This is a genomic window from Citrobacter sp. H12-3-2 (assembly GCF_009649895.1).
Classification (GTDB): Bacteria; Pseudomonadota; Gammaproteobacteria; order Enterobacterales; family Enterobacteriaceae; genus Citrobacter; species Citrobacter portucalensis.
The window spans coordinates 3,684,678-3,742,348 of record NZ_CP045837.1 but is presented as its reverse complement, the minus strand read 5'-3'; the positions used below and the strand labels follow the sequence as shown (position 1 = coordinate 3,742,348).

The 57,671-nt window shown below is 52.7% G+C and carries 53 protein-coding genes (2 of these 53 cut by a window edge); 31 read left to right on the top strand and 22 right to left on the bottom strand.

The genetic code is table 11. From position 1 onward, the window contains the following. On the top strand, nt 1-222 hold the 3' portion of the coding sequence (locus GHC22_RS17935) for a fimbrial protein (protein WP_153753664.1). It extends 777 nt beyond the left edge of the window; the window shows 222 of its 999 coding nt (coding positions 778-999); its start codon lies beyond the left edge, outside the window; the stop codon is at nt 220-222. An 85-nt stretch (nt 223-307) separates the two neighbouring features. On the opposite strand, the gene sbcC is transcribed toward GHC22_RS17935, so the two are convergent. Together sbcC and sbcD are read right to left on the bottom strand one after the other, a co-directional pair. Continuing rightward, a complete protein-coding gene (gene sbcC, locus GHC22_RS17930; protein WP_153753663.1) occupies nt 308-3,451 on the bottom strand; it encodes an exonuclease subunit SbcC in 3,144 nt (1,047 codons plus the stop codon). After that, on the bottom strand, nt 3,448-4,650 hold the full coding sequence (gene sbcD, locus GHC22_RS17925; RefSeq protein ID WP_153753662.1) for an exonuclease subunit SbcD: 1,203 nt from the start codon (nt 4,648-4,650) through the stop codon (nt 3,448-3,450). Before sbcD ends, sbcC begins: the two co-directional genes overlap by 4 nt. Nucleotides 4,651-4,840: 190 nt before the next feature. Here sbcD and phoB point away from each other — a divergent pair, with 190 nt between their 5' ends. The 5 genes from phoB (at nt 4,841) to malZ (ending at nt 12,012) form a co-directional block, all read left to right on the top strand. Then, nucleotides 4,841-5,530, top strand: coding sequence for a phosphate response regulator transcription factor PhoB (gene phoB, locus GHC22_RS17920; protein ID WP_003830970.1), 690 nt, complete (start codon nt 4,841-4,843; stop codon nt 5,528-5,530). 50 nt (nt 5,531-5,580) lie between these two features. Further along, on the top strand, nt 5,581-6,876 hold the full coding sequence (gene phoR, locus GHC22_RS17915) for a phosphate regulon sensor histidine kinase PhoR (RefSeq protein ID WP_153753661.1): 1,296 nt from the start codon (nt 5,581-5,583) through the stop codon (nt 6,874-6,876). A 405-nt stretch (nt 6,877-7,281) separates the two neighbouring features. Next, on the top strand, nt 7,282-8,601 hold the full coding sequence (gene brnQ / locus GHC22_RS17910; protein WP_003021501.1) for a branched-chain amino acid transporter carrier protein BrnQ: 1,320 nt from the start codon (nt 7,282-7,284) through the stop codon (nt 8,599-8,601). Nucleotides 8,602-8,682: 81 nt separating this feature from the next. Then, nucleotides 8,683-10,056, top strand: a complete 1,374-nt coding sequence (gene proY / locus GHC22_RS17905; RefSeq protein WP_008783922.1) for a proline-specific permease ProY — start codon at nt 8,683-8,685, stop codon at nt 10,054-10,056. 138 nt (nt 10,057-10,194) lie between these two features. Continuing rightward, entirely contained in the window at nt 10,195-12,012 is a 1,818-nt protein-coding gene (malZ, locus tag GHC22_RS17900; protein WP_153753660.1) for a maltodextrin glucosidase, read from the top strand. Here malZ and GHC22_RS17895 read toward each other — a convergent pair. Continuing rightward, on the bottom strand, nt 12,006-12,908 hold the full coding sequence (locus GHC22_RS17895) for a LysR family transcriptional regulator (RefSeq protein WP_048235979.1): 903 nt from the start codon (nt 12,906-12,908) through the stop codon (nt 12,006-12,008). The two genes, malZ and GHC22_RS17895, sit on opposite strands and share 7 nt — an antisense overlap. Before the next feature lie 273 nt (nt 12,909-13,181). On the opposite strand from GHC22_RS17895, the gene GHC22_RS17890 reads away from it, so the two are divergent. The 3 genes from GHC22_RS17890 (at nt 13,182) to GHC22_RS17880 (ending at nt 16,432) form a co-directional block, all read left to right on the top strand. Continuing rightward, nucleotides 13,182-13,823 carry a hydrolase gene (locus tag GHC22_RS17890; protein WP_003021513.1) on the top strand — a complete coding sequence of 214 codons (642 nt, stop codon included), beginning with the start codon at nt 13,182-13,184 and terminating at the stop codon, nt 13,821-13,823. Nucleotides 13,824-13,996: 173 nt separating this feature from the next. Beyond that, a complete protein-coding gene (locus tag GHC22_RS17885; RefSeq protein WP_153753659.1) occupies nt 13,997-14,542 on the top strand; it encodes an antibiotic biosynthesis monooxygenase in 546 nt (181 codons plus the stop codon). Nucleotides 14,543-14,563: 21 nt separating this feature from the next. Further along, the gene (locus GHC22_RS17880) at nt 14,564-16,432 is read left to right on the top strand and encodes an amidohydrolase (RefSeq protein ID WP_100272841.1); all 1,869 of its coding nucleotides are present in this window, start codon (nt 14,564-14,566) and stop codon (nt 16,430-16,432) included. Between the two features lie 67 nt (nt 16,433-16,499). Here GHC22_RS17880 and GHC22_RS17875 read toward each other — a convergent pair whose 3' ends face one another. Further along, nucleotides 16,500-17,102 carry a peroxiredoxin gene (locus GHC22_RS17875; protein ID WP_003021524.1) on the bottom strand — a complete coding sequence of 201 codons (603 nt, stop codon included), beginning with the start codon at nt 17,100-17,102 and terminating at the stop codon, nt 16,500-16,502. A 168-nt stretch (nt 17,103-17,270) separates the two neighbouring features. Beyond that, complete coding sequence (gene acpH, locus GHC22_RS17870; protein ID WP_003830978.1) at nt 17,271-17,852, bottom strand: ACP phosphodiesterase; 582 nt, start codon at nt 17,850-17,852, stop codon at nt 17,271-17,273. A 90-nt stretch (nt 17,853-17,942) separates the two neighbouring features. Here acpH and queA point away from each other — a divergent pair, with 90 nt between their 5' ends. The 7 genes from queA (at nt 17,943) to GHC22_RS17835 (ending at nt 24,808) form a co-directional block, all read left to right on the top strand. Then, nucleotides 17,943-19,007 carry a tRNA preQ1(34) S-adenosylmethionine ribosyltransferase-isomerase QueA gene (gene queA / locus GHC22_RS17865; RefSeq protein ID WP_032942525.1) on the top strand — a complete coding sequence of 355 codons (1,065 nt, stop codon included), beginning with the start codon at nt 17,943-17,945 and terminating at the stop codon, nt 19,005-19,007. A 209-nt stretch (nt 19,008-19,216) separates the two neighbouring features. Then, nucleotides 19,217-20,344, top strand: coding sequence for a tRNA guanosine(34) transglycosylase Tgt (tgt, locus tag GHC22_RS17860; RefSeq protein WP_003021535.1), 1,128 nt, complete (start codon nt 19,217-19,219; stop codon nt 20,342-20,344). A 22-nt stretch (nt 20,345-20,366) separates the two neighbouring features. Continuing rightward, entirely contained in the window at nt 20,367-20,699 is a 333-nt protein-coding gene (yajC, locus tag GHC22_RS17855) for a preprotein translocase subunit YajC (RefSeq protein WP_003021544.1), read from the top strand. 27 nt (nt 20,700-20,726) lie between these two features. After that, nucleotides 20,727-22,574 carry a protein translocase subunit SecD gene (gene secD, locus GHC22_RS17850; protein ID WP_003021547.1) on the top strand — a complete coding sequence of 616 codons (1,848 nt, stop codon included), beginning with the start codon at nt 20,727-20,729 and terminating at the stop codon, nt 22,572-22,574. A gap of 10 nt (nt 22,575-22,584) precedes the next feature. Continuing rightward, entirely contained in the window at nt 22,585-23,556 is a 972-nt protein-coding gene (gene secF / locus GHC22_RS17845) for a protein translocase subunit SecF (protein WP_003021550.1), read from the top strand. Nucleotides 23,557-23,726: 170 nt separating this feature from the next. Then, a complete protein-coding gene (locus tag GHC22_RS17840; protein WP_153753658.1) occupies nt 23,727-24,092 on the top strand; it encodes a VOC family protein in 366 nt (121 codons plus the stop codon). A gap of 23 nt (nt 24,093-24,115) precedes the next feature. Next, nucleotides 24,116-24,808 carry a YafY family protein gene (locus GHC22_RS17835; RefSeq protein ID WP_057067578.1) on the top strand — a complete coding sequence of 231 codons (693 nt, stop codon included), beginning with the start codon at nt 24,116-24,118 and terminating at the stop codon, nt 24,806-24,808. 45 nt (nt 24,809-24,853) lie between these two features. Here GHC22_RS17835 and GHC22_RS17830 read toward each other — a convergent pair whose 3' ends face one another. Next, the gene (locus GHC22_RS17830) at nt 24,854-25,717 is read right to left on the bottom strand and encodes a nucleoside-specific channel-forming protein Tsx (RefSeq protein WP_153753657.1); all 864 of its coding nucleotides are present in this window, start codon (nt 25,715-25,717) and stop codon (nt 24,854-24,856) included. 298 nt (nt 25,718-26,015) lie between these two features. Beyond that, a complete protein-coding gene (locus GHC22_RS17825; RefSeq protein WP_020996578.1) occupies nt 26,016-26,555 on the bottom strand; it encodes a DUF3251 domain-containing protein in 540 nt (179 codons plus the stop codon). Nucleotides 26,556-26,708: 153 nt separating this feature from the next. On the opposite strand from GHC22_RS17825, the gene nrdR reads away from it, so the two are divergent. From nrdR to pgpA, 6 genes are all read left to right on the top strand, one after another. Beyond that, nucleotides 26,709-27,158, top strand: coding sequence for a transcriptional regulator NrdR (nrdR, locus tag GHC22_RS17820; protein ID WP_003021571.1), 450 nt, complete (start codon nt 26,709-26,711; stop codon nt 27,156-27,158). A gap of 3 nt (nt 27,159-27,161) precedes the next feature. Beyond that, nucleotides 27,162-28,265 (top strand): bifunctional diaminohydroxyphosphoribosylaminopyrimidine deaminase/5-amino-6-(5-phosphoribosylamino)uracil reductase RibD, encoded by a 1,104-nt coding sequence (ribD, locus tag GHC22_RS17815; RefSeq protein WP_153753656.1) that lies wholly within the window; start codon nt 27,162-27,164, stop codon nt 28,263-28,265. A gap of 90 nt (nt 28,266-28,355) precedes the next feature. Beyond that, nucleotides 28,356-28,826, top strand: coding sequence for a 6,7-dimethyl-8-ribityllumazine synthase (gene ribE, locus GHC22_RS17810; protein WP_003021575.1), 471 nt, complete (start codon nt 28,356-28,358; stop codon nt 28,824-28,826). Nucleotides 28,827-28,845: 19 nt separating this feature from the next. Further along, a complete protein-coding gene (gene nusB / locus GHC22_RS17805) occupies nt 28,846-29,265 on the top strand; it encodes a transcription antitermination factor NusB (protein ID WP_000801129.1) in 420 nt (139 codons plus the stop codon). Between the two features lie 77 nt (nt 29,266-29,342). Next, a complete protein-coding gene (thiL, locus tag GHC22_RS17800; RefSeq protein ID WP_153753655.1) occupies nt 29,343-30,320 on the top strand; it encodes a thiamine-phosphate kinase in 978 nt (325 codons plus the stop codon). Then, nucleotides 30,298-30,816 carry a phosphatidylglycerophosphatase A gene (gene pgpA / locus GHC22_RS17795; protein WP_003021578.1) on the top strand — a complete coding sequence of 173 codons (519 nt, stop codon included), beginning with the start codon at nt 30,298-30,300 and terminating at the stop codon, nt 30,814-30,816. The genes thiL and pgpA overlap by 23 nt, the downstream gene beginning before the upstream one ends. Before the next feature lie 99 nt (nt 30,817-30,915). Here the strand turns inward: pgpA and yajO are convergent, their stop codons facing one another. Genes yajO through xseB form a run of 4 tightly spaced genes read right to left on the bottom strand, consistent with a single transcriptional unit; the run spans nt 30,916 to nt 34,976 of the window. Continuing rightward, nucleotides 30,916-31,890, bottom strand: a complete 975-nt coding sequence (gene yajO / locus GHC22_RS17790; RefSeq protein WP_008783931.1) for a 1-deoxyxylulose-5-phosphate synthase YajO — start codon at nt 31,888-31,890, stop codon at nt 30,916-30,918. A gap of 56 nt (nt 31,891-31,946) precedes the next feature. Beyond that, on the bottom strand, nt 31,947-33,809 hold the full coding sequence (gene dxs, locus GHC22_RS17785) for a 1-deoxy-D-xylulose-5-phosphate synthase (RefSeq protein ID WP_003830996.1): 1,863 nt from the start codon (nt 33,807-33,809) through the stop codon (nt 31,947-31,949). Between the two features lie 24 nt (nt 33,810-33,833). Continuing rightward, nucleotides 33,834-34,733, bottom strand: a complete 900-nt coding sequence (gene ispA, locus GHC22_RS17780) for a (2E,6E)-farnesyl diphosphate synthase (RefSeq protein ID WP_008783932.1) — start codon at nt 34,731-34,733, stop codon at nt 33,834-33,836. Then, nucleotides 34,734-34,976 (bottom strand): exodeoxyribonuclease VII small subunit, encoded by a 243-nt coding sequence (gene xseB / locus GHC22_RS17775; RefSeq protein WP_003021586.1) that lies wholly within the window; start codon nt 34,974-34,976, stop codon nt 34,734-34,736. A 196-nt stretch (nt 34,977-35,172) separates the two neighbouring features. Between xseB and thiI the strand changes: the two genes are divergently transcribed. Beyond that, entirely contained in the window at nt 35,173-36,621 is a 1,449-nt protein-coding gene (gene thiI / locus GHC22_RS17770) for a tRNA uracil 4-sulfurtransferase ThiI (RefSeq protein WP_003830998.1), read from the top strand. Between the two features lie 65 nt (nt 36,622-36,686). On the opposite strand, the gene GHC22_RS17765 is transcribed toward thiI, so the two are convergent. Genes GHC22_RS17765 through panE form a run of 3 tightly spaced genes read right to left on the bottom strand, consistent with a single transcriptional unit; the run spans nt 36,687 to nt 39,266 of the window. Beyond that, a complete protein-coding gene (locus GHC22_RS17765; RefSeq protein ID WP_153753654.1) occupies nt 36,687-37,769 on the bottom strand; it encodes a hypothetical protein in 1,083 nt (360 codons plus the stop codon). 32 nt (nt 37,770-37,801) lie between these two features. Further along, nucleotides 37,802-38,392 carry a protein deglycase YajL gene (yajL, locus tag GHC22_RS17760; RefSeq protein ID WP_008783935.1) on the bottom strand — a complete coding sequence of 197 codons (591 nt, stop codon included), beginning with the start codon at nt 38,390-38,392 and terminating at the stop codon, nt 37,802-37,804. Next, nucleotides 38,355-39,266 carry a 2-dehydropantoate 2-reductase gene (gene panE / locus GHC22_RS17755; RefSeq protein WP_032942532.1) on the bottom strand — a complete coding sequence of 304 codons (912 nt, stop codon included), beginning with the start codon at nt 39,264-39,266 and terminating at the stop codon, nt 38,355-38,357. Before panE ends, yajL begins: the two co-directional genes overlap by 38 nt. A gap of 174 nt (nt 39,267-39,440) precedes the next feature. Here panE and GHC22_RS17750 point away from each other — a divergent pair, with 174 nt between their 5' ends. Continuing rightward, a complete protein-coding gene (locus tag GHC22_RS17750; RefSeq protein WP_003831002.1) occupies nt 39,441-39,932 on the top strand; it encodes a YajQ family cyclic di-GMP-binding protein in 492 nt (163 codons plus the stop codon). A gap of 46 nt (nt 39,933-39,978) precedes the next feature. Here GHC22_RS17750 and GHC22_RS17745 read toward each other — a convergent pair whose 3' ends face one another. The 8 genes from GHC22_RS17745 to GHC22_RS17710 form a co-directional block, all read right to left on the bottom strand. Beyond that, nucleotides 39,979-41,343 carry an MFS transporter gene (locus GHC22_RS17745; RefSeq protein WP_137377087.1) on the bottom strand — a complete coding sequence of 455 codons (1,365 nt, stop codon included), beginning with the start codon at nt 41,341-41,343 and terminating at the stop codon, nt 39,979-39,981. A 221-nt stretch (nt 41,344-41,564) separates the two neighbouring features. Next, complete coding sequence (cyoE, locus tag GHC22_RS17740; RefSeq protein WP_003831005.1) at nt 41,565-42,455, bottom strand: heme o synthase; 891 nt, start codon at nt 42,453-42,455, stop codon at nt 41,565-41,567. A gap of 11 nt (nt 42,456-42,466) precedes the next feature. Further along, on the bottom strand, nt 42,467-42,796 hold the full coding sequence (locus GHC22_RS17735; RefSeq protein ID WP_003831006.1) for a cytochrome o ubiquinol oxidase subunit IV: 330 nt from the start codon (nt 42,794-42,796) through the stop codon (nt 42,467-42,469). Further along, nucleotides 42,796-43,410: a cytochrome o ubiquinol oxidase subunit III gene (locus GHC22_RS17730; RefSeq protein ID WP_003831007.1), complete on the bottom strand. Its 615-nt coding sequence runs from the start codon at nt 43,408-43,410 to the stop codon at nt 42,796-42,798. Before GHC22_RS17730 ends, GHC22_RS17735 begins: the two co-directional genes overlap by 1 nt. Continuing rightward, on the bottom strand, nt 43,400-45,391 hold the full coding sequence (gene cyoB / locus GHC22_RS17725) for a cytochrome o ubiquinol oxidase subunit I (protein ID WP_003831008.1): 1,992 nt from the start codon (nt 45,389-45,391) through the stop codon (nt 43,400-43,402). Before cyoB ends, GHC22_RS17730 begins: the two co-directional genes overlap by 11 nt. A gap of 19 nt (nt 45,392-45,410) precedes the next feature. Next, nucleotides 45,411-46,358, bottom strand: coding sequence for a cytochrome o ubiquinol oxidase subunit II (gene cyoA, locus GHC22_RS17720; protein WP_032942534.1), 948 nt, complete (start codon nt 46,356-46,358; stop codon nt 45,411-45,413). A 652-nt stretch (nt 46,359-47,010) separates the two neighbouring features. Next, entirely contained in the window at nt 47,011-48,486 is a 1,476-nt protein-coding gene (gene ampG / locus GHC22_RS17715) for a muropeptide MFS transporter AmpG (protein ID WP_048214791.1), read from the bottom strand. Nucleotides 48,487-48,530: 44 nt separating this feature from the next. Next, on the bottom strand, nt 48,531-49,109 hold the full coding sequence (locus GHC22_RS17710; protein WP_016152050.1) for a lipoprotein: 579 nt from the start codon (nt 49,107-49,109) through the stop codon (nt 48,531-48,533). A gap of 305 nt (nt 49,110-49,414) precedes the next feature. On the opposite strand from GHC22_RS17710, the gene bolA reads away from it, so the two are divergent. The 7 genes from bolA to ppiD all read left to right on the top strand — a co-directional run. Next, entirely contained in the window at nt 49,415-49,732 is a 318-nt protein-coding gene (bolA, locus tag GHC22_RS17705; protein WP_003021619.1) for a transcriptional regulator BolA, read from the top strand. 344 nt (nt 49,733-50,076) lie between these two features. Next, nucleotides 50,077-51,375, top strand: a complete 1,299-nt coding sequence (gene tig, locus GHC22_RS17700) for a trigger factor (protein WP_003021622.1) — start codon at nt 50,077-50,079, stop codon at nt 51,373-51,375. Between the two features lie 247 nt (nt 51,376-51,622). Next, nucleotides 51,623-52,246, top strand: a complete 624-nt coding sequence (clpP, locus tag GHC22_RS17695; protein WP_003021624.1) for an ATP-dependent Clp endopeptidase proteolytic subunit ClpP — start codon at nt 51,623-51,625, stop codon at nt 52,244-52,246. 126 nt (nt 52,247-52,372) lie between these two features. Beyond that, nucleotides 52,373-53,647, top strand: coding sequence for an ATP-dependent protease ATP-binding subunit ClpX (gene clpX, locus GHC22_RS17690; RefSeq protein ID WP_003831013.1), 1,275 nt, complete (start codon nt 52,373-52,375; stop codon nt 53,645-53,647). 184 nt (nt 53,648-53,831) lie between these two features. Further along, complete coding sequence (lon, locus tag GHC22_RS17685) at nt 53,832-56,186, top strand: endopeptidase La (RefSeq protein ID WP_003831014.1); 2,355 nt, start codon at nt 53,832-53,834, stop codon at nt 56,184-56,186. 208 nt (nt 56,187-56,394) lie between these two features. Beyond that, on the top strand, nt 56,395-56,667 hold the full coding sequence (hupB, locus tag GHC22_RS17680; protein ID WP_003021629.1) for a nucleoid-associated protein HU-beta: 273 nt from the start codon (nt 56,395-56,397) through the stop codon (nt 56,665-56,667). Nucleotides 56,668-56,935: 268 nt separating this feature from the next. Then, nucleotides 56,936-57,671, top strand: the 5' portion of a protein-coding gene (gene ppiD / locus GHC22_RS17675; protein WP_003831016.1) for a peptidylprolyl isomerase. Its footprint extends 1,139 nt past the window's final position; the window shows 736 of its 1,875 coding nt (coding positions 1-736); it begins with the start codon at nt 56,936-56,938; its stop codon lies beyond the right edge, outside the window.

Below are 57,671 nucleotides of genomic sequence, written 5' to 3'. Positions count from 1 at the left end.
ACATTAAATGATCTTGATTCTCCGGCGTCTGCGCAAGGTGTCGGTGTGCAAATTTTATATAACGATCGGTTAGTGACTTTTGGTGAACTCCTGCCCACGGTGAAAAATGTTGCAGAAGGGAGCGTCAACCTGCCGTTTAAAGCACACGTCATACGTTTAAATGAGAACTTGCGGGCCGGCGAAATCAACGCCACGGCGACCTTTGATATGATTTACCGCTAGCGGTTATTTTTTAAGCGTAAGAATAATATGCAGGGAATGATATTGCCGATCTTGTCGGCAATATCAATACGTCGAAAAATCAGCGTCATTCCACTCTGAAAGTGTTGTCGAGTTTGCTGTAGCCCAGCCCGTTGATTTTTTTCACTTTGATTTGCACCGGAATGCGTTCTTTCATTGCTTCGACGTGGCTGATCACGCCAATGGTTTTACCGGTAGCGTTGAGTGCATCCAGTGCGTCCAGCGCGGTATCCAGCGTTTCGCTGTCCAGCGTGCCGAAGCCTTCGTCGAGGAACAGGGAGTCAATTCGTGTTTTGTGGCTGACCAGATCGGACAATGCCAGCGCCAGCGCCAGACTCACCAGGAAGCTCTCGCCGCCGGAGAGCGTACGCGTGTCACGCACCGCATCGGCTTGCCAGGTATCGACCACTTCCAGTTCCAGCGCTTCGCTGGCCTTGCGCTGCAACAGATAGCGACCGTGCAGACGGGTTAACTGGTTGTTGGCAAGCCAGACCAGGTTATCCAGCGTCAGTCCCTGGGCAAATTTGCGGAACTTATCTCCCTCTTTCGAGCCGATCAGCGCATTCAGATAGCCCCAGTCTTCGACCTGTTGCGCGACGTTATCAATCTCCTGCATCAGCGCCTGCTGTTGCTGGCGGTTTTCAGCATCCTGCCTGAGTTGCTGGCGAATCTCTCCCTGACGAGTGGTGTTATCCCGCAGCAGTTGGGTGAGCTGCGCCAGCGTGTCGCGAAGATGTTGTACCGTGAGCGTGAGATCCACCCCGGTTGGTTGCTGCTGTTGATGAGTCACCAGCGCCTGCTGGGCCTGATTAAGCAGCGTTTGTGCCTGTTGTTGCTGGACTTCCAGCGATTGTTTCAACTGCTCAAGACGGTTGAAGGTCTCTTCATCCAGCAGGGCGGCGATAAAGGCGTCACGATTGTCAAAGATGCTGGCCTGCAATGCGGCATCAAACTGCGCCTGAATGTCTGCGGTGCGCTGAACGTCCTGTGCTTCCTGCTGCTGCAAGGTTTGCCACTGTCCCTGTAAAGAGAGGCAATCGTCGTGCACCTGCCGCCAGTTTTCCAGCGGCAGATCCTCAATGATTTCAGAAAGCGCCTCAGATTCTGGCAGCGTTTGCAGCAGCGGCGCAAGCTGGGCAATCCGGGCCTGTAACTCAGTCAGTTCATTCTGGCGCTGTTGCCACATTTGCGCTTCGTTCGCCCGTTCTCTTAGCCATGAGGAGACTTCATCCTCGGGCGGAAGGGCCAGACCATGACGGTCCAGCTCTGAGGTTAACGTTGCCTGGCGCTGGTCAATATGCTGTTGGAGTTGAGTAATCTGTTCGGTATGCGCGGCGATTTGCGCCTGCAGGGTATGACGCAAGCTTAACTGGTGAAGCTGTTGTTCGTACTCTTCCTGAGCGGCCAGCCACGGGGCAATGTCATCCTGCGGTTGTAGCGATACGTTGAGGCTGGCGGTAACGGTCAACCACTCCTGAGTAAGTGCTTGCTCCTCCTGAGAAAGCCTCTGTGCTTCATGTTCATCGCGCTGAAGTTGCTGCGTTATCGCCTCAAGCTGCCCGCGCAGGGTTGAACCCTCATCGGCCAGCGTTTTGACCTCTTTTTCCAGCGCTTCACGTCGTGCCTGATTTACGCTCAGCTCAAGCGTCTGGTAACGCGCGATAGCCGGATGTGTAATAGAGCCACAAAGCGGACAAGGTTTGCCGGATTCCAGTAATGCCCGATGGCTTTCCAGATCTTTGATGCGGGCTTCCTGCTCGCAAATGAGTCTCACATCGGCAAGTTGCTGATTTTTATCTTTATAGCGCTGACGTTTCTCGGCAAGTACCGCGTTGCGCTGGGTCAGCTCTTGCTGGCGCTGCACCAGTGAAGCGCGTAGCTGTGCCAGCTGCTTTTGCTTCGGGGCGATTTGCCCGTGCAGATTACTGAGGCGCTGGCGTAGTGGACGAAGCTGCACATGTTGCGCCAGCGCTTCTGTCACTTCCTGCGGCGAAAGGGTCAACGTGGGAAGCTGCAGGGCATCGAGCTTACGTGTGTCGTTCTCCCGCAGCTGTTGCCACTGGCGTAGCTGGGCGCTGGCGTCGGACTGTTGCGCCAGCAGCGCTTTCCATCCTGCCAGTTCGCTACTCCATAAGCGGAAGCGGTCATGTTCGTTCAGCCAGTCGGTTAACGTCTGTTGTTCGGCGAGTATCGCGGTAGATTGCGTGTGCGCCTGCTGACGGATACGCCCGCGCAGCGCTAAGCTGCTTTGTAAGCGAGTATTCACTTCCTGAATCTTCTGGCGCGTACGCTCGATAGTAGCCGTTTGTTCCTGGATTCGCTCCCAGTGAGGGCGCAATGCTCTGGCCGGCTGCGCCAGGCTCAGCGCTGCCAGCTGCGGCTGCGCGTCTTCTTGCGCCTGAAGTGCTGCCTGTAATGCCTGCTGGTGGCGGTTTATGTCCGTCTGAAGCTCATTTTGCCGAATAAGCCAGTTGAGGTGCTGTTGCTGGGTTTGTTGGCTGGTAAGGTATTGTTTTTCTTCGTCAGTAAGTACCTGCAAACTTTCCGTCAGGGACTGCACCTGCTCTGGTGCTAACAGCGCCACGCCGCTGGCCTGGGCCTGCAGTTTTTCCAGCTCCGTACGCGCCGACTTGTGCTTTTCAAACACCATGGCGGAGATTTGGCCGTAGATCTCAGTACCAGTTAACTCCTCCAGAAGCTCGGCGCGCTCTTTCGGTTTGGCATTAAGAAAGGCGGCAAACTGGCCCTGAGACAGTAGCATCGAACGGGTAAAACGCCCGTAATCCAGCCCGGTAAGCTCGGCTGTCATCTCCAGCTTGTCTTTGACTTTATCGGCGAGGATTTTACCGTCAGCGCAGCGGGCTAGCTCTACGCGCGGGACCTGCAGGTTGCCCTCGGGCTGATTGCGCGCCCGGTTCTGGCTCCAGAATGCGCGGTAGGCTTCGCCGCGCACCTCAAACTCAACTTCGGCCAGACACTCCGCGGTATCGCGAGTCATCAGGTCGTTTTGCGACTGTGACACGGTATTCAGGCGCGGTGTTTCGTGGTACAGGGCGAGGCAAATCGCGTCCAGCAGGGTGGTTTTCCCCGCGCCCGTTGGCCCGGTAATGGCGAACAACCCGTTGCTGGCAAAAGGTTCTGCAGTGAAATCGACTTTCCATTCTCCCTTCAGGGAGTTGAGGTTCTTCAGGCGCAGGCTGAGAATTTTCATGCTTCACTCTCCCCGGCAAGCGTGTGTAAGGTTGCGCTAAACAGCTGATTCAACCGCTCACGCTGAGGCTCCTCGAGCTCTTCCAGCGCCAGGCGGCGGTCAAAAACTTCCGTTACGCTTAGCTCGCTTAACGTTTCGCGTCGTTCATTGGCCATAATACGTTCACGTTGTTCCCGACTGCGGCGCACCAATAACACCTCGACCGGTAAATCTTCGGTTAAGGCCTGGATCTTACGTTGCATGTCATGCAGATAGTCGTCGGTGGTGATTTCAATATCCAGCCATATCGGCGGCTCTTGTGGCACGTTACGCCACTGTTCAAGCTGGGTGGTAATGGCGGCTAAATCGCCTTTCAGTACCGCAAGCGGCTGGGTGACCGGTACGGTGAGATTTTCAACGGCCCTGAGTTTCCCCGCTTCGAAACTCACCAGATGTACACATTTGCTTTTGCCGCACTCGTCAAAACTGAGGGCAATCGGTGAACCGCAGTAGCGAATATGGTCCGTCCCGCCGATAACCTGCGCCCGATGAATATGCCCCAGTGCGATGTAGTCCGCGGGTGGAAAGTTTTGCGCCGGAAAGGCGTCCAGCGTACCGATATAAATGTCACGTACGGCGTCACTTTTACTGGCGCCAACGGTGGTCAAATGCCCGGTCGCAATGATGGGCAGGTTTCGATCGCCACGCAGCGTGCAGGCGTCCTGATACTGCTGCTGGTAATAGTCGGTGATCGCCCCCAGCAGATGCTGCTGTTTTTCTTGTCCGGTTAGCCCGGCCTGGCTGGTAATGATGTCACGTGGTCGTAAGAAAGGAACCGGACACAGGATCGCTCCCGGCGTGCCATCACGTTGCGGCAGCACCTGCGGCGCATGGCCGGCGCTGGCAACGACCGTGGTGTTGAGAAACGCCAGAATATCGCGGGATTCATTGAGCGTGGCGACGGAATCGTGGTTGCCTGCCAGCACGACCAGATGACAGCCAGTTTGCTGCAGATTGACGACAAAACGGTTATACAGCTCACGGGCGTAGCTTGGCGGTGAGCCGGTATCGAAAATATCGCCCGCCACAATAATGGCATCCACCTGCTGGGATTGTGCCGTTTCCAGCAGCCAGTCGAGAAAGGCCTGATGTTCAGCGGCGCGGCTCTTGCTGTAGAAATTTTGGCCCAGATGCCAGTCAGACGTGTGAAGGATGCGCATAAGAGTTCCATGACGATAAAACAGTGGCGGGGATTATAACCTTTCAAGGACGGTAATATCTTGTCTCCGGGCTGTCATAATTCGTCTGGCTGCGTTAAACCTGGACTATCTTTTCATAAATCTGTCATAAAACTGACGCATAATGGCACCGTATTGATGGCAAACGATTTAATTATAAACAGGGCAAATCATGGCGAGACGTATTCTGGTCGTAGAAGATGAAGCTCCAATTCGTGAAATGGTCTGCTTCGTGCTCGAGCAAAACGGTTTTCAACCCGTAGAAGCCGAAGACTATGACAGTGCTGTGAACCAACTCAATGAACCCTGGCCGGATCTCGTCCTGCTTGACTGGATGCTTCCCGGCGGCTCGGGTCTACAGTTTATTAAGCATCTCAAGCGCGAAGCCATGACGCGGGACATCCCCGTAATGATGCTGACGGCGAGGGGAGAAGAGGAAGATCGCGTCCGGGGTCTGGAAACCGGTGCGGATGATTATATTACCAAGCCGTTTTCTCCCAAGGAGCTGGTGGCGCGTATTAAAGCAGTGCTGCGTCGTATTTCCCCCATGGCGGTGGAAGAGGTTATTGAGATGCAGGGGCTGAGTCTTGATCCCACTTCGCATCGCGTAATGACTGGCGAAGAACCGCTGGATATGGGGCCGACCGAATTCAAACTGTTGCACTTCTTTATGACTCACCCCGAACGCGTCTACAGCCGTGAACAACTCCTCAATCATGTCTGGGGAACCAATGTCTACGTAGAAGACCGGACAGTGGATGTGCATATCCGCCGCTTACGTAAAGCGCTGGAGCACAGCGGACACGATCGTATGGTGCAGACAGTTCGCGGGACGGGATATCGTTTTTCGACCCGCTTCTGACTGACAAGAATCAGGGCCTGATGGATTAGGCCGTTTATGGAGTAAGACGTTTGCTAGAACGATTGTCATGGAAAAGGTTGGTACTGGAGCTGATCCTGTGCTGCATACCGGCATTTATCCTTAGCGCTTTTTTCGGTTACCTGCCCTGGTTTTTACTGGCGTCGGTAACGGGCCTGCTTATCTGGCATTTCTGGAATTTATTACGTTTATCCTGGTGGTTATGGGTCGACAGAAGTATGACGCCGCCGCCGGGGCGAGGCAGTTGGGAGCCGTTGTTATATGGGCTGCATCAAATGCAGCTTCGCAACAAAAAGCGCCGTCGAGAACTGGGTAACCTGATTAAACGTTTTCGCAGCGGGGCGGAATCACTACCCGACGCGGTGGTGTTGACCACCGAAGAAGGCGGTATCTTCTGGTGTAACGGACTGGCTCAGCAGGTTATGGGACTGCGTTGGCCGGACGATAGCGGGCAAAATATTCTTAACCTGCTGCGCTACCCGGAATTCACACAATATCTGAAAACGCGCGATTTTAGCCGGCCAATCAATCTGGTGCTCAATACCGGACGGCATCTGGAAATTCGCGTGATGCCCTATACCGATAAGCAATTGTTGATGGTGGCGCGCGACGTTACCCAGATGCACCAACTGGAAGGTTCACGGCGTAACTTTTTCGCCAACGCCAGCCATGAGTTGCGCACACCGCTGACGGTGCTGCAAGGCTACCTGGAAATGATGCAGGAGCATCCGCTGGAAGGGACAACGCGCGAAAAAGCACTGCATACCATGCGTGAACAAACGTATCGTATGGAAGGCCTGGTGAAACAGCTGCTGACGCTGTCAAAAATTGAAGCTGCGCCGACGTTGCAGCTGAATGAGAAAGTCGATGTACCCATGATGCTGCGCGTGATCGAGCACGAAGCGCAAACCCTGAGCCAGCATAAACATACGTTTACCTTTGATGTCGATAACAGCCTGAATGTGCGAGGCAACGAGGAGCAGTTGCGTAGTGCTATCTCGAATCTCGTGTACAACGCGGTGAACCATACACCAGCGGGAACGCACATTACCGTACGCTGGCAGCATGTGCCGTCAGGGGCGGAGTTTTGCGTGGAAGACAACGGTCCGGGCATTGCCCCCGAGCATATACCACGTTTGACCGAGCGTTTTTATCGTGTGGATAAGGCGAGATCGCGACAAACGGGCGGTAGCGGGCTGGGTCTGGCTATCGTGAAACATGCGCTGCATCATCACGACAGCCGTTTGAACATCGAAAGCGAACCAGGCAAAGGGACGCGATTTAGTTTCATGATCCCGGAACGTTTCATTGCCAAAAGTAACGGCTAAGACGTATTCGTAAGATAATCTTTCCAAAAGCCAGCGCAAGCTGGTTTTTTTTATGTGGTCAATAGATGCCTCCTGAATTTTACGACGTTTGATTGTTTTTTGTTCGAATGATTACCCATACCTTTTTCCATGAAATGGTGTTTTGTGCTAACCCTATTTTTCATATCGCTATATTGTTCTGGTTTTTGGATCCCACCTTGCTTTAAAACGTTATAAGCGTTTAAATTGCGCTCCAGGTGCTGTCATACCGACTGCATTTACGCGGTAAATCGAAAAACTATTCTTCGCCGCGCCAGGTCGGGAGTGTTTCCCGCTGGAATTGAGCAAAAATGCCGCTGTATTGTCCCCCAGGGAAAGGCAAAAATTTACTATTTTCAACACCACATCCACAGGCAGTAAGACTTTATGACCCATCAGTTAAAATCGCGCGATATTATCGCTTTGGGATTTATGACATTTGCACTGTTCGTTGGTGCAGGTAACATCATCTTCCCCCCAATGGTTGGTTTGCAGGCAGGTGAACACGTCTGGACTGCGGCTTTTGGCTTTTTGATTACGGCCGTTGGCCTGCCGGTACTTACCGTTGTCGCGCTGGCGAAAGTCGGCGGTGGTGTGGACCGACTGAGCACGCCTATCGGTAAAGTTGCCGGTCTGCTGCTGGCGACCGTTTGCTATCTGGCCGTTGGGCCGTTATTTGCTACCCCGCGTACCGCGACGGTCTCTTTCGAAGTCGGGATTGCACCGCTGACTGGTGATTCTGCGCTGCCGCTGTTTATCTATAGCGTTATCTATTTCGCGATTGTCATTCTGGTTTCGCTTTATCCGGGCAAACTGCTGGATACGGTGGGTAATTTCCTGGCACCGCTGAAAATCCTGGCGCTGGTGGTCCTGTCTGTCGCTGCAATCGTCTGGCCAGCAGGCCCGATCAGTAATGCGATGGAAGCCTATCAAACTGCGGCGTTTTCTAATGGCTTCGTGAACGGGTATCTGACCATGGATACGCTGGGCGCGATGGTGTTTGGTATTGTTATCGTTAACGCCGCTCGCTCGCGTGGTGTTACTGAAGCGCGTCTGCTGACCCGTTATACCGTTTGGGCGGGTTTAATGGCGGGTGTGGGCTTAACGCTGCTGTATCTCGCGCTGTTCCGTCTGGGTTCAGATAGCGCGATTCTGGTCGATCAGTCTGCTAACGGCGCGGCGATTCTGCATGCGTATGTTCAGCACACCTTTGGCGGTGCAGGAAGCTTCCTGCTGGCGGCGCTGATTTTCATCGCCTGTCTGGTCACCGCGGTTGGCCTGACCTGTGCGTGCGCAGAGTTCTTTGCCCAGTACGTTCCACTGTCTTATCGCACGCTGGTATTTATCCTCGGCGGCTTCTCGATGGTGGTTTCTAACCTGGGTCTGAGCCATCTGATTCAGATCTCTATTCCGGTGCTGACGGCTATCTATCCGCCATGTATCGCACTGGTTGTATTAAGCTTTACCCGCTCATGGTGGCATAATTCTTCCCGCGTCATTGCTCCTGCGATGTTTATCAGCCTGATTTTTGGTATCCTTGATGGCATTAAAGCTTCTGCAATTGGCGACGTGTTACCGGCCTGGACCCAGCGTTTACCGCTGGCGGAGCAGGGGCTGGCGTGGTTGATGCCAACAGTCGTGATGGTGGTCCTGGCAGTTATCTGGGATCGCGCCGCGGGTCGACAAGTGACCTCCAGCGCACACTAATATCACTGACAATAAGTTTTAACCACGGGGCTATTAACATGGCCCCGTGGTTTTTTTATTGTGTTAACAGGTTAGGAATCGATGGAAAGTAATAACAAGCTAAAGCGTGGGCTGAGCACCCGGCACATCCGCTTTATGGCATTAGGTTCAGCAATTGGTACCGGGCTGTTTTACGGCTCGGCCGACGCTATCAAAATGGCGGGGCCAAGCGTATTGCTGGCCTATATTATCGGCGGTGTCGCGGCGTACATTATTATGCGTGCGCTGGGCGAAATGTCTGTTCATAACCCGGCAGCCAGCTCCTTCTCGCGCTACGCGCAGGAAAACCTCGGACCGCTGGCAGGCTACATTACCGGCTGGACCTACTGTTTTGAAATCCTGATTGTCGCCATTGCCGATGTGACAGCCTTCGGCATATACATGGGCGTCTGGTTTCCGGCGGTACCGCACTGGATTTGGGTACTCAGCGTGGTGCTGATTATCTGTGCCATCAACCTGATGAGCGTGAAGGTGTTTGGTGAGCTGGAGTTCTGGTTCTCGTTCTTCAAAGTCGCCACCATTATCATCATGATTGTCGCCGGTTTCGGTATCATCATTTGGGGGATTGGCAACGGCGGGCAACCAACCGGTATCCATAACTTATGGAGCAACGGTGGCTTCTTCAGCAACGGCTGGCTCGGCATGGTGATGTCGCTGCAAATGGTGATGTTTGCCTATGGCGGGATTGAGATTATCGGGATTACCGCAGGCGAAGCCAAAGACCCGGAAAAATCTATTCCGCGCGCCATCAACTCCGTACCAATGCGTATCCTGGTATTTTATGTGGGGACGCTGTTCGTCATTATGTCTATCTACCCGTGGAACCAGGTGGGTACCGACGGTAGCCCGTTCGTTATGACGTTCCAGCATATGGGCATTACTTTTGCTGCCGGGATCCTCAACTTTGTGGTTCTGACTGCGTCGCTGTCGGCTATTAACTCTGACGTCTTCGGTGTGGGGCGTATGCTACACGGCATGGCGGAGCAGGGCAGTGCCCCGAAAATGTTCGCCAAGACGTCGCGTCGTGGCGTGCCGTGGGTGACGGTAATGGTGATGACTATCGCGCTGCTGTTTGCGGTGTATCTTAACTACATCATGCCGGAAAACGTCTTCCTGGTGATCGCCTCTTTGGCGACCTTCGCCACGGTATGGGTGTGGATTATGATCCTGCTGTCGCAGATTGCTTTCCGTCGTCGTCTGCCGCCGGATGAGGTCAAAGCGCTGAAATTTAAAGTTCCGGGTGGGGTAACGACGACCGTTGTTGGCCTGATTTTCCTGGTCTTTATCATCGCGCTCATCGGCTATCATCCGGATACCCGCATTTCGCTGTACGTCGGCTTTGCGTGGATTGTCCTGCTGCTGGTCGGATGGGGATTCAAGCGCCGTCGCGAGCGCCAACTGGCTGAAGCACAGTAATATTTTTGCCGGGTAGCTTTGCGTTACCCGGCAATTTTCTCCTCCCCCGAACTCCTCCCCCAATAAACGTTAAGATGATGAGTGATCCTGCACTTCGCTATGGCAAGGTGACGTCATTATCATCAAAGGGGATACGTGATGTTGAACGCCTGGCACCTTCCGGTTGCCCCATTTGTTAAGCAAAACAAAGATCAACTGACGATTACATTATGGCTGGCGGGGGAAAATCCACCCCAGCGGGTGACGCTACGCGCAGAAAACGATAACGAAGAGATTTCGCTGGCTATGCACAAGCAGCGCAGCCAGCCGCAGCCGGGTGTGACCGCGTGGCGAGCGGCGATCAATCTCTCCAGCGGGCAGCCTCGTCGACGCTATAGCTTTAAATTACTTTGGCTCGATCGTCAGCTGTGGTTCACCCCACAGGGATTCAGCCGTTTTCCGCCTGCGCGTCTGGAGCAGTTTGCGGTTGATGTGCCGGATAACGGTCCGCAGTGGGTTGCCGATCAGATTTTCTATCAAATTTTCCCGGACCGTTTTGCCCGCAGCCAGTCGCGTGAAGCGGGCCAGGATAACGTCTATTACCACCACGCCGCCGGACACGACATCGTGCGGCGCGAATGGGACGAACCGCTTACGGCTCAGGCCGGTGGCTCCACGTTTTATGGCGGCGATTTGGACGGCATCAGCGAAAAGCTACCGTACCTGAAAACGTTAGGGGTCACGGCGCTGTACCTGAATCCTGTATTTACCGCCCCGAGCGTGCATAAATACGATACCGAAGATTACCGTCATGTTGATCCGCAATTTGGCGGCGACAGGGCGCTACTGCGTCTGCGGCACAACACCCAACAGCAGGGCATGCGTCTGATTCTCGACGGCGTCTTTAACCATAGCGGCGATTCGCACGCCTGGTTTGACCGACATAATCGGGGGACAGACGGGGCGTGCCATAATCCAGAATCCCCCTGGCGCGACTGGTATCATTTCTCAGCCGACGGCGTTGCACTCGACTGGCTGGGATATTCCAGCTTACCTAAGCTGGACTTTTCCTCGGAAAGCCTGGTGAATGAAATTTATCGTAGTGAAGACAGTATCGTCCGCCACTGGCTGAAAGCGCCGTGGAGTATGGACGGCTGGCGTCTTGATGTGGTGCACATGCTGGGAGAGGCCGGAGGCGCACGTAACAACCTACAACATGTGGCTGGAATTACGCAGGCGGCAAAAGAAACCCAGCCAGAGGCGTATGTGGTGGGTGAGCATTTTGGCGATGCGCGCCAGTGGTTGCAGGCTGATGCAGAAGATGCCGCCATGAACTATCGCGGCTTTACTTTCCCCCTCTGGGGATTTCTCGCCAATACCGATATCTCATACGACCCGCAATCCATTGATGCCCAGACCTGTATGGCATGGATGGATAACTACCGCGCGGGGTTGTCGCATCAGCAACAGCTGCGGATGTTTAATCAGCTCGACAGCCACGATACCGCCCGCTTTAAATCTCTGCTCGGTAAAGACGTCGCACGGTTACCGCTAGCGGTGGTATGGCTGTTTACCTGGCCTGGCGTGCCCTGTATTTACTACGGTGACGAAGTGGGGCTGGACGGGAACAACGATCCGTTTTGTCGCAAACCGTTCCCGTGGCAGCCTGAAAAACAGGACGCTACTCTGCTGGCGTTGTATCAGCGGTTGGCAAAATTACGCCACCAGAATCAGGCGCTGCGCCACGGTGGTTGCCAGGTGATTTACGCCGAGGATAACGTGGTAGTGTTTGTTCGCGTGCTAAACCGACAGCGCGTCCTGGTGGCGATTAACCGTGGCCACGCTTGTGAAGTGGTCCTGCCAGCCTCGCCATTACTGAGCGTGAGTCAATGGCAGCACAAAGAGGGCAACGGCATGCTTGCCGACGATATCCTGACGTTGCCGGCGATTTCCGCCTCAGTATGGATAGGTCATTGATATAAGCGCGCAATTTCCGGGCTTGCCAGCAGCGTTTCCCGCCACCAGCGCTGTGCCAGCCCATCGCGGTTATTGCGCCATGCCATATAAGCCACGTCTTTTTGGCGAAATGAGATAACCGTTTTTTCCACCAGCTCGCCCGTGGTAAGCCACGGGCTGGCAATATGGCGGGGGAGAAATCCGCAGCCCATACCGGCTCGTAGTAGCATCACCTTACTGTGGAAGTCATCGACGCGGATTTGCGCCTGTTCCTCCATCAGATTGGTTTGTAACGGATGGCAGAAGCGGGCGCTGTCGCTGATAACAATCGCCCGATGCAGGCATAACTGTTCGTTGGTCAGGCCGTCTGCTGCTGCGGCCAGCGGATGCTCAGGCGCAACGACAAACACATTGTCCAACGTGCCGAGCATTTTATAGGACCAGGCTGCAGACGTTGGCGGTTCATTAATTGCCCCCAGAATAATATCGGCTCCATTATGGGTCAGCTCCTCCCAGGAGCCCGCCAGCGTATGGTGGGTAAAACTGAGGCGAGTTTGCTTATTCAGCGCATGAAATTCATCGATAATGGGCAACAGCGCGGAGAAAGGGAAGGAGTCGTCCAGCGCAATTGCCAGCTCTTTTTCCCAGCCTGAACTCAGCTGTACCGCCTGCTTTTCGAGATCTTTCGCCGCATTCAGCAGCAAACGCCCTTTTTCCAGCATCATCTGTCCGGTATCGGTAAATTTTGCCCGGTGCCCGGAACGGTCAAGCAGCTCGATATTCAAATCGCTTTCCAGCTTCTGAATCATATAGCTGAGTGCGGCAGGGGTTTTAAACAGCGACTCGGCCGCTGCGGCAAATGAACCCTGTTTGTCGAGAGCGTCGAGAATAAGCAAAACATCCAGATTAATGCGCATAAGCAGAAAATATCCTGAAAATTAAACCCTTCTGTTGTACCGAATGAAGTAAAACAATGCCAGTGAATAAATTAGATGAGTCATGCGCATTTTTTTGATGTTGTTTAGGATATATCGCAACACAAAATTAATAGTTTCACAGGATGGTAAGTTTTCTTTAATAACTCGTTAGAAATTTCCCGCTATACTCAACAAGCTTTCTGATTCAGGATCCTGCTGCTGACGGCAGATACAGACCGTTGCCTTTTAACTTATTGATTAAGAAGGTGTGCTATGTCTATTCGGGAACTGATTGACCCTCAAAATTCTACGCTTATTTTTATTGATCATCAGCCGCAAATGTCATTCGGTGTGGCGAATATTGATCGCCAGACTTTGAAAAATAATACCGTGGCATTAGCGAAAGCCGGGAAAATATTCAATGTTCCGGTGATTTATACTTCTGTAGAAACCAAAAGTTTTAGCGGATATATCTGGCCGGAATTGTTAGCGGTTCATCCTGATGTCAAACCCATTGAACGCACCTCAATGAACTCCTGGGAAGATGCGGCGTTTGTGAAAGCGGTGGAAGCGACCGGGCGTAAAAAACTGATTATCTCCGCGCTGTGGACCGAAGTATGCCTGACTTTTCCGGCGCTGATGGCACTGGAGGCAGGCTATGAAGTTTATGTGGTAACGGATACCTCCGGCGGCACGTCCGTAGATGCTCATGAGCGTTCTATCGACCGCATGGTACAGGCAGGTGCCGTACCCGTAACCTGGCAACAGGTTCTTCTCGAGTACCAGCGCGACTGGTCCCGCAAAGAAACCTACGACGCCGTCATGGATCTGGTGCGCGAGCACAGCGGCGCCTACGGTATGGGCGTGGATTATGCCTATACCATGGTGCATGGCGCGCCGGAACGTAAAGCTTAAATACATGTCATCCTTCATGTTGCATCTTTGTTGGCTTCGCTTGCGTACCCCGGTCACTTACTTATGTCAGTTCCCGGGGATCCACAACCTTGCCGCCTCGATGCACCATGAATGATTTTGTGTATTGCTTTCCTGGCCTAAGCGGCCTGTTTCCTGTCAACAAGGAACCCTTCATGGCGCAGAACAAACATGTGACGTTGGTAATTACTCACACTCTGCTACCTGAGCAGGCGCAGCGGTATGAGCAGTGGCTGGGGAAAATCATGCCTGTAGCGGCTGAATTTCCCGGTCATCTCGGGGCGAACGTTATTCGCCCGGCAGATGGCAACAACCTGTGGAACATCATTATCCGCTTCGACACGCTTGAGCATCTGTATAGCTGGACCCAGTCCGATACGCGCCGCGTGTTGGTCGAAGAGATTGCTCCACTGCTGGCTGAAGGTGACAAAACCGAAATTCGCACCGAAGCAGCGTTCTGGTTTACGCCGCCCGCGGCCCATGTACGCCAGCCCAAACGCTGGAAACAGTTTCTGATAACCCTGCTGGTGATATTTCCCAGTACCAATCTGGTGCCGTGGTTGACCGGCATTGTACTGCCTGCAATGAAGGGCTCGTTACTCCTGCATCTCATCAATGATGCCTTTGTGGTTGCGCTGGTGGTCTGGTTCTGGATGCCCATCGTAACCCGTCTGTTTGCCGGATGGCTGAAAAAAGCCTGACCGGTATCTCAGGAGATTGTTATGTCTCAAACTGCCACACTGATTCTGACTCACGGAAAAATTCATACTCTCGACAGGCAAAGTCCGCAGGTCGAGGCGGTGGCGATCGCCAACGGAAAGATCCTGGCGACCGGTAGCCACGAACGGGTAATGAGCTTTGCCGCCGAAGGGACGCAGGTTGTCGATCTGCAAGGACATACGGTGATCCCGGGCCTGAACGATTCGCACCTGCACCTTATTCGTGGTGGACTGAATTACAACCTGGAATTGCGTTGGGAGGGCGTGCCGTCACTGGCGGACGCGCTACGCATGCTCAAAGACCAGGCTGACAGAACGCCGTCGCCACAATGGGTACGCGTGGTGGGCGGCTGGAGTGAATTCCAGTTTGCCGAACGTCGCATGCCAACCCTCGAAGAACTGAATGAAGCCGCTCCGGATACTCCGGTTTTTGTTCTGCATCTCTACGACCGGGCTTTGCTCAACCGCGCCGCGCTGAAAGCGGTTGGCTATACCAAAGCGACGCCGGATCCGGCGGGCGGTGAGATTGTGCGTGATAGCAACGGCAACCCGACCGGAATGCTGATCGCTAAACCGAACGCCATGATCCTTTACTCGACGCTGGCAAAGGGACCAAAACTGCCGCTGGAAATGCAGGTTAATTCGACCCGCCAGTTTATGCGTGAACTGAACCGTCTGGGACTGACCAGCGCCATCGATGCGGGCGGCGGCTTCCAGAACTACCCGGAAGATTACGAGATCATTGAGCAGTTACACGCTAACAAACAGATGACGGTACGTATTGCCTACAATCTGTTTACCCAGCGTCCGAAGCAGGAACTGGAAGACTTTGAACGCTGGACCGATATGCTCAAGCCAGGGCAGGGAACCGACTTCTATCGTGCCAACGGGGCAGGGGAAATGCTGGTCTTTTCTGCAGCGGATTTTGAAGATTTTCTCCAGCCACGTCCGGATCTGCCGGAGGGGATGGAAGATGAGCTGGAGCGCGTGGTACGACATCTTGTGGAGCATCGCTGGCCGTTCCGCCTGCACGCCACCTACGATGAATCTATCAGCCGAATGTTGGACGTATTTGAGAAAGTTAATCGTGATATCCCGTTCAATGGCCTGCACTGGTTCTTCGATCACGCCGAAACAATTACTGAACGGAACATTGAGCGTGTAAAAGCACTGGGCGGCGGGATTGCGGTCCAGCACCGTATGGCGTTCCAGGGAGAGTATTTTGTCGATCGCTACGGCAAAGACGCGGTTAAACATACGCCGCCGGTGGCGAAAATGCTGGCGGCTGACGTTCCGGTCGGGCTGGGGACTGACGCCACCCGCGTGGCCAGCTACAACCCGTGGACCGCGCTCTACTGGCTGGTTTCGGGCCGTACCGTTGGCGGGATGGCAATGTACGATGATAACAACCGTCTGCCGCGTGATGTTGCCCTGGAACTGTGGACGGCCGGTAGCGCCTGGTTTTCCAGTGAGCAGGGTAAGAAAGGGCGCATCGAGAAAGATCAACTGGCCGACCTGGTGGTGCTGTCTAAAGATTACTTCAGCGTGCCGGAAGAAGAGATCAAAGGTATTGAGTCGGTGATGACCGTTGTTGATGGCAAAGTGGTTTACGCCGCAGGGCATTTCACCCCGCTGGCACCACCTGCTATTCCGATTGTGCCGGACTGGTCGCCAGTGGTGAAGGTGCCAGGGCATTATCGCTCAGCACCACCTGCTGCGGCGAAAATTGGCGCAATGGTGCAGATGCACCAGTGCTGCGGTAGCTGCGGTGTACACGGTCACCAGCATGATATTGCGCGGAAATCGGGGATTCCGGTGTCAGATGACCGGGCTTTCTGGGGCGCGCTTGGCTGCTCCTGCTTCGCGTTTTAATCGCTTATCGGATCTGCTGACAATAAAAAAGGCCCGCATTTGCGGGCCTTTTGTCGATTCATGCCAATTACAGGCTGGAAACGTTCTCGGTCAGGTATTTTGCCACGCCGTCCGGAGACGCGTTCATACCTTCTTTACCTTTTTCCCACTGTGCCGGGCAAACGTCGCCGTGCTCTTCGTGGAACTGCAGCGCGTCAACCATGCGCAGCATTTCGTCGATGTTACGACCCAGCGGCAGATCGTTAACCACCTGGTGGCGAACAACGCCGTTAGCGTCGATCAGGAAAGAACCGCGCAGCGCAACGCCCGCTTCCGGGTGCTCGATGCCGTAGGCTTTCTGGATTTCGCGTTTGATGTCAGCAACCATTGCGTATTTCACTGCACCAATGCCGCCTTTGTCGACAGGGGTGTTACGCCATGCGTTGTGGACAAATTCAGAGTCGAAGGAAACGCCAACAACTTCAACGCCGCGCTTCTGGAATTCTTCGTAACGTTTGTCGAATGCGATCAGTTCAGACGGGCAAACGAAGGTGAAGTCCATCGGCCAGAAGAACAGAACGGTGGTTTTACCGTTGGTATGCTGTTTGAAGTTGAAGTTTTCAACGATCTCACCGCTACCCAGTACCGCAGCTGCTGTGAAATCCGGAGCCTGACGAGTTACCAGTACCATATAATTCTCCTGCAAAGTTAAGGGGTTTTTGGAACGCAACGCGGGCCAGTATAGAGAGTGTTCGGGGATAAGACAAAGAGGCGCTGGCAATCAATGAGACAGGTTTTGTCTATCAATCTTTTGCCGGACGGCGGCTACTGCTTATCCGGCGGGGAATGCGGGCTGCGATCAAAGGGTTTTACACCGCGCCTGTTCCATCATTTGCGGATAAAACTGCCAGAATCGTTCTTCTAACGCATCGTAATGCGTATCGAGGTCATACCATGAGTCGCGTAGGGCATCGAGCCGTGGACGGCGGCTGGCCATGCCGTTCAGGACGTTCTGGATAAAATCCATGTCCCGGTAGCGCTCAAGCCATTTCTCTGACCATATATAGTTGTTCAGATTGATAAAGCGCGGCGGCGATTCCGGCAAAATAGTGGTTACCTGGGTACGGGCATAGCGCACAAAGTCCGTCAGCGGGAAGTCAGGGGAGATTTCCGACCAGTGGCGCGACAGAAAATGATCCCACATAACGTCCAGCGTAATCGGCGCGACGCGGCGCGTTTCGCTACGAAACCACTCTTTGGCTTCACGCACCTGCGGTAAGTTATCGGTCATCACGTCGATACGACGATGCATGAAGATGCCTGCTACCACATCAGGCGAGTAGTGTGTTTCCGGATTACCCCGGACAAAATCGGCCAGCAGATTGCCGGAAAGCGAGCTATCGGCAAGGTGAGCGAGATGCAAATGTGCAAGAAAATTCATAGTTAAACGTTTATCCAGAGGGGTAAAGGTTGCAGGGAGAACGCCCCGGCACTAGACTACCCGCCTCTTATTTTAGTCTGAGTCAGTGTCATGCGCGTTACCGATTTCACCTTTGAACTACCCGAATCCCTGATTGCCCACTATCCGCAAGCTGAGCGCAGTAGCTGCCGCTTGCTGTCTTTGGACGGGCCGACGGGCGCGCTGACGCACGGTACTTTCACCGATTTGCTCGATAAGCTCAACCCTGGAGACTTGCTGGTCTTTAACAACACCCGCGTCATTCCTGCGCGTCTGTTTGGTCGTAAAGCCAGCGGCGGCAAGATTGAAGTGCTGGTCGAGCGTATGCTGGATGACAAACGTATTCTGGCGCATATTCGTGCCTCGAAAGCGCCGAAACCGGGTGCCGAGCTGCTGCTGGGCGACGACGAAAGTATTAAAGCGACGATGGTCGCCCGCCATGACGCGCTGTTTGAAGTTGAGTTTAACGACGAACGCAGCGTGCTGGATATCCTCAACGCCATCGGCCATATGCCGTTGCCGCCGTATATCGACCGTCCGGATGAAGACGCCGACCGCGAGCTGTACCAGACCGTGTACAGCGAAAAACCGGGTGCCGTCGCTGCGCCGACCGCGGGTCTGCATTTTGACGATCCGCTGCTGGCTAAACTGCGCGATAAAGGCATTGAAATGGCGTTCGTCACCCTGCACGTTGGCGCGGGTACTTTCCAACCGGTGCGCGTAGACACCATCGAAGACCACATTATGCATTCCGAATATGCGGAAGTGCCGCAGGATGTAGTGGACGCGGTGCTGGCGGCGAAAGCGCGCGGTAATCGCGTGATTGCGGTAGGTACCACCTCCGTGCGTTCGCTGGAAAGTGCGGCGCAGGCGGCCAAAAACGATCTCATCGAGCCGTTCTTCGGCGATACACAAATCTTTATTTATCCAGGCTATAAATATCAGGTGATTGATGCTCTGGTCACCAACTTCCACCTGCCGGAATCAACGCTGATTATGCTGGTTTCCGCATTTGCTGGTTATAAAAACACCATGCACGCCTATCATGAAGCGGTAAAAGCGGAATATCGCTTTTTTAGTTACGGGGATGCCATGTTTATCACGTACAATCCGCAGGCTATTTCTGAGCGACCGTGAGAAGGCTATCTCACTTGCCATTTTGATGGCGGGCAGTGCTCGCCATCCTCACGTACTACGTGTACGCTCCGGTGGCTGTGCGCTGGTCGCCCCCCAAACTGGCTGCGCCGATTGCGCCTTCGCCAGTGGGTTAATATATTTTTACTCCGTGGAGTGATTCCGTGGGGAAAGTTTAATCATCAGACTGTCTCTCTGATGCAGGAGAAAAAATGAAATTTGAACTGGATACCACAGACGGTCGCGCTCGCCGTGGCCGCCTGGTTTTTGATCGTGGCGTAGTAGAAACGCCTGCTTTTATGCCGGTCGGTACTTACGGCACAGTAAAAGGCATGACGCCGGAAGAAGTTGAAGCGACCGGCGCACAGATTATCCTCGGCAACACTTTCCACCTGTGGCTGCGCCCGGGTCAGGAAATCATGAAACTGCACGGCGATCTGCACGATTTCATGCAGTGGAAAGGGCCGATCCTCACCGACTCCGGCGGCTTCCAGGTGTTCAGCCTGGGCGATATCCGTAAGATAACCGAGCAGGGCGTGCATTTCCGTAACCCGATCAACGGCGATCCGATTTTCCTCGATCCCGAGAAGTCGATGGAGATTCAATACGATCTCGGTTCCGATATCGTGATGATCTTCGATGAATGTACACCGTATCCGGCCGACTGGGACTATGCTAAACGCTCAATGGAGATGTCTTTGCGTTGGGCGAAGCGCAGCCGTGACCGTTTTGATAGTCTCGGCAACAAAAATGCGCTTTTTGGCATCATTCAGGGCAGCGTTTACGAAGATTTACGTGATATCTCTGTTAAAGGTCTGGTAGATATCGGCTTTGATGGCTACGCTGTCGGCGGTTTGGCTGTCGGTGAGCCGAAGGAAGATATGCACCGCATCCTGGAGCATGTATGCCCACAGATTCCGGCAGATAAACCGCGTTACCTGATGGGCGTCGGCAAACCAGAAGATCTGGTTGAAGGCGTGCGTCGCGGTATCGATATGTTTGACTGCGTGATGCCAACGCGAAATGCCCGTAATGGTCATTTGTTTGTGACTGACGGCGTGGTAAAAATTCGTAACGCGAAACATAAAAGCGACACCAGTCCGCTCGATGCTGAGTGTGATTGCTACACCTGTCGCAATTATTCGCGCGCTTACTTGCATCATCTCGACCGTTGCAACGAAATATTGGGCGCGCGACTCAACACGATTCATAACCTTCGCTACTACCAGCGTTTGATGGCGGGTTTACGCAAGGCTATTGAAGAGGGTAAATTAGAGAGCTTCGTGACCGATTTTTACCAACGTCAGGGTAGACCAGTTCCACCTGTGAACGTTGATTAATTTTAATAATGAGGGAATTTGAATGAGCTTTTTTATTTCTGATGCGGTAGCGGCAACAGGTGCTCCGGCGCAGGGCAGCCCGATGTCTCTGATTCTGATGCTGGTGGTGTTTGGTCTGATTTTCTATTTCATGATCCTGCGCCCACAGCAAAAGCGTACCAAAGAACACAAGAACCTGATGAACTCCATTGCGAAAGGCGATGAAGTACTGACTAACGGTGGTCTGGTGGGTCGCGTGACTAAAGTAGCAGAATCTGGCTACATCGCTATCGCGCTGAACGACACCACTGAAGTGGTTATCAAACGTGATTTCGTAGCTGCCGTTCTGCCGAAAGGCACCATGAAGGCGCTGTAATTTATTGTTTTCCCAAAGGGAACTGCCGTGTTAAACCGTTATCCTTTGTGGAAGTATGTCATGCTGATCGTCGTTATTGTCGTCGGTCTGCTCTATGCGCTTCCCAACCTGTATGGTGAGGATCCGGCTGTTCAAATCACTGGCGTGCGCGGTGCCGCCGCCAGTGAGCAAACGCTGATCCAGGTCCAGAAAACGTTACAAGAAGATAAAATCACACCTAAGTCTGTGGCTCTGGAAGAGGGTGCTATTCTCGCGCGCTTCGACTCCACTGATACCCAACTGCGCGCACGTGAAGTATTAATGGGCGTACTGGGCGATCAGTACGTCGTGGCGCTTAACCTTGCTCCGGCAACCCCGCGCTGGCTGGCTGCCATTCACGCAGAACCGATGAAACTCGGTCTTGACCTGCGTGGCGGCGTTCACTTCCTGATGGAAGTGGATATGGACACCGCGCTGAGTAAGTTGCAGGAACAAAATATCGATAGCCTGCGCAGCGATCTGCGTGAAAAAGGCATTCCTTATACTACCGTTCGCAAAGAAGATAACTACGGTCTGAGCATCACTTTCCGTGATAGCAGCGCCCGTGATGAAGCTATCTCTTACCTGAGCAAACGTCACCAGGATCTGGTTATTTCCAGCCAGGGCAGCAATGCTCTGCGTGCGGTAATGACCGATGCGCGCCTGAGCGAAGCCCGTGAATACGCGGTACAGCAGAACATCAACATTCTGCGTAATCGTGTTAACCAACTGGGTGTTGCTGAGCCGGTGGTACAACGTCAGGGTGCTGACCGCATTGTGGTCGAACTGCCGGGTATTCAGGATACCGCGCGTGCGAAAGAAATTCTGGGCGCAACCGCGACGCTGGAATTCCGTCTGGTAAATACCAACGTTGACCAGTCTGCTGCGGCATCCGGGCGTGTACCGGGTGACTCGGAAGTGAAACAATCTCGTGAAGGTCAGCCGGTTGTACTGTACAAGCGCGTGATCCTGACCGGTGACCATATCACCGACTCCACTTCCAGCCAGGACGAATACAATCAGCCGCAGGTTAACATCTCGCTGGATAGCGCAGGTGGTAACATCATGTCCAACTTCACCAAGGACAACATCGGTAAGCCGATGGCGACCCTGTTCGTGGAGTACAAAGACAGCGGTAAGAAAGATGCCAACGGTCGTGCAGTACTGGTGAAGCAGGAAGAGGTGATTAACATCGCCAATATCCAGTCTCGCCTGGGTAACAGCTTCCGTATCACCGGTATCAACAACCCGAACGAAGCACGCCAGCTTTCCCTGCTGTTACGTGCCGGTGCGTTGATTGCGCCGATTCAGATTGTTGAAGAACGTACCATCGGCCCAACCCTGGGTATGCAGAACATTAAACAGGGTCTGGAAGCATGTCTGGCCGGTCTGGTGGTGTCTATCCTGTTCATGATCTTCTTCTATAAGAAGTTCGGTCTGATTGCGACCAGTGCGCTGATTGCTAACCTGGTGCTGATTGTCGGTATTATGTCGTTGCTGCCGGGTGCTACGCTGAGTATGCCGGGGATTGCGGGGATCGTCTTAACCCTTGCCGTCGCGGTCGATGCGAACGTACTGATCAACGAACGTATCAAAGAAGAGTTGAGTAACGGGCGTTCGGTGCAGCAGGCCATCAATGAAGGTTATGCGGGCGCATTTAGCTCCATCTTTGATGCGAACATTACGACGCTGATCAAGGTCATCATCCTGTACGCAGTTGGCACCGGGGCAATTAAAGGGTTCGCGATTACTACCGGTATTGGTGTGGCGACGTCGATGTTTACCGCGATTGTCGGTACACGTGCCATCGTAAACCTGTTGTATGGCGGCAAGCGCGTCAAAAAGCTGTCAATCTGAGGAGTGCGAAGTGGCACAGGAATATACTGTTGAACAATTGAACCACGGCCGTAAAGTCTGGGACTTTATGCGCTGGGACTACTGGGCTTTCGGCATTTCAGGTTTCCTGCTGATTGCGGCCATCGTGGTGATGGGCGTACGCGGGTTTAACTGGGGGCTCGATTTCACCGGTGGTACGGTTATTGAAATCACGCTGGAAAAACCGGCCGATATGGACGTGATGCGCGATGCGCTGGAGAAAGCGGGCTTCGTTGATCCGCTCCTGCAGAACTTCGGCAGCAGCCACGACATTATGGTACGTATGCCGCCAACTGAAGGTGCAGACGGCGGTCAGGTGCTGGGTAGCAAAGTGTTGAGTGTGATTAACGAATCCACCAACCAAAACGCCGCGGTGAAGCGAATTGAATTCGTGGGTCCGAGCGTGGGTGCAGACCTGGCGCAAACCGGTGCGATGGCGCTGATGGCGGCGTTGATCTCCATCCTGGTGTACGTTGGTTTCCGCTTTGAGTGGCGACTGGCGGCAGGGGTAGTTATCGCGCTGGCGCACGACGTGATTATCACACTTGGGATCCTGTCGTTGTTCCATATCGAGATTGACCTGACTATCGTCGCATCACTGATGTCGGTAATCGGTTACTCGCTGAACGACAGTATCGTTGTATCTGACCGTATTCGTGAAAACTTCCGCAAAATTCGTCGCGGTACGCCTTACGAAATCTTTAACGTGTCACTGACTCAAACGCTGCACCGTACGTTGATTACGTCCGGTACAACGTTGATGGTTATTCTGATGCTGTTCCTGTTCGGTGGTCCGGTACTGGAAGGATTCTCGCTGACGATGCTGATCGGTGTTTCTATCGGTACTGCGTCTTCTATCTACGTGGCATCGGCGCTGGCGCTGAAGCTGGGTATGAAGCGTGAGCACATGCTGCAGCAGAAGGTCGAGAAAGAAGGGGCGGATCAACCGTCGATTCTGCCTTAACCCATCCTGGAGTGAAGATACTGGAATCCCGATCGCAAGGTCGGGATTTTTTTTGCCTGTGAATTAGCGACAGGTAATTATCTTTTCCTGTCGCCACACTACTGACAGTATGCTGTCAGTAGCCCTGCCTTATAGTCCTCCTGAGATTACCCACACAGGCAGGAGGAAGTATGAGCAACGTAATTAATTGGTTTGAAATCCCCGTGGCACAAATGGACCGCGCCATCGCTTTTTATGAGCCAGTAATGCAGATTTCTTTGCGCCGGGAGAACATGGACTGCGCTGAGCTCGCCGTATTTCCGCATCAGGATCCCGCTCCCGGCGGGGCGCTGGCTAAATTTGACGGTATTACGCCTTCAACGCAGGGCGCTATTATTTATCTGCATACGGACGATTTGGCTGCAACGCTTGAACGCGTCGCCACTGCTGGCGGTCAGTGCGTGTTTGGCCCACTAGAACTGGGTCAGGACATTGGTACGATTGCGCTATTTACTGACAGCGAAGGCAATCGTGTTGGTTTACATCAACCCGCGTAATATTTTCAGCACTGAGGATTAAAATGAGCAGACGCGCCGACCGCTTGTTTCAGATTGTGCAAATCCTGCGTGGCAGGCGAGTGACAACGGCGGCGCTGCTGGCAGAGCGTCTTGAGGTTTCTGAACGGACGATTTATCGCGATATCCGCGATCTCTCTTTATCCGGTGTGCCTATTGAAGGCGAAGTGGGCAGCGGATACCGCTTAATGGCCGGGTTTGATCTACCGCCGTTGATGTTAACGCATCACGAATCAGAAGCATTGATGGTAGCGATTCGATTGCTGAAAACATGGGGTGGGGATTCACTCTCACAGGCGTTGGAATCCGCGCAGGAAAAAGTGTTGGCGATATTGCCGCCAGAGAGTCGGCGCAGAGCCGAGCAAACGCGGATTTTCGCGCCAGATTTTGGTAATCAGCCGCATTCACGTAGTGCCTTCGATCTCATACATCGCGCGGTTTCAGCCCAGCAGGTGCTGGCGCTGCATTATCGCGATGAGTCCGGGAACCTCTCCTGGCGCGACGTTCAGCCGCTGGGATTATTTTTCTGGGGCGAGCACTGGCTGCTGGTTGGCTGGTGCGAGAAGCGTGACGATTATCGTTGCTTTCGCGTTGATCGATGTCTGAAGATTACGCCACTCGAAAGGCATTTTCGCGAATCGGCAGATCGCTCGCTAAGTGACTTTTTGCGTAAAGTACGCTGTGAAGACCAGCCATAAAAAAGCCAGCGGTTAAGCTGGCTTATCTGCGAGACATTGTCTGGATTAGAAGTTGTAACCTACGACCAGGTAACCACCCCAACCGGTAGATTTCGCGCTGAAGTCGCCTTCGCCCCAGTTCAGGGTATCTCCACCTTTCCACTGACCGCCGTTATGGAAGTAACGCGCTACGACGGAGTAGTGCCAGTGATCGTAGTTCAGCGCCAGGACGTGGCTGGACGCGATAGAGTTGCTGGTGCGGTTCGGATCATCACCCAAATCTGAGCCCCAGTCGAAGTTGGTGAAGCCGATGTAGGTCAACTGGCCGCCCCAAACCTGGGTGATCGGCACAAAGTATTTAACTTTGAAACGGTAGCCATCCCACTCGTTTTCGTTGGATGCGCCATAGTTCTGCCACTGGTATTTAGCATACACGTTCAGGGACAGACCCATCGGCAGACCGGTATCGATATCGGTACCCAGACCCATGTACCAGGTGCTCTGGCGGCTGGCTTTGTTATCACCCATATCGTAGATGTAGTTGTTGGCGAAATACCATTCTTTGAACGGACCAAAGCTCAGGTCAGCACCGGTCAGTTTGTCGATGGAGAAACGCGGTTCGATTTCCATAAACAGCGGGGAACCGTCAGACCAGATACCTTTATCGTTGCCGTTACCCCAGTCGAAGGTTTTCGGAATATCGATGTAGCCATAGAAGTCAAACCAGTCTTTTTTGGCAAACGCTTCGTATTCAAGATACACGTCGTTGTTCAGTTTCGGGGAGAAACGGGTGTGATAGCTACCCACCACGTTAACGCTCTGGTGCCACCAGTCGGACAGATATTGCAGTTTGTCATTTTCTGCTGCGTTGGCAGTAAAAGACGAGGAGAGCGCCAGCACTGCACCGGCTGCAAGTAATGTTTTTTTCATATGTATGCCACTGTTTGAAATCCCTTTCGGGAGTGAAAAATGCGCAATTTGCGTTTCTAAATATTTCGTAATTCTTCGGAGCCTATTATAAAAATCATTGTTCACAAAAATATGTCTTGTTTCACAGTTCTATCATTTACGTAATCGATTGCGTTCACGTTTGCGTACTTTAGGCGGCGAATTGTACTGGCTCCCATGAATGTTGCCAAGTTTTACCAGAAATATCGGTTATGTCAGGGGAGTAACAAAAAGAAGCAGAGTGATGTTGCGGAACGCACAAAACGTTCCGCAAAAAAGTTTATTGGCTAACAGGCTGGACGTCGTGGATGCGCACAAATCCTAACTGATCTGGAGTGAGGCCATTTATCTGTAACGGAATGTCTACGTCGCTGGGAGCAAGAATACTCGCCGGAGCGTTGACCAACTGGTTATGAACGTTCACTTCCTGATAGTTGTCCGTGGTGCCCTGAATTTGCCCGTACTCGACGGTGGCGCTAAAGGCGGGTAAAGGCGTGTTGGATTCACCCTGAATTCGTAGAGTCAGGCGAGTACCATCAGCGTTCGGCGCAATGTTCACCAGCGACATGCGTAAGGTGCCAATCTGGCTGTCCAGTCGTGCCGGGGTTTTGGAGCCGGGCAGCAGATAGGCGCCGCTGGTTGATTTTGCATTCAACATATTTTGTTGCGTAATTTTTACCGTTTCCTGATTAAGCTGCGTCATCTCTTTATTCAACGTGCTAACGCTTTGATGCATCTGGCGTACTTCGCTTTGCTGTGCGCAGGCACTAAGACTAAAGAGACTTCCCACCAGGAGAATTCTTAGGTAACGTCTTGTCATTGTGATTACTTCCTTCATTGTCGCGATAGCATAATGGTAGTGTGCACTGAGCACGAAGGCATCGATCCTTTGTCTCAAAAGCGCAGCGCCTTTGTTGTCACGGCAGTTCAGGGTAAAATAGATTCTGTTAACCACTGAGGTACAGGACGCCGTATGCATTGCCCATTCTGTTTCGCCGTAGACACTAAGGTAATTGACTCTCGTCTTGTAGGCGAGGGCTCCTCGGTACGCCGCCGTCGGCAGTGTCTGGTTTGTAACGAACGTTTCACCACTTTTGAAGTGGCTGAACTTGTCATGCCGCGCGTTGTGAAAAGCAACGATGTGCGTGAACCCTTTAATGAAGAAAAGCTGCGCAGCGGCATGCTCAGAGCGCTTGAGAAACGGCCTGTCAGCGCAGATGACGTCGAAATGGCGTTAAACCATATCAAATCACAGCTGCGTGCGACGGGCGAGCGTGAGGTGCCGAGCAAGATGATTGGCAACCTGGTGATGGAGCAGTTGAAAAAGCTCGATAAAGTCGCCTACATCCGCTTTGCCTCTGTCTACCGGAGTTTCGAAGACATCAAAGAATTTGGCGAAGAGATTGCTCGCCTACAGGACTAAGCCATGCAGGATGAATTGTACATGGCGCGCGCGCTAAAGCTTGCTGCGCGCGGACGTTTTACCACTCACCCCAACCCCAACGTGGGCTGCGTGATTGTGAAAGATGGGGAGATCGTCGGTGAAGGATATCATCACCGAGCGGGCGAACCGCATGCCGAAGTTCATGCTCTGCGGATGGCCGGAGAAAAAGCGCAGGGGGCAACTGCCTACGTGACGCTTGAACCCTGTAGTCATCATGGTCGCACGCCGCCGTGTTGCGATGCGCTGATTGCGGCGGGGGTGTCGCGTGTGGTTGCGGCGATGCAGGATCCCAATCCGCAGGTCGCAGGACGTGGGCTCTACTGTTTGCAGCAGGCGGGTATCGACGTCAGCCACGGGCTGATGATGAGCGAAGTTGAGCAACTGAATAAAGGCTTCCTCAAGCGCATGCGTACGGGATTCCCGTATCTTCAGCTTAAGCTTGGCGCGTCGCTTGATGGCCGTACAGCGATGGCCAGCGGTGAAAGCCAGTGGATTACCTCGCCACAGGCGCGCCGCGATGTGCAACGCTTGCGCGCGCAAAGCCATGCCATTTTAACCAGCAGTGCTACGGTGCTGGCAGACGACCCTCAGCTTACCGTGCGTTGGTCGGAGCTTGGGGAGTCAACTCAGGCGAGTTACCCGCAGGAAGAGCTGCGTCAGCCAATCCGTATTGTTCTTGATAGCCAGAATCAGGTCACACCGGCGCACCGAATTGTGCAACAGCCTGGAGAAACCTGGATTGTCCGGACTGAAGACGACCCTCGTAGCTGGCCGGAAACGGTGCGCAGCCTGAAGGTGCCGGAACATAACGGGCATCTGGATCTGGTGGTGCTAATGATGCAACTGGGCAAACAGCAAATTAACAGCATTTGGGTTGAAGCAGGCCCAACGCTCGCCGGGGCATTATTACAGGCCGGTTTGGTCGATGAGCTAATCGTGTATGTTGCGCCTAAACTGTTAGGCAGCGAAGCGAGAGGATTATGTGTGCTTCCAGGCCTTGAGAAACTGGCTGACGCACCCCATTTCAAATTCAATGAGATACGCCAGGTGGGCCCGGACGTTTGCCTGCATTTAACGACTGCGTGAGGCTTTCTGATTTAGAGGAAGCAGCGCACAGAATATTATGATAAAATCCGCCCCCCTTACGGGGCCATAAATCGAACCCGAAGGAAGAATATGAACATTATTGAAGCTAACGTTGCTACCCCGGACGCTCGCGTCGCCATCACCATTGCGCGTTTCAACAACTTTATCAATGACAGCCTGCTGGAAGGTGCTATCGACGCCCTGAAACGTATTGGCCAGGTTAAAGATGAAAACATTACCGTTGTTTGGGTTCCAGGTGCATATGAGCTGCCACTGGCGGCTGACGCACTGGCAAAAACCGGTAAATACGACGCGGTGATTGCGCTCGGTACGGTGATCCGTGGCGGTACCGCGCACTTCGAATATGTGGCTGGCGGTGCAAGCAATGGCCTGGCGCATGTCGCTCAGGACAGTGGCATTCCGGTAGCCTTCGGTGTTCTGACCACCGAAAGTATTGAACAAGCCATCGAACGTGCTGGCACTAAAGCCGGTAACAAAGGCGCAGAAGCTGCACTGACTGCGCTTGAAATGATTAATGTATTGAAAGCCATCAAGGCCTGATTTTTGTAAGGGGAAATCCGTGAAACCTGCTGCTCGTCGCCGCGCCCGTGAGTGTGCCGTCCAGGCGCTCTACTCCTGGCAGTTGTCCCAGAACGACATCGCTGATGTTGAATACCAGTTCCTGGCGGAACAGGACGTTAAAGATGTCGACGTTCTGTATTTCCGTGAACTGCTGTCCGGGGTGGCGACTAACAGCGCGTACCTGGATGGATTAATGAAGCCTTACCTGTCTCGTCTGTTGGAAGAGCTGGGTCAGGTAGAAAAAGCCGTACTGCGTATTGCGCTGTTTGAATTGTCTAAACGTAGTGATGTGCCGTACAAAGTGGCCATCAACGAAGCGATTGAACTGGCAAAAACCTTCGGCGCTGAAGATAGCCACAAATTCGTGAACGGCGTACTGGATAAAGCAGCACCTGTGATTCGCCCCAACAAAAAGTAATCCCGAGGCCGGCTGGATGGTGGAACCTGTTTCCGCTGTCCCCGGCTTTTTCTTTTTTTTCTGCTGAGGCATAACGTATGGCATGTGGCGAGTTTTCCCTGATTGCCCGTTATTTTGACCGCGTAAGAACTTCTCGTCTTGATGTCGAAACCGGTATTGGTGACGACTGCGCACTTCTGAACATCCCTGAAAAACAAACGCTGGCGATCAGTACCGATACGCTGGTGGCAGGCAACCACTTTCTCCCCGACATTGATCCGACCGATCTCTCCTGGAAAGCACTGGCGGTGAATTTAAGCGATCTGGCGGCGATGGGGGCGGATCCTGCGTGGCTGACGCTGGCGCTCACGTTACCTGACGTCGATGAAGCCTGGCTGGAAGCCTTCAGCGATGGCCTGTTTGAACTCCTCAATTACTATGATATGCAGCTGATTGGCGGTGACACCACGCGTGGGCCGCTGTCGATGACGCTGGGTATTCATGGCTACGTCCCCGTTGGGCGGGCCTTAAAACGCTCTGGCGCGAAACCGGGTGACTGGATTTATGTTACCGGCACGCCGGGCGACAGTGCGGCCGGGCTGGCGATTTTGCAGAACCGATTGCAGGTTGCAGATGCAACAGACGCGGACTATCTTCTGCAACGCCATCTGCGTCCCACGCCGCGTATTTTGCAGGGACAAGCCCTGCGCGATCTGGCCAGTGCGGCTATCGATCTCTCCGATGGCCTGATTTCCGATTTGGGACACATCGTTAATGCCAGCGGCTGTGGCGCACGGGTTAACGTTGATGTGCTGCCATACTCCACTGCATTGTCACAGCACGTTGAGCCGGAACAGGCCCTGCGCTGGGCGCTCTCGGGAGGTGAAGATTATGAGTTATGCTTTACCGTACCGGAAATTAATCGTGGTGCGCTGGAAGTGGCGCTGGGAAATCTCGGCGCAGCGTTTACCTGTATTGGGCAGATGAGCGCGGACGTGGAAGGCATTCACTTTACGCGCGATGGAAAACCCGTCACGTTTGACTGGAAAGGATATGACCATTTTGCCGCGCCTTAAAAAAGATGTCGCCAAAAGCCGCCTGAGTATGCGCAATCCGTGGCACCTGTTAGCCACCGGTTTTGGCAGCGGGCTGAGCCCAATTGTTCCAGGCACGATGGGATCGCTGGCGGCAATCCCTTTTTGGTATTTAATGACCTTCCTGCCGTGGCAGCTGTATTCGCTGGTGGTGATGTTATCTATCTGTATCGGCGTTTATCTGTGCCATCAAACGGCGAAAGATATGGGCGTGCACGATCACGGTAGCATTGTCTGGGACGAGTTTGTCGGGATGTGGATTACCCTGATGGCGCTGCCGACCAACGACTGGCAGTGGGTTGCCGCCGGATTTGTGATTTTCCGTATTCTGGATATGTGGAAGCCGTGGCCGATTCGTTGGTTCGATCGCAACGTGCATGGCGGGACGGGGATCATGATCGACGATATTGTGGCCGGAATACTCTCTGCCGGTATTTTGTATTTTATCGGTCATCACTGGCCGGTAGGTATCATTTAACCCTTTTCAGGGACTATTGTAGGCCCGATAAGTGCCGCGACATCGGGCGATCAGTGCCGGATGCGCTATGCTTATCCGGCCTACAATCTACAACCTCGCTTATTTAAATCCCACCACCGGATGTTGTTTGTACGGTGTTTCGAGTTCGGCAATCTGCTCCGGCTTCAACGTTAAATCCACCGCGTTGAGCAACTCATCCAGCTGTTCCTCACGCGAAGAGCCAATAATTGGCGCTGCCACGCCGGGTTTGCTCAGCAGCCAGGCCAGCGCAACCTGTGCCCGTGTTACACCCAGCTCTTCACTGACACCGGTCAGTCGTGCGGCGATTTGCGCGTCGTTTTCATCGCTCTCGTTGTACAAATTTTTACCGACTTCATCGGAAACCAGACGTGCGGTCGTTTCTCCCCAGGGACGCGTCAGGCGACCGCGCGCCAGCGGGCTCCATGGGATAACGGCCACGCCTTCCTGATAGCAAAGCGGCAGCATTTCGCGTTCTTCTTCGCGGTAGATTAGGTTGTAGTGATCCTGCATGCTGACGAACTGCGCCCAGCCGTGTTGCTTCTGTAAGGCCAGAGCCTGAGCAAACTGTGAAGCGTGCATGGATGAGGCGCCAATATAGCGAGCTTTACCGGCTTTCACGACGTCGTTTAGAGCCTCCAGCGTTTCTTCGATTGGCGTGTTGTAATCCCAGCGGTGAATTTGCAGGATGTCCACATAGTCCATACCCAGGCGTCTGAGGCTATCGTCGATTGAGCGCAGGATTTGTGCGCGGGATAAACCTTCCGCTAAATCATCCACCTGGTGAAAAACCTTGGTAGCGACCACGACATCTTCGCGGCGGGCGAAATCACGCAGTGCGCGGCCGACAATCTCTTCGCTGCTGCCAGCGGAGTAGCTGTTGGCGGTATCGAAAAAGTTAATGCCGCCCTCAAGGGCGTGTTTGATTATTGGGCGGCTGCTTTCTTCAGGTAGCGTCCAGGCGTGATTGCCGCGATTGGGTTCGCCAAATGTCATGCAACCCAGGCAAAGGCGGGAGACCCGTAGGTCGGTTTTTCCTAAGATGTTGTATTTCATCAATCCACTCCTGCTTAGCTCGTGATGAATTAAGCATAGCAGGAGCGGGGAGGGGATTATGCCAGCCAGGCCTTGATTTTGGTCTCAATTCCGGCGGCATTCAAACCCAGATCGGCACGGGCTTCATCCTGAGTTCCCTGCGGGATGAAGAAGTCTGGTAGGCCAATGTTCAGCACCGGGACGGGCTTACGATGGGCCATCAGCACTTCGTTTACGCCGCTGCCAGCACCACCCATAATGGCGTTCTCTTCAATGGTAACCAGCACCTCGTGTTGGGCAGCCATTTCAAGGATCAACGTTTCATCCAGTGGTTTTACAAAGCGCATATCGACCAGCGTGGCGTTCAGCGACTCTGCGACCTGAGCGGCTTCCGGCATCAGGGTGCCAAAGTTGAGAATTGCCACTTTTTCCCCGTGACGTTTCACGATGCCTTTACCAATTGGCAGTTGTTCCAGCGGGGTCAGCTCAACGCCTACCGCGTTGCCGCGTGGGTAGCGCACGACCGTTGGACCGTCGTTGTAGTGATAGCCGGTGAACAGCATCTGGCGGCATTCGTTTTCATCACTCGGGGTCATGATGACCATTTCCGGGATGCAGCGCAGGAAGGAGAGATCGAACGCCCCCTGATGGGTTTGTCCATCTGCGCCAACAATCCCTGCCCGGTCAACGGCGAAAAGGACCGGCAGTTTCTGGATGGCTACATCGTGCAGCACCTGATCGTAGGCGCGTTGCAGGAAGGTTGAGTAAATGGCTACCACCGGCTTGTAGCCGCCAATCGCCAGACCGGCAGCAAATGTCACCGCGTGCTGCTCGGCAATCGCCACATCGAAATAGCGATCCGGGAACTTACGTGAAAACTCCACCATTCCGGAACCTTCGCGCATCGCCGGGGTGATTGCCATCAGCTTATTGTCTTTCGCTGCGGTCTCGCACAGCCAGTCACCGAAAATTTTTGAATAGCTCGGCAGGCCGCCACTGCTTTTCGGCAGGCATCCGCTGGACGGATCGAATTTGGGTACCGCGTGGAAGGTTATCGGATCTTTTTCCGCAGGCTCGTAGCCACGACCCTTTTTGGTCATGATGTGCAGGAACTGCGGGCCTTTCAGATCGCGCATGTTTTTGAGCGTAGTAATAAGCCCCAGCACGTCGTGACCGTCCACCGGACCGATATAGTTAAAGCCCAGTTCTTCAAACAGAGTCCCCGGCACAACCATACCTTTAATGTGTTCTTCAGTACGTTTGAGCAGTTCTTTAATCGGCGGCACGCCGGAGAAGACTTTCTTCCCGCCTTCGCGCAGCGAGGAGTAGAGTTTGCCAGAGAGCAGCTGTGCCAGATGATTGTTCAGCGCGCCAACGTTCTCTGAAATCGACATTTCGTTGTCGTTGAGGATAACCAGCATGTCGGGCCTAATATCGCCCGCGTGGTTCATCGCTTCAAACGCCATCCCTGCGGTGATGGCACCATCACCAATCACACACACGGTACGGCGCTCTTTACCTTCTTTCTCGGCGGCAACGGCAATACCGATACCTGCGCTGATGGAGGTAGAAGAGTGCCCAACGCTCAGTACGTCATACTCGCTTTCACCGCGCCATGGGAACGGATGCAGGCCGCCTTTCTGACGAATGGTGCCGATTTTATCGCGGCGACCGGTCAGAATTTTGTGCGGATAAGCCTGATGTCCCACATCCCAGATTAACTGGTCAAACGGGGTGTTGTAGACATAGTGCAGCGCGACGGTGAGTTCCACCGTGCCCAGACCAGAGGCGAAGTGCCCGCTGGAACGGCTTACGCTGTCGAGCAAATAGCGGCGCAGTTCGTCGCAAAGCTTTGGCAGGCTCTCTTTTGGCAGCAGACGTAACTCCTGGGTGGAGTCGACCAGCGCCAGGGTCGGGTATTTGGCTATATCAAAACTCATCGCAAGCTCATGGGATATGTTGGTTTATTTATCACGCTGGATTATGTAGTCCGCTAGCGCTTCCAGTGCCGAGGTATCGAGTGACTGTGCGGCCAGCAGACTTAGCGACTGGCGGGCGTCCTCGATTAAATCCCGGGCTTTATTCTGGGCTTGCTCAAGACCCAGAAGTGCAGGATAGGTACTTTTGCCAAGCTGCTGGTCAGCACCCTGACGTTTACCCAATGTTGCAGTATCGCCTACCACATCCAGGATGTCATCCTGAACCTGGAAAGCCAGACCGATGCTTTCTGCATATTTGTCGAGTATTGGCAGGCATTCTCGCCCTTTATCGCCAGCACTTAACGCCCCCAAACGCACGGCGGCGCGAATCAATGCTCCGGTTTTATGGCGATGAATCCGCTCCAGCGCATCCAGCTCAACCTGATGACCTTCAGCTTCCAGATCCAGCGCCTGACCGCCGCACATACCGGCGATGCCGCTGGCCTGAGCCAGTTCAGAGATCATCGCGATGCGGTCACGGTCAGTGACTTCCGGCATTGGGGCGTCGCTGATAATGGAGAATGCCAGCGTTTGTAGCGCATCTCCGGCCAGGATCGCATTTGCCTCGCCAAATTTTACGTGGCAAGTCGGCAGACCGCGTCGCAGGTCATCGTCATCCATCGCGGGCAAATCATCGTGCATCAGCGAATAGGCATGAATGCATTCGACGGCGGCAGCGGGAGCATCAAGCGTACTCAGGCTGACACCAAACATCTGACCGGTCGCATACACCAGGAACGGGCGCAGGCGTTTACCGCCTAATAATGCGCCATATTGCATGGTTTCTACCACGGGAGTGTTCTGAAAGGGCAGTGGCGCGATAAAACGGCTCAGTGCCTGGTTGGCCTGCTCAACGCAAGCCTGTAGCTGCTGCGTAAAATCCATTTACTCATTATCCGGTGTAAAAGGCGTAAGGGCCGCGTCTTCAGTATCTGACAGCAGGATTTGTACGCGCTGTTCAGCCTGTTGCAATTTGACCTGTCCCTGACGCGCCAACTGTACGCCACGTTCGAATTCGTTCAACGCTTCTTCTAACGGCAGGTCGCCGCCTTCCAGACGGGTAACAATTTGTTCCAGCTCGCTCAGCGCGGTTTCAAAACTGGCGGGCGCTTCATTTTTCTTCGGCATAATGAATGTCTGACTCTCTGTATTGGCAGCACAAGACTATGGTAACGGACTCGCACTGATAAGCAAATAACGCGCAATGTGCACAGTAGCCGCGTGATGGTGATATACTTGCGCGCCTGGATGCAGTCGCGGGTATGGGCTGCTGTATTTTTTTCCATTACAAGTCATTCAGACTTGCCTAAGAACCATTGCCGCCATGAAGTTTATCATTAAATTGTTCCCAGAAATCACCATCAAAAGCCAATCTGTGCGTTTGCGCTTTATAAAAATTCTGACAGGGAACATTCGTAACGTTTTAAAGCACTATGATGAAGACCTTGCCGTTGTCCGTCACTGGGATCACGTTGAGGTTCGCGCTAAAGATGAAAGCCAGCGCCTGGATATTCGCGACGCGCTGACCCGTATTCCGGGTATCCACCACATTCTCGAAGTAGAAGACGTGCCGTTTACTGATATGCACGATATTTTCGAGAAGGCACTGGTGCAGTATCGCGATCAACTGGAAGGTAAAACCTTCTGTGTTCGCGTGAAGCGTCGCGGGAAGCATGAGTTTAGCTCCATTGAGGTGGAACGTTATGTTGGCGGTGGACTGAACCAACATATTGAATCTGCACGCGTGAAGCTGACGAAGCCGGATGTTACGGTAAATCTTGAAATCGAAAACGACCGTCTGCTGCTGGTTAAAGGCCGCTATGAAGGTATTGGCGGTTTCCCGATTGGTACGCAGGAAGACGTACTGTCGCTGATTTCCGGCGGTTTCGACTCCGGTGTGTCCAGTTATATGCTGATGCGTCGCGGCTGCCGTGTACACTATTGCTTCTTTAACCTTGGCGGCGCAGCGCATGAAATCGGCGTTCGCCAGGTGGCGCATTACCTGTGGAATCGCTTCGGTAGTTCGCATCGCGTGCGTTTTGTTGCTATCAACTTTGAACCGGTGGTCGGTGAGATCCTGGAGAAAGTTGATGACGGCCAGATGGGCGTGGTTCTCAAACGTATGATGGTTCGCGCGGCGTCGAAAGTCGCTGAGCGCTACGGCGTACAGGCGCTGGTAACCGGTGAAGCACTGGGCCAGGTGTCCAGCCAGACGCTGACCAACCTGCGTCTGATCGATAACGTTTCTGACACCCTGATCCTGCGCCCGCTTATCTCCCATGATAAAGAGCACATCATCAATCTGGCGCGTGAAATTGGCACCGAAGACTTTGCCCGTACCATGCCGGAATACTGCGGTGTAATTTCAAAAAGCCCGACGGTGAAAGCGATCAAAGCGAAGATTGAGGCCGAAGAAGAAAACTTCGATTTCTCTATCCTCGATAAAGTGGTTGAAGAAGCGAACAATATCGATATTCGCGATATCGCCCAGCAGACGCAACAGACCGTGGTAGAAGTGGAAACCGTGAGCGGTTTCGGCCCGAATGACGTAATCCTTGATATCCGTTCTGTGGATGAACAGGATGATAAACCGCTGAAGATTGAAGGTGTGGACGTCGTTTCTCTGCCATTCTACAAGCTGAGCACTAAATTCGGCGATCTGGACCAGAGTAAAACCTGGCTGCTGTGGTGTGAACGCGGGGTGATGAGCCGTCTGCAGGCGCTTTATCTGCGCGAGCAGGGCTTTGAGAACGTGAAGGTGTATCGCCCGTAATTGAGTAAACACCGTGTTGTAGGCCGGATAAGGCGGTTACGCCTCCATCCGGCAATATAACGATATTATTCAAAACGAACGGGAAGCGTCTTCCCGTTCGACTCCCAGACCCCCTGATAGACACCGTCTTTTAATTCCAGCGTTATCTTCTCTTGCGTTTTTTCAGCCGCAGATGTCTTCAGTTCATAATGTTGATTGTCGGCTGTGTCGCATTTGCCGGTCAATTCAATCGGTGCGCCAAATTTTTGGTAAAAGTAAGCCCCTTCAAAAAAATCACCGTATTTGCAGTCCACCTTCAACACAATATGCATGCTTTTTCCCAGCGTGCCGTACATGACTTTGCCGTCAATGCCGGGCGCTGGCGAAACTGGTGTTGTACTCTTTGCTGTAGTCAGATATTGGCCGTACGGTGTGAGTCGATTTTGCAGTTCCGCGGTTGGGATTTTCGTTGTGAAATCACCCAACTCGTCGAGCGCACGGCTGGCGTGGTTGCTACAGCGTCCGTTCAGGAAAGCCAGATGGTCTTTTTGCAGGGAGAATTTGTCGATGTAGTACAAACCGTCGGTGTAGGTTGCGCACGATGCGTAGAATTCGGCATAGTTAAAATCTTCACCTTTCTCTTCTTTTATTTGTTCTGGTGTTTGCGAATTATGCGCCGTAACAAAGGTATCGATTTGGCCGCGGATATCTTTTCTGATGCGGGTGTTTAATTCGGCGATTGTAGCCCGGGAAAAGAGATCGTTAAGGGTAATTGCCGCACCGCTGGCTAAAACGAAGCTGATCGGCACATTGTACGACTCGCAATACGCCCCGCAACCTTCGATAAACATATTCATGGTCAGGATTTTTGCGTCGCGATACTCAACCGTGTAGTCAAGGTTTGCGGTGGGATTCATGGCTGATTTCGCAAACTGATTTACTGTGGCCTGTGGAGTATTGCCCGGTAGCTGATTGATAAAGCTTGCGAAAATATAATCGTTAATGCGTTTTGCAACTTTGGGGTTATCCGTCGAGGAAAACCATGGCAAGCGATACTGCATTTCAGTGCTTTCGGGATAGCGATATTCAATACTCTTTATTTCGAGTTGTGTCGCTGTGGCATAACCGGAAAGGAGCAGTAAAGCCACTCCACTCAGATATCCTTTCATTATGATTCCTTATAAGGGAGTGGCTCGAAGATTTACTCGTAATAGTTATAGATTCCCGCGGCCATCACCAGTTGTGACGCCACCTCGTGAGCTTTTTCGCGACTCACCAGAAGATCAATGATTTTCAAACCGAAATCAATGGAAGTCCCCGGTCCCTGGCTGGTTAACAGGTTGACGCGAGGATCCCATACGACGCGCTTGTCCTGCCACTGGTCAGCGGGAATTTGGTCTTTCAGCGCCGGAAAACCGGTCATGTTACCGATGGGGAAAATATCGTGTGGGACGAGTACGGTGGCGGCCGCGGCGCAAATTGCCGCGACAATGCGCCCGGAGCGATGAAACTGTTTCACGGTTTCGATTAGCAGCGGGCTGTCGCGAAAACACTCGGCGCCTTTAATACCGCCCGGTAGCACGATAATGTCGAAATCGCCGTCAGCAACTTCGACTAATGGCGCATCCGCCAGCAGCTTCACTCCGCGTGAGCACACGATCGTCAGGTCGCCATCGCTGGCGACGCTAGCGGTCGTGACCTTAATTCCGCCGCGCACCAGCAGATCGATAGTGGTGACCGCTTCGGTCTCTTCACTACCAGGGGCGAGACATACCAGTGCTTGAGCGCTCATACTCACTTTCCTTTCTCTTTACCATTTCAAACAGTTGGGCGTTTTCCGGGACGGCGATGCCGTGCGCGCGGGCGCGTTTTAACAAATATCCGGTAATGTAGTCGATCTCTGTATGACGCAGGGCACGAATGTCTTGCAGCATTGATGAGATATTTTCCGCCGTACTGTCAATCACTTGCTCGACATAATAGCGTAAATCATCCACAGATGTGTGGTGGCCTTCGCGTTCAATGACCGCGGCCACTTCCTCGCAGATGAGTGCTATTTTTTCAGGATGATGGCGTAACTCGCCGTTTGGGCAATCCCATAATGCGGTCAGCGGGTTAATGACGCAGTTGACGGCCAGCTTTCGCCACAGCTCGGCGCGAATAGTGTCGTGCCAGGCGACGTCCGGTAGCACCTCTTGCAGGACTTCAGCCAGATAACTGAAATCACCGTCTTGTTCACGCGCAGGACCAATGCGCGTTGTTCCCTGAGCGACATGAATGATGACGTTGCCGTCACGGCGTGCTGCGTGGGTGGTGGTACCTATCAGCAGAGGTTGCTTAATGTTATGCAGCTCTTCAATTGTCCCCATGCCGTTGTGAATCAGCAGAATGGGAGTGGTTTCAGGCAGAATTGCGGCCAGGCCTTTTACCGCATCAGAAACCTGCCAGGCTTTAAGGGTGACCAGTAGCAGGTCGCTTTTTGCCAAAAAGTCGGGGTCGTTTGCCGTCAGGGATTCATTAAAAACTGACCCATCCGTGTCGATCAGGTTTACGCTGCAATAGGGTTGCGGTACGCGTAGCCACCCTTGCACCTCATGTCCATGTTTGCATAGCGCGGTAAGCCAAAGCTGTCCTAGCGCTCCACATCCCAGTACGGTAATTTTCATTCTTCCTCCTCACCTGCAACAGCACCAGGTGTTAATCCATATCGGCCGTACCCCATTATTGTTCGCAGGTATCAGTACCACGTACAATTAAAGGATACAGCCTAGTATAGCGCTGTCTGTTGGGTAACTTTGCAGGTATTATGCTTCGCATCAAAAATGAAGGGAGAGGAAAAGATGCCATCTTTCGATATTGTCTCTGAAGTTGATCTTCAGGAAGCCCGTAACGCGGTAGATAACGCCAGCCGCGAAGTGGAGTCACGCTTTGATTTTCGTGGCGTTGAAGCGACTTTTGAGCTGAATGAGTCAAATAAGACGATTAAGGTGCTGAGCGAATCTGATTTTCAGGTCAATCAGTTGCTGGATATTCTGCGTGCCAAGCTGCTCAAACGCGGTATTGAAGGCACGTCGCTGGACGTACCAGAAACCTTCGTGCACAGCGGTAAAACCTGGTTTGTTGAAGCTAAGCTGAAACAAGGCATTGAAAGTGCAGTGCAAAAGAAGATCGTTAAGCTGATCAAAGACAGCAAACTGAAGGTGCAGGCGCAGATTCAGGGCGAAGAAATCCGTGTAACCGGCAAGGCGCGTGACGACCTGCAATCCGTTATGGCGCTGGTTCGCGGCGGCGACCTCGGTCAACCGTTCCAGTTCAAGAACTTCCGCGATTAAGTCGTTATGTCAGATGGCGTAAGCCGCCATCTGACAAATCTCATCTTTACGCCTGGCTGATGGCCTGCTCAACCTCAAATCGATTGGTGACTTTGCTGTCGATTTTCACGTAGGCCGAATGCTCTTTCGCGACAATTAACACTTCGCTTATTCCTTCTTTAGCCAGCAGACGCTGCTTCAGGGTGTCATCCGCAGCAATTTCAGGTGGGATTTCCACCCGCAGGCTGCTGACATACGGCGGCTCTTTCATTGTACTTGCCACCAATAACCACACTGCCGCCAGAAGCGCACCGGCCAGGAATACGGCCTGACCATCAAACATTTCAACCACCCAACCGCCGAGCGAACCGCCAATCGCCACGCCAAGAAACTGGCTGGTGGAGTAAACGCCCATTGCCGTGCCTTTATAGCCAGCCGGAGACTCTTTACTGATAAGCGAGGGGAGGAGGGCTTCCATCAGGTTGAAGGCGAGGAAGAATATCTGCACGCCCGCAATCAACCCCCAGAAACGCACGTTAGCGCTCCACAATACAATCTCTGCAATAAGAATCAGTAACACGCAGGCGAGGAACACGCGTTTCATGCGGCGCTTCACTTCGGCGTAAATGATGAACGGCACCACGGAAACAAAGGACAGCAGCATCGTCACCAGATAAATTTTCCAGTGCTCTGCGGCGGGGAAGCCTGCTTTCGCCAGTTGGCCTGGTAAGGCGACGAAGGTGGACATCAGTAAAATGTGCAAACACATGATGCCAAAGTTGAGCTTCAGCAGTTTGGGCTCTGCCAGCACTTTGCTGAAGCTGCCTTTTACCATGCCCGACTCGCGGTTCAGCACGTGGGTAGTGCTATTGGGAACGACCCAAATGGTCAGCACGATACCCGTGCTAGCAAGAGCTGCAATCATCCAGAACAGCGCGTGTAGCCCCAGCGCATGGGTAACTATTGGTCCCAGCACCATCGCAATGGCGAAGGTGATACCAAAGCTGACACCGATAAACGCCATCGCTTTGGTACGGTTTTGCTCACGGGTTAAGTCGGAAAGTAGCGCCATTACGGCAGCAGCAATCGCGCCAGAGCCTTGCAAGGCCCGGCCAAGAATAATTCCCCAGATTGAATCGGAGAGAGCAGCAATTATGCTGCCGAGAACAAATACCGCCAGCCCGCCGACAATAAGCGGCTTACGACCGATGCGGTCAGAGAGCAGGCCAAAGGGGATCTGGAAGACGGCTTGAGCCAGACCATATATGCCGATGGCAAGGCCTATCAGCGCTTCGCTGGCACCCTGTAGCGCCATACCGTACGTGGTCAGAACTGGCAGGACCATAAACATGCCAAGCATGCGCAACGAGAATACGGTCCCTAAACCCCAGGTGGCGCGCAACTCACCGGGCGTCATTTTGTAATCGTTCATTCCCACCTCTGTATTAATTTCGCGCCTAGTGTAAAGCGCTAAGCAGGCTGGGTAAATATGCGCTTTATTAACAAATGTTGGGGTTGTGAGGGGCGTCGGCTGGAGACGAAAATGCCGGATAGCGATCTGAACGTAACTTATCCGGCCTACAAGCTATATGCTTTTTGGTAGGCCGGATAAGGCGTCAGCCGCCATCCGGCATAGAAGGTGTGACGATTAACTTACCAGACGTAAGTCAGCAGGTTCTGCGAGTTTGGCACCATAAAGTCGACGGACATCATCACGGAAAGCGCGGTAATGGCGATGATGGAGAAACCGAACAGCTTGCGCGCCCAGACTCTGTCATCTTCCACTTTATAACCACGCAGCGCCATGCCCAACCACCAGACGCTCACCGCCGCGGCAACAATCAGGTATTTATAACCTGCATAGCCGCCCAGGGTTAGCATCAGCGTGGCGATAGCAAACGCCACGATGTACAGCGTGATATGGTTCTTCGCGACCGAAATACCTTTCACCACCGGCAGTACCGGGATGTTGGCAGCCTGATAATCCTTGAAGCGGAAAATCGCAATCGCGTAAGAGTGCGGCATCTGCCACAGGCTGAAAATAGCCAGCAGAATCAGCGCACCGCTATCGAACTCACCGGTTACGGCACAGTAGCCAATCACCGGCGGCGCAGCGCCGGAGAGTGAGCCAATCAGCGTGCCATAAACGGAATGGCGCTTCATGTACAGGCTATAAACGCCCACATAGACCACGAAGCCCATTACCCCCAGCCAGCAAGCCAGAGGGTTCGCGCCAAACCACAGCAGCATAAAGCCAGCAATACCCAGCAGGGTGGCGTATACCAGCGAGACCGCAGGGGAAATCAGACCTTTAACCAGCACGCGGTTTTTGGTCCTCTCCATCTTCCTGTCGATATCCCTGTCGATGTAGTTGTTAAATACACAACCCGACGCCACAACCAGTGACACCCCAACCAGCGTGTAGATAAACAGGGGATAATCAATGCTGCCTTTCGAGGCCAGCAGGAATCCCCCAATCACCGAGATCAGGTTGCCAAAGATGATGCCTGGTTTCGTTACTTGCAGGTATTGCTTAAACATCATAATCGCCGCTCTTAGTGCATCATCATGTTGTAGTTAAGGTTCCACATAATCCAGATGGAGCCCACAACCAGGATGGCGATGATTAGCACAGTAAAGACAAAGGCCGTCATGTTCCAACCTTCATCAGATTTGCTATTCATGTGCAGGAAGCACACCAGGTGCACCAGAATCTGTACCACTGCCATTGCCAGAATAGTTCCCAGAATGACGGCCGGTGAGGCAGAACCTGTCATCACCATCCAAAACGGAATGACCGTCAGGATGATCGACAGGATAAAACCTGTCATGTAGGTTTTTACGCTGCCATGGGATGCGCCGCCGCTCTCGTTAGAATGACTCATTACATCGCCCCCATCAGATAAACAACAGTGAACACACAGATCCACACCACATCCAGGAAGTGCCAGAACAGGCTCAGGCACATGATGCGGGTACGGTTAGTACTGGTCAGACCGCGACGAGCAACTTGCACCATCAGCACCGCCATCCAGATAAGACCGGAGGTGACGTGCAGACCGTGCGTACCGACCAGCGCGAAGAACGCAGACAGGAAGCCGCTGCGATCCGGGCCCATACCGTTAACAATCAGGTGATGGAATTCATAGAGTTCCATCCCGATGAATCCGGCACCGAACAAGAAGGTCAACGCCAGCCAGGAGATAACCTGGCTCTTGTTGTTCTTGTACATGGCAATCGCTGCCATGCCGTAAGTAATGGAGCTGAATAACAGCAGGAATGTTTCAACCAGAACGAACGGCAGTTCAAAAATGTCCTTACCTGTCGGGCCACCTGCGGTGCCGTTCACCAGAACGGCATAGGTTGCAAACAGAATAGAGAACAGAATGCAGTCGCTCATCAGGTAGACCCAGAATCCGAAGATCTTGGTCTGGCCTGCATCGTGGTGCCCGTGTTCGTGCGCGTGGGCAGTCGCGTGCGTTAAAGTATCAGTTGCCATTTTTCAGCCCTGCCTTAGTAATCTCATCGAAATGCTGGTTTTCCAGTTTTTCGACTTCCGGGACCGGCACGTAGTAATCCACGTCTTCATCAAAGCTTTTCACAATCCAGCTGATGATCATGCCTGCGAAGCTTGCAATCGCCAGCCACCAGATATGCCAGATCATGGCGAAACCAAACAGTGTTGCGAAGGCGGTAATGACGATACCGGCACCGCTGTTCTTCGGCATATGAATTTCTTCATAGTGCGCAGGCTGCTTGTACGCTTCACCTTTTTCTTTCATTTCCCAGAAGGCATCACGCTCGTGAACGTGCGGCACAACGGCAAAGTTATAGAACGGTGGCGGGGAAGAGGTTGCCCACTCCAGCGTACGACCACCCCATGGGTCACCGGTCAGGTCACGGTTCTGCTCGCGGTCGCGAATAGAAACGAAGATCTGAATCAGCTGGCACAGGATACCCAGTGCAATCAGCGCGGCGCCGCAGGCGGCAACGACCAGCATCGGATGGAACTGTGGATCAATCTGCTGGCTGAGGCGACGGGTCATACCCATGAAGCCCAGCACGTACAGTGGCATAAATGCTACGAAGAAGCCGATGATCCAGAACCAGAATGCGCGTTTACCCCAGGTTTCGTTCAGCGTGAAGCCAAACGCTTTTGGCCACCAGTAGGTCATACCAGCGAAGCATCCAAATACGACACCGCCGATGATAACGTTATGGAAGTGCGCAATCAGGAACAGACTGTTGTGCAGAACGAAGTCCGCACCCGGCACCGCCAGCAGTACACCGGTCATGCCGCCGACTGAGAAGGTGACGATAAAGCCAATCGTCCACAGCATTGCTGAGTGGAATACGATACGGCCCTGATACATGGTGAACAGCCAGTTGAAGATCTTCACCCCGGTCGGGATGGCGATAATCATGGTGGTGATACCGAAGAAGGCGTTTACGTTAGCGCCTGCACCCATGGTGAAGAAGTGGTGCAGCCAAACAACGAACGACAGAACGGTGATACACACGGTTGCCCACACCAGCGAGGTGTAACCAAACAGACGTTTACGTGAGAAGGTTGCCGCGATTTCGGAGAACACACCGAAGACTGGCAGAACCAGAATGTACACTTCCGGATGGCCCCAGGCCCAAATCAGGTTGATGTACATCATCATGTTGCCGCCCATATCGTTGGTAAAGAAATGGGTGCCCAGATAGCGATCCAGGGTCAGCAACGCGACGGTAACCGTCAGGATTGGGAAAGAAGCGATAATCAGGATGTTTGCACACAGAGATGCCCAGCTAAACACCGGCATCTTGAACATGGTCATTCCTGGTGCACGCATCTTAATGATGGTCACAAAGAAGTTGATACCGGTCAGGGTTGTACCAATACCGGACAACTGGACTGCCCATATCCAATAGTCGACCCCGACGCTTGGACTGTACTCTATTCCCGAAAGTGGCGGATACGCCAGCCAACCGGTCTGCGCGAATTCACCCACGCCCAGAGAAAGGTTAACCAGGATTACGCCGACAACGGTGAACCAGAAGCTCAGGTTGTTCAGGAACGGGAATGCAACGTCACGTGCGCCGATCTGCAGCGGAACCACCAGGTTCATCAGACCGATAACAAATGGCATTGCCACGAAGAAGATCATAATCACGCCGTGAGCCGTGAAGATCTGGTCGTAGTGGTGAGGAGGCAGGAAGCCTGCTTCACCTGCAGAAGCCAGCGCTTGCTGACTACGCATCATGATGGCGTCGGCAAAGCCACGAATCAACATGACGATTGCGACGATGACATACATGATGCCAAGGCGTTTGTGGTCAACCGAGGTTAGCCACTCTTTCCACAGGTAGGTCCACTTACCGAAGTAAGTGATAAGGCCCAGTAAGGCCGCACCACCGATGATAATGGCAGCAATCGTAACCATGACAATAGGTTCATGGAACGGAACTGCATCCAGCGTCAATTTTCCGAACATCGTATTCTTCCTCGGCCCCTTAGTGAGCGGATTCCGCGTGGCTCATGTCCATGCCTTCCATTCCTTCGTGTGCGCTGTGCTCACCTTCGGGTTGGGTCATGTCCATGCTCTTACCGTGAGCCATAAATTTGTTAATAACATCTTTAAACAAATCCGGTTTCACGTTGGAGAAGTATTCCACCTGGTTGTATTCGCTTGGCGCAGCCACTTTCTCGAACGCTGCCATGTCGCTCATGGTGTTCGTGGACTGTTTAGCTTTAGCAACCCATTGGTCGAATTCGGCGCGGTCCTTTGTTGCGATAGCCTTGAACTTCATACCGGAGAAGCCTGGTCCGCTATAACTTGCGGAGATACCATCATAAGTACCGACTTCGTTGGCGATCAGATGCAGTCGAGTCTGCATACCGGCCATGGCATAAATCTGGCTACCCAGACGCGGGATAAAGAAGGAGTTCATCACGGAGTTGGAAGTCACTTTGAATTCAACCGGAGTATTCGCCGGGAAGGCGATTTCATTCACGGTAGCGATACCCTGTTCCGGATAGATGAAGAACCATTTCCAGTCCATGGAAACCACTTCGATGGTAATGGGCTTCTCGTCATGCGCCAGCGGTTTGCTTGGCTCAAGAGCGTGAGTGGTTTTCCAGGTCAGAACGGCAAGGAAAATGATGATTAAGATCGGCACCGTCCAGACCACAGCTTCCACTTTATTGGAGTGTGACCAGTTCGGGCTGTACTTCGCATCTTTATTGCTTGCACGATACTTCCAGGCAAAACCAACAGCCATCAAGATGGCGGGAATAACGACAATCAACATCAGGCCAAATGCCGTCAGTATCAATGACCGTTGTTCCAGTCCAATCTGTCCTTTAGGGTCAAGCAGCGCAGAATTACAGCCACTGAGTAATGCAGTGCCTGCAATTAATGACAACCATCCCAAACTTTTATTGTATTTCCTGAGTCTCATTTAACGACCTCAATTCCACGGGACCGGGTGGCGTTTAAAGTGTGAGGGCATTTTACGGGAAGGTTACATTACTGTAAACATCTCTAGATCTGTGTTACTGGGTTCTGCCGTGCATGTCACATATGTTGCAATATATGTCGCTTTGGCTTTAAGAACCTGTTGCAACATCACGTTATAACGAAAGCGGGCAGGTGGGGGGCGTACTGAGGGCAATTGGTATAACCAATACGAAAATAAAACAATTGCTTAACAATTGATTATCAATAAAAGGACAATTGAGGAACAAAAAATAAATCTTTCTTGGCTGAATCGAGTAAGGAAAATAGTATATATAAAAGGCGTCAATAATTTCCAAATTCTTTGGCGCACAAAATAACAAATATTATTTTTAGCAGTTGTTGCTTATTTCGCCGTTATAATTACGTAGGGTGATTACAACGACCAAATATGCTCGTCATACTTCAAGCTACGGGTGTGTTGGCTTTCCTCGCTCACCCCAGTCACTTACTTATGTAAGCTCCTGGGGATTTGCTGCGTCGCCGCGTGATTCGGCCTCTCGGCCTCTCCCCTACGGGGCCAGCGCAAGCGCTGTTCAAAACGCTCACGCCTTTTGTCCCGTAACTCGAATTATTTAGAGCATAAATATGCAACATCATGCCAGACGGGTTTTGCGCAATGCCAGATAATCAAGCAATCCACCAAAAACGACCCCGCAGACCGCGACTACCACTGAGACTTCAAGCAGTTCCGGCAGGAAGGAGAAGTTGGTGTAATCCAGCGCGTTCATGGTTAACAGCAGCAGCCAAACCAGCAGCAGGCAGCAGCCCGCAACTAGCGTCATTAATGCCAGACTGTATGCTCCACGAAATTCCGTGCGCGGAATGAAGCTTTCATTTTGCCAGCTATGTTCCAGGGTCTGGCGACATACCAGCAGCAGTATCAGGCCGGGGATCGCGGCAAATACGGAGAACAGATAAAACGTCGGCCAGCCGTGTGCTTCGACAAACCAACCCGCTACCGGGCCAACGTAAACGCGACCAACGGCTGAAAGCGCGGAGAGCAGGGCGAACTGGGTCGCTGAGAAGGACTTATTGCACAGCGTCATTAATAAAGCGACAAATGCCGCCGTGCCCATTCCGCCGCACAGGTTTTCAAAGAAGACGGCCGCCGCCATGCTGAACATGTGTTTGTCAGTGATGGACAGTAGCCAGTAGCCCGCATTCGACGCCCCTTGCAGGATGCCGAAAATAAGCAATGCGCGGAACAGAGAGAGGCGCTGCATCAGGATCCCACCGTACAGCGCGCCAACAATGGTCGCCAGTAGCCCCAGCGTCTTATTCACCACGCCAACTTCACCCGCATCAAACCCAACGCCGCGGATTAAAAAGGTGGTGGTCAGGCTCATGGCGAAAGCATCCCCGAGCTTATACAGCACAATAAGCAGCAGGATCAGCCATGCGTTGTTACGACCAAAGAAGTCTCGCAGCGGAGCCGCAACTGCCTGTTCCAGCGTTTTAGGCACCGGAATGGTGTCAGTTGGTTCAGGTGCTAACAGAGTGGCGATGATACAGGGAATCAACAGTGCAGCCATCAGCCAGTACATCCCTTGCCAGCCCAGCCAGCGATCGGCCATCCACAAGGCCAATCCGCCTGAAACCAGCATCCCTAATCGATAGCCCAGCACGCTGATAGCCGCGCCGGTACCGCGGTCTTCTGCGGGCAATACGTCGGTTTTCCAGGCATCAAAGACGATATCCTGCGATGCCGAGCAAAAAGCGATCACTACTGCGAGTGCGGCCATCCAGCGTAACTGTGTGCCAGGCTCCAGAAAGCCCATCGCAGCGATAGAAATTAACAACAGCACCTGGGTCGCCAGCAGCCAGCCGCGACGTCGACCTAAAAACGGTGGCGTGTAACGGTCCATCAACGGGGACCAGAGAAATTTAAATACGTAGGCCTGACCGACCAGGGAAAAGAAACCGATGGTTTTAAGATCGATATTCTCGACTGTCATCCACGCCTGAAGCGTACCGGAGGTGAGTGCGAGCGGTAAACCGGAGGCGAACCCCAGAATGAGCAGGATAGCTGAACGTGGTTGCTGAAAAATACGTAAGTATTGACTGGACATGGGCTTCTATAGGCCCGACGAACGCCGGGCCATATGGGCAGAAATTAACGAGCGTTCTGCTTGATGAAATCGTGAACGCTGGTGTCCTGAGACATATCAGCGATGGTGTCGGTCAGCACGCTGTTAACGGCATCAGCGATATTTTTGTTAGAGGCTTGCAGTGCACCTTCAACAGAATAGCTTGCGCGGTAGTTTTTGGTCATCTTGTTGCCGTTGGCGGCGGTAGCAATGATGGCGATGTCTGCTTTGGTGGCGATGTTATAGCGCACGCTACCCTGAGACACGTCAGCATACAGCTGGCTAACAATGATTTGCAGGTTGACTGCACCGTTCGGTCCAATCATATAACCGCGTGCGGTCATCTGTTTTTCCAGTACTTCTTGCAGCAGGAAACGCAGGTCGCGGGATGCGGTCAGGGTCACCAACTGGTTGTCGCGGGTGACTTTTGCCAGCGCTTGATCCTGGCGCTGGTCGGCTCCGTTGATGCTAACGGTCACACCCATCAGGCTTGGGTCCTGCTGCGGCAGGGTAATTTTCGGGGAGACTTCAATAGTGGTCGGCGGTGTTGCGCATCCAGCTAACATAAACAGCGCGACAAACGGGACGAGGATTTTTTTAAACATGCCAGGGCTCTCAGCGAATCTAAATTGTATGGTTAGAGAAAATTCCCGCCATCATAACATCGCCAACGATGAGGGGAAGTGGGTAACGCATGTAAATTCATTGTGTTGTCCGTTTTATGACTTTGTGGAGACTATAAACGGACTTTTTGCAATAAATTGGAGTGAGGAATCAGTGAACTTCATCCGTTTGAATGAGAAAATCAGACAAGCGCTAATTTTTGTTGCTAAGGTGTAATGAAAACGGTAAAAGCGGCTAGTATTTAAAGGGATGGGTGACATCTCAGCGTTGTCGGAGGAAAAATTTCATGATGATTCGTGAGCAAATAGAAGAAAAATTAAGGGCAGCGTTCGAACCCGTGTTCCTCGAAGTTGTGGATGAAAGCTATCGTCACAATGTCCCGGCTGGTTCTGAAAGCCACTTTAAGGTTGTACTGGTTAGCGATCGCTTTACAGGTGAACGTTTTCTTAATCGTCATCGGATGATTTACAGCACGTTAACGGCGGAGCTTTCCACAACCGTTCATGCGCTTGCCCTGCATACATACACTATTAAGGAGTGGGAAGCGTTGCAGGATACGATTTTTGCATCGCCTCCGTGTCGTGGGGCGGGAAGCATCGCGTAAAAACGGATTTGCAACAACCGACGCTTTTCCAGTATGTTGCTACAGATTATGTGAAAACGGCCTGCGGGCCGTTTTGTTTTGTCTGAATTCTGGGGCAGTCGTACAGTATTCAGACAAAAATTAGCCGGGAATTGTGAAAAAAGCCGCAGCAACGCGCGATAACCGTTCTCGACTCATAAAAGTGATGCCGCTATAATGCGCGTCTTATTTTTCGGAATGTCTTCGGGATGATTCTGACGACAGGGAATGTGATTGCTTATGAGAACATCCCAGTTCCGCGAAGCCAACAACCTGTGCTTGCGGAGAAGAGTTGACCGAGCACTGTGATTTTTTGAGGTAACAAGATGCAAGTTTCAGTTGAAACCACTCAAGGCCTTGGCCGCCGTGTAACGATTACTATCGCTGCTGACAGCATCGAGACCGCTGTGAAAAGCGAGCTGGTCAACGTAGCGAAGAAAGTGCGTATTGACGGTTTCCGCAAAGGAAAAGTACCGATGAATGTTGTTGCTCAGCGTTATGGCGCGTCTGTTCGCCAGGACGTTCTGGGTGACCTGATGAGCCGCAACTTCGTTGACGCGATCATCAAAGAAAAAATCAATCCGGCTGGCGCACCGAACTACGTTCCGGGCGAATACAAACTGGGTGAAGATTTTACTTACGCGGTAGAGTTTGAAGTTTACCCGGAAGTTGAGCTGACTGGCCTGGAAGCAATCGAAGTTGAAAAACCGGTTGTTGAAGTTACCGACGCTGACGTTGACGTAATGCTGGACACCCTGCGCAAGCAGCAGGCTACCTGGAAAGACAAAGACGGCGCTGCTGATGCAGAAGACCGTGTAACCATCGACTTCACCGGTTCTGTAGACGGCGAAGAGTTCGAAGGCGGCAAAGCGTCTGACTTCGTACTGGCGATGGGCCAGGGTCGTATGATCCCGGGCTTTGAAGAAGGCGTTAAAGGCCACAAAGCTGGCGAAGAGTTCACTATCGACGTGACCTTCCCGGAAGAATACCACGCTGAAAACCTGAAAGGTAAAGCTGCGAAGTTCGTTATCAACCTGAAGAAAGTTGAAGAACGCGAACTGCCGGAACTGACTGAAGAGTTCATCAAACGTTTCGGCGTTGAAGATGGTTCCGTAGCAGGTCTGCGCGCTGAAGTCCGTAAAAACATGGAACGCGAGCTGAAAGGCGCTGTGCGTAACCGCGTTAAGTCTCAGGCGATCGAAGGTCTGGTAAAAGCTAACGACATCGACGTTCCGGCTGCTCTGATCGACAGCGAAATCGACGTTCTGCGTCGTCAGGCTGCACAACGTTTCGGCGGCAACGAGAAACAAGCTCTGGAACTGCCGCGTGAACTGTTCGAAGAACAGGCTAAGCGTCGCGTAGTTGTTGGTCTGCTGCTGGGCGAAGTGATTCGTACCAACGAACTGAAAGCTGACGAAGATCGCGTTAAAGGCCTGATCGAAGAGATGGCTTCTGCTTACGAAGATCCGAAAGAAGTTGTTGAGTTCTACAGCAAAAACAAAGAGCTGATGGACAACATGCGTAACGTCGCTCTGGAAGAGCAGGCTGTTGAAGCCGTTCTGGCGAAAGCGAAAGTGACTGAAAAAGCCACTTCCTTCAACGAACTGATGAACCAGCAGGCGTAATTCGTCGCTTTTTTAGCTCGAATTTCGTACGCAAGCCCGTCACCTTTTGGTGGCGGGTTTTTTTTTGTCACGCATTTTGCATGGGAAGAGTGCGAAAACAGCGTTTCAGTGTTAGCGTTACAACAAAAGATTGTTATGCTTGAATTATGGCGATGTCGTACCCATTACTGAGGGACTAGCTGATAATCCGTCCATAAGGTTACAATCAGCACAGCAGGTTTTTTCAAATTTTATCCAGGAGACGGAAATGTCATACAGCGGCGAACGAGATAACTTTGCACCCCATATGGCGCTGGTGCCGATGGTCATTGAACAGACCTCACGTGGTGAGCGCTCTTTTGATATCTATTCTCGTCTACTTAAGGAACGCGTCATTTTTCTGACCGGCCAGGTCGAAGACCATATGGCTAACCTGATCGTGGCGCAGATGCTGTTCCTGGAAGCAGAAAACCCAGAAAAAGATATCTACCTGTACATCAACTCCCCTGGTGGAGTGATCACTGCCGGGATGTCTATCTATGACACCATGCAGTTTATTAAGCCGGACGTCAGCACCATTTGTATGGGCCAGGCGGCCTCAATGGGTGCGTTCCTGCTGACCGCCGGGGCGAAAGGCAAACGTTTTTGCCTGCCTAACTCTCGCGTCATGATCCACCAGCCTCTGGGCGGTTACCAGGGCCAGGCAACGGATATTGAAATTCATGCCCGTGAAATCCTGAAGGTAAAAGGGCGCATGAACGAACTTATGGCGCATCATACGGGTCAATCTCTTGAGCAGATTGAACGTGATACCGAGCGCGATCGCTTCCTCTCCGCTTCTGAAGCGGTAGAGTACGGTCTGGTCGACTCGATTTTGACCCATCGTAATTAATGCCCAGTGCGCAGGTGTGCCGCTATAATTACCTGGAGCGGCACAACGCTGACTAGCGTCTTGCGCCTGAGAATGGCATTTGCGTCGTCGTGTGCGGCACAAAGAACAAAGAAGAGGTTTTGACCCATGACAGATAAACGCAAAGATGGCTCGGGCAAATTGTTGTACTGCTCTTTTTGCGGCAAAAGCCAGCATGAAGTGCGTAAGCTGATTGCCGGTCCATCCGTGTATATCTGCGACGAATGTGTTGATTTATGCAACGACATCATTCGCGAAGAGATTAAGGAAGTAGCACCGCACCGTGAACGCAGTGCGCTGCCGACGCCACATGAAATTCGCAACCACCTGGACGATTACGTTATCGGTCAGGAGCAGGCGAAGAAAGTGCTGGCGGTCGCGGTATACAACCATTACAAACGTCTGCGCAACGGCGACACCAGCAATGGCGTCGAGTTGGGCAAAAGTAACATCCTGCTGATTGGCCCGACGGGTTCCGGTAAAACGCTGCTGGCTGAAACGCTGGCGCGCCTGCTGGACGTTCCGTTCACCATGGCTGATGCCACCACGCTGACCGAAGCCGGTTATGTGGGTGAAGATGTTGAAAATATTATTCAGAAGCTGTTGCAGAAGTGCGATTACGACGTGCAGAAAGCACAGCGTGGGATCGTCTATATCGATGAGATCGACAAGATTTCTCGTAAGTCTGATAACCCATCTATTACCCGTGACGTTTCCGGCGAAGGCGTACAGCAGGCGCTGTTGAAACTGATCGAAGGGACGGTTGCTGCCGTTCCGCCACAGGGTGGTCGTAAACATCCTCAGCAGGAATTCCTGCAGGTTGATACCTCCAAGATCCTGTTTATCTGCGGTGGTGCATTTGCCGGTCTGGATAAAGTCATTGCTAACCGTGTTGAAACCGGCTCCGGCATTGGTTTTGGCGCAACGGTAAAAGCACAGTCTGATAAAGCCAGCGAAGGTGAACTGCTGTCGCAGGTCGAACCGGAAGATCTGATCAAATTTGGTCTGATCCCTGAGTTCATCGGTCGTCTGCCGGTTGTGGCAACGCTGAGCGAGCTGAGCGAAGAAGCGTTGATCCAGATCCTCAAAGAGCCGAAAAACGCCCTGACCAAGCAGTACCAGGCGCTGTTCAATCTTGAAGGTGTCGATCTGGAATTCCGTGAGGAAGCGCTGGATGCGATCGCCAAGAAAGCGATGGCGCGTAAAACCGGTGCTCGTGGCCTGCGTTCTATCGTCGAAGCTGCGCTGCTCGACACCATGTACGATCTGCCTTCTATGGAAGACGTCGAAAAAGTGGTGATCGATGAGTCGGTGATTGGCGGTCAGAGCAAGCCATTGCTGATTTACGGTAAGCCGGAAGCGCAGCAGGCATCTGGCGAATAATTCATCAATTCATACAGACATTTAATTAAAAAGGGGGGATTTTATCTCCCCTTTTATTTTTCCGTAAACATGGCGTTGAATGTGTGGGAAACATCCCCATATACTGACATACATGTTAAAGGTGGTGTGAAGCACAGTCGTACCATCTGATTACCTGGCGGAAACTAAACTAAGAGAGAGCTCTATGAATCCTGAGCGTTCTGAACGCATTGAAATCCCCGTATTGCCGTTGCGCGATGTGGTGGTTTATCCGCACATGGTCATACCCTTATTTGTAGGGCGGGAAAAATCTATCCGTTGTCTGGAAGCGGCTATGGACCATGATAAAAAAATCATGCTGGTCGCACAGAAAGAAGCGTCAACGGATGAGCCGGGTGTAAACGATCTTTTCACCGTCGGGACCGTGGCCTCTATTTTGCAGATGCTGAAACTGCCTGACGGCACCGTAAAAGTGCTGGTCGAGGGGTTACAGCGTGCGCGTATTTCTGCGCTGTCTGACAACGGCGAGCATTTCTCTGCGAAAGCAGAGTACCTTGACTCGCCTGCTATTGATGAGCGCGAACAGGAAGTGCTGGTGCGTACCGCTATCAGCCAGTTCGAAGGCTATATCAAGCTGAACAAGAAAATCCCACCAGAAGTGCTGACGTCGCTGAACAGCATTGACGATCCTGCACGTCTGGCGGATACCATCGCTGCACACATGCCGCTGAAGCTGGCTGACAAGCAGTCCGTGCTGGAGATGTCCGACGTTAACGAACGTCTGGAATATCTGATGGCGATGATGGAGTCTGAAATCGATCTGCTGCAGGTTGAGAAACGCATTCGCAACCGCGTGAAAAAGCAGATGGAAAAATCTCAGCGCGAGTACTATCTGAACGAGCAGATGAAAGCTATTCAGAAAGAACTCGGTGAGATGGACGATGCACCGGACGAAAACGAAGCGTTGAAGCGTAAAATCGACGCGGCGAAAATGCCGAAAGAGGCAAAAGAGAAAGCGGAAGCAGAACTGCAGAAGCTGAAAATGATGTCTCCTATGTCGGCGGAAGCGACCGTGGTGCGTGGCTACATCGACTGGATGGTACAGGTGCCGTGGAATGCGCGTAGCAAGGTCAAAAAAGACCTGCGTCAGGCGCAGGAAATCCTCGATACCGACCATTATGGTCTGGAGCGCGTCAAAGACCGTATCCTTGAGTACCTCGCGGTTCAAAGCCGTGTAAATAAAATCAAGGGGCCGATCCTGTGTCTGGTTGGACCGCCGGGGGTAGGTAAAACCTCTCTGGGGCAGTCCATCGCTAAGGCAACTGGGCGTAAATACATCCGTATGGCGCTGGGCGGCGTGCGTGATGAAGCCGAAATTCGTGGTCACCGCCGGACCTATATCGGTTCTATGCCGGGTAAACTGATCCAGAAAATGGCCAAAGTAGGCGTTAAAAACCCGCTGTTCCTGCTTGATGAGATCGACAAAATGTCTTCCGACATGCGTGGCGATCCGGCTTCCGCACTGCTTGAGGTGCTGGATCCAGAGCAGAACGTGGCGTTCAGCGATCACTACCTGGAAGTGGACTACGATCTCAGCGACGTAATGTTTGTTGCGACCTCTAACTCCATGAATATTCCGGCACCGTTGCTGGATCGTATGGAAGTGATCCGTCTGTCCGGTTATACCGAAGACGAAAAGCTGAACATTGCCAAACGTCACCTGTTGCCGAAACAGATTGAGCGTAATGCGCTGAAAAAAGGTGAGCTGACGGTCGACGATAGCGCCATTGTGGGCATTATTCGTTACTACACCCGTGAAGCAGGCGTACGTAGTCTGGAACGTGAAATCTCTAAACTGTGCCGTAAAGCGGTGAAACAGCTGCTGCTGGATAAATCGCTGAAACATATTGAGATCAATGGCGACAACCTGCACGATTATCTGGGTGTACAGCGCTTTGACTATGGCCGCGCGGACAACGAAAACCGCGTTGGTCAGGTGACGGGGCTGGCGTGGACGGAAGTTGGCGGCGATCTGCTGACTATCGAAACCGCCTGCGTACCGGGTAAAGGTAAGTTGACCTACACCGGTTCTCTGGGTGAAGTCATGCAGGAGTCGATTCAGGCTGCGCTGACCGTGGTGCGCGCGCGTGCGGAAAAACTGGGTATTAACCCGGACTTTTACGAAAAACGCGACATCCACGTTCACGTACCTGAAGGGGCTACGCCGAAAGACGGTCCAAGTGCGGGTATTGCTATGTGTACTGCGCTGGTTTCTTGTCTTACCGGTAACCCAGTTCGCGCCGACGTGGCGATGACGGGTGAGATCACCCTGCGTGGTCAGGTTCTGCCTATCGGTGGTTTGAAAGAAAAACTGCTGGCGGCACACCGTGGCGGCATTAAGACGGTCTTAATTCCCGATGAGAACAAACGTGACCTGGAAGAGATTCCGGACAACGTAATTGCCGATCTTAATATTCACCCGGTGAAACGTATTGAGGAAGTTCTGACTCTTGCGTTGCAAAATGAACCCTCTGGAATGCAGGTTGTGACGGCAAAATAGTGACCTCGCGCAAAGAGCATTAATAAAAACAGGGCTGGCAGGCCATTTCGGGCTTGCCAGCCTTTTTTTGTATAGCTAATTTAGATAACGGATTAGGCTTGCCATCATTAACGGGTGTTGTAAGGGCATGGCAGGCCTGATATAACTGCTGCGCGGTCGCACTTTGAAGGATTCAGGTGCGATATAAATTATAAAGAGGAAGAGAAGAGTGAATAAATCTCAACTGATCGACAAAATTGCTGCAGGGGCTGATATCTCTAAAGCTGCGGCTGGACGTGCGTTAGATGCAATTATTGCTTCTGTTACCGAATCTCTGAAAGAAGGTGATGACGTAGCGCTGGTAGGTTTTGGTACTTTTGCCGTTAAAGAGCGTGCTGCCCGTACTGGTCGCAACCCGCAAACAGGTAAAGAGATCACCATCGCCGCGGCTAAAGTACCGGGCTTCCGTGCAGGTAAAGCACTGAAAGACGCGGTAAACTAAGTGATTTCCCCTTTGGGGATGTGACGAAGTACAAGGGCGCATCGACTGATGTGCCTTTTTTATTTGTAATTCCGGTACTTTCTACGCGTTGTGGGCTGACAATTGCCCCTGTTTCTTGTCACAATAGACCTTTGTGCGCAGCGTTCAGGAAACGCTATGCTGCGTGAAGCATATATACTCAAAATCCTTGTTGCCGTTGTTGTCATCAACGCGGGGGCAGCAGAGAGGATAACGCGTATAGTCATCTACAGCGGAGTGTGGTTACACCATGATGGACAGCTTACGCACGGCTGCTAACAGTCTCGTGCTCAAGATTATTTTCGGTATCATTATCGTGTCGTTCATTTTGACCGGCGTGAGTGGTTACCTGATTGGCGGAGGCAATAACTTCGCCGCCAAAGTGAATGGCCAGGAGATCAGCCGCGGGCAGTTCGAGAATGCGTTCAACAGCGAACGTAACCGCATGCAGCAACAGCTGGGCGATCAATACTCCGAGCTGGCCGCGAACGAAGGTTATATGAAAACGCTGCGTCAGCAGGTGCTGAATCGTCTTGTTGACGAAGCACTGCTGGATCAGTATTCCCGCGAGCTTAAGCTCAACATCAGCGACGATCAGGTTAAACAGGCCATTTTCGCCACGCCTGCGTTCCAGGTGGACGGCAAGTTTGATAACAACCGCTACAACGCGATTGTCAATCAAATGGGAATGACTGCAGACCAGTACGCTCAGGCATTACGTAATCAGCTTACGACACAGCAGCTGATTAACGGTGTTGCCGGTACGGACTTCATGCTGAAAGGTGAAACGGACGAACTGGCGGCGCTGGTCGCACAGCAGCGTATCGTGCGCGAGGCGACGATTGACGTTAACGCACTGGCCGCGAAGCAGTCTGTTACCGAGCAGGAAGTTGCCAGCTACTACGAGCAGAATAAAAACAACTTTATGACTCCGGAACAGTTCCGCGTGAGCTACATCAAGCTGGACGCTGCTGCAATGCAGGAGA

What these genes read in the sequence shown, in the direction of transcription:
- xseB (WP_003021586.1), bottom strand. Translation starts at nt 34,976, where the DNA reads ATGCCGAAGAAAAATGAAGCGCCCGCCAGTTTTGAAACCGCGCTGAGC.
- tgt (WP_003021535.1), top strand. Translation starts at nt 19,217, where the DNA reads ATGAAATTTGAACTGGATACCACAGACGGTCGCGCTCGCCGTGGCCGC.
- ribE (WP_003021575.1), top strand. Translation starts at nt 28,356, where the DNA reads ATGAACATTATTGAAGCTAACGTTGCTACCCCGGACGCTCGCGTCGCC.
- proY (WP_008783922.1), top strand. Translation starts at nt 8,683, where the DNA reads ATGGAAAGTAATAACAAGCTAAAGCGTGGGCTGAGCACCCGGCACATC.
- panE (WP_032942532.1), bottom strand. Translation starts at nt 39,266, where the DNA reads ATGAAAATTACCGTACTGGGATGTGGAGCGCTAGGACAGCTTTGGCTT.
- ispA (WP_008783932.1), bottom strand. Translation starts at nt 34,733, where the DNA reads ATGGATTTTACGCAGCAGCTACAGGCTTGCGTTGAGCAGGCCAACCAG.
- ampG (WP_048214791.1), bottom strand. Translation starts at nt 48,486, where the DNA reads ATGTCCAGTCAATACTTACGTATTTTTCAGCAACCACGTTCAGCTATC.
- ribD (WP_153753656.1), top strand. Translation starts at nt 27,162, where the DNA reads ATGCAGGATGAATTGTACATGGCGCGCGCGCTAAAGCTTGCTGCGCGC.
- sbcC (WP_153753663.1), bottom strand. Translation starts at nt 3,451, where the DNA reads ATGAAAATTCTCAGCCTGCGCCTGAAGAACCTCAACTCCCTGAAGGGA.
- sbcD (WP_153753662.1), bottom strand. Translation starts at nt 4,650, where the DNA reads ATGCGCATCCTTCACACGTCTGACTGGCATCTGGGCCAAAATTTCTAC.
- GHC22_RS17830 (WP_153753657.1), bottom strand. Translation starts at nt 25,717, where the DNA reads ATGAAAAAAACATTACTTGCAGCCGGTGCAGTGCTGGCGCTCTCCTCG.
- lon (WP_003831014.1), top strand. Translation starts at nt 53,832, where the DNA reads ATGAATCCTGAGCGTTCTGAACGCATTGAAATCCCCGTATTGCCGTTG.
- GHC22_RS17825 (WP_020996578.1), bottom strand. Translation starts at nt 26,555, where the DNA reads ATGACAAGACGTTACCTAAGAATTCTCCTGGTGGGAAGTCTCTTTAGT.
- cyoB (WP_003831008.1), bottom strand. Translation starts at nt 45,391, where the DNA reads ATGTTCGGAAAATTGACGCTGGATGCAGTTCCGTTCCATGAACCTATT.
- clpX (WP_003831013.1), top strand. Translation starts at nt 52,373, where the DNA reads ATGACAGATAAACGCAAAGATGGCTCGGGCAAATTGTTGTACTGCTCT.
- acpH (WP_003830978.1), bottom strand. Translation starts at nt 17,852, where the DNA reads ATGAATTTTCTTGCACATTTGCATCTCGCTCACCTTGCCGATAGCTCG.
- GHC22_RS17885 (WP_153753659.1), top strand. Translation starts at nt 13,997, where the DNA reads ATGGCGCAGAACAAACATGTGACGTTGGTAATTACTCACACTCTGCTA.
- clpP (WP_003021624.1), top strand. Translation starts at nt 51,623, where the DNA reads ATGTCATACAGCGGCGAACGAGATAACTTTGCACCCCATATGGCGCTG.
- tig (WP_003021622.1), top strand. Translation starts at nt 50,077, where the DNA reads ATGCAAGTTTCAGTTGAAACCACTCAAGGCCTTGGCCGCCGTGTAACG.
- yajL (WP_008783935.1), bottom strand. Translation starts at nt 38,392, where the DNA reads ATGAGCGCTCAAGCACTGGTATGTCTCGCCCCTGGTAGTGAAGAGACC.
- brnQ (WP_003021501.1), top strand. Translation starts at nt 7,282, where the DNA reads ATGACCCATCAGTTAAAATCGCGCGATATTATCGCTTTGGGATTTATG.
- GHC22_RS17745 (WP_137377087.1), bottom strand. Translation starts at nt 41,343, where the DNA reads ATGAACGATTACAAAATGACGCCCGGTGAGTTGCGCGCCACCTGGGGT.
- GHC22_RS17840 (WP_153753658.1), top strand. Translation starts at nt 23,727, where the DNA reads ATGAGCAACGTAATTAATTGGTTTGAAATCCCCGTGGCACAAATGGAC.
- GHC22_RS17765 (WP_153753654.1), bottom strand. Translation starts at nt 37,769, where the DNA reads ATGAAAGGATATCTGAGTGGAGTGGCTTTACTGCTCCTTTCCGGTTAT.
- GHC22_RS17710 (WP_016152050.1), bottom strand. Translation starts at nt 49,109, where the DNA reads ATGTTTAAAAAAATCCTCGTCCCGTTTGTCGCGCTGTTTATGTTAGCT.
- thiL (WP_153753655.1), top strand. Translation starts at nt 29,343, where the DNA reads ATGGCATGTGGCGAGTTTTCCCTGATTGCCCGTTATTTTGACCGCGTA.
- phoB (WP_003830970.1), top strand. Translation starts at nt 4,841, where the DNA reads ATGGCGAGACGTATTCTGGTCGTAGAAGATGAAGCTCCAATTCGTGAA.
- GHC22_RS17730 (WP_003831007.1), bottom strand. Translation starts at nt 43,410, where the DNA reads ATGGCAACTGATACTTTAACGCACGCGACTGCCCACGCGCACGAACAC.
- GHC22_RS17890 (WP_003021513.1), top strand. Translation starts at nt 13,182, where the DNA reads ATGTCTATTCGGGAACTGATTGACCCTCAAAATTCTACGCTTATTTTT.
- cyoE (WP_003831005.1), bottom strand. Translation starts at nt 42,455, where the DNA reads ATGATGTTTAAGCAATACCTGCAAGTAACGAAACCAGGCATCATCTTT.
- queA (WP_032942525.1), top strand. Translation starts at nt 17,943, where the DNA reads ATGCGCGTTACCGATTTCACCTTTGAACTACCCGAATCCCTGATTGCC.
- GHC22_RS17750 (WP_003831002.1), top strand. Translation starts at nt 39,441, where the DNA reads ATGCCATCTTTCGATATTGTCTCTGAAGTTGATCTTCAGGAAGCCCGT.
- GHC22_RS17895 (WP_048235979.1), bottom strand. Translation starts at nt 12,908, where the DNA reads ATGCGCATTAATCTGGATGTTTTGCTTATTCTCGACGCTCTCGACAAA.
- yajO (WP_008783931.1), bottom strand. Translation starts at nt 31,890, where the DNA reads ATGAAATACAACATCTTAGGAAAAACCGACCTACGGGTCTCCCGCCTT.
- GHC22_RS17835 (WP_057067578.1), top strand. Translation starts at nt 24,116, where the DNA reads ATGAGCAGACGCGCCGACCGCTTGTTTCAGATTGTGCAAATCCTGCGT.
- nrdR (WP_003021571.1), top strand. Translation starts at nt 26,709, where the DNA reads ATGCATTGCCCATTCTGTTTCGCCGTAGACACTAAGGTAATTGACTCT.
- GHC22_RS17875 (WP_003021524.1), bottom strand. Translation starts at nt 17,102, where the DNA reads ATGGTACTGGTAACTCGTCAGGCTCCGGATTTCACAGCAGCTGCGGTA.
- yajC (WP_003021544.1), top strand. Translation starts at nt 20,367, where the DNA reads ATGAGCTTTTTTATTTCTGATGCGGTAGCGGCAACAGGTGCTCCGGCG.
- bolA (WP_003021619.1), top strand. Translation starts at nt 49,415, where the DNA reads ATGATGATTCGTGAGCAAATAGAAGAAAAATTAAGGGCAGCGTTCGAA.
- GHC22_RS17735 (WP_003831006.1), bottom strand. Translation starts at nt 42,796, where the DNA reads ATGAGTCATTCTAACGAGAGCGGCGGCGCATCCCATGGCAGCGTAAAA.
- pgpA (WP_003021578.1), top strand. Translation starts at nt 30,298, where the DNA reads ATGACCATTTTGCCGCGCCTTAAAAAAGATGTCGCCAAAAGCCGCCTG.
- GHC22_RS17880 (WP_100272841.1), top strand. Translation starts at nt 14,564, where the DNA reads ATGTCTCAAACTGCCACACTGATTCTGACTCACGGAAAAATTCATACT.
- cyoA (WP_032942534.1), bottom strand. Translation starts at nt 46,358, where the DNA reads ATGAGACTCAGGAAATACAATAAAAGTTTGGGATGGTTGTCATTAATT.
- thiI (WP_003830998.1), top strand. Translation starts at nt 35,173, where the DNA reads ATGAAGTTTATCATTAAATTGTTCCCAGAAATCACCATCAAAAGCCAA.
- malZ (WP_153753660.1), top strand. Translation starts at nt 10,195, where the DNA reads ATGTTGAACGCCTGGCACCTTCCGGTTGCCCCATTTGTTAAGCAAAAC.
- dxs (WP_003830996.1), bottom strand. Translation starts at nt 33,809, where the DNA reads ATGAGTTTTGATATAGCCAAATACCCGACCCTGGCGCTGGTCGACTCC.